Below are 57,671 nucleotides of genomic sequence, written 5' to 3'. Positions count from 1 at the left end.
CAGGCACCAATGTTTTCGATATGATCGTCATTTTCTTTTTTCGAGTCGAATCCACAATGATGGAAAACTGCGACACCTCAGAGCCAGATCCTGCCGTTGTCATAATCATAATCATCGGGGGAAGGGGTTTTTTAATTTTATCAATCCCTTCATAATCACTAATCGCCCCTCCGTTCGTTGCGAGTATGGCAATCGCTTTCGCTACATCTAACACACTTCCTCCACCAATCCCAATAATCGCGTCACACTCATGTTGAACAAACACTCGGCACCCTTGCTCAACTTCGCGATCTTTCGGGTCTATCGTCACGTCGATAAACGTGGCAAAGGGCAAATGAGACTCTTTGCAAAGATCCATTACTTTTTCTAGCCAGCCGGCATTAGCTACACCATTATCACTAACAATCAATACTTTTCTCGCCCCAAGCCGCACGCAAGCATCCCCCGCTTGCCTTATCGCGTCACTCCCAAAAATAATCTCTGGTGTTACGAATTTATTGATATTCATCCCAATCTCCTTATGGAAGTTCTTATGGAAGTTGATTCTTATAAATTTATAGATGCTGTTCTTAAATTCCTGCTTGTTATTTTTCAAATGCCTAAGGCTGTTTAATTATGTTCCCCTAAAGGGACTATACTCCAATTAACATAACATTAAAAATATTAATGGATGGCGTTATCAAGTTGCAAGAAGTTATTAAAGATACTTATTTAAATTTGAGATCGAGTAAATACAATGCTAATGCTGGTCGACTACTTTTCTAAAGCAGCACTCTTTTGCTTCCTGCCCATAACAAAAAAAGACACCTATTCAGGTGTCTTCTGTTGCCCGGCAACGTCCTGGCTCCGGGATCTTTTCCTACGGGGAAGTGGGGCATGAAGCTTTTTCAAGATGTTTTTCATGTTGTTTTACGAAAATGATCCCTACGTCTCGCAGGAGGGCATGAGGCTTTTCCAGTGAAGCCTATTCACGTAGTTTTTTATATGAGCTTATCTCCATATACTCCTAATAAGCATTTAACTCTGCTTCTTCGAAGCAGCACTCTTTTGCTTGCTGCCCATAACAAAAAAGACACCTTTTCAGGTGTCTTGCTGTTGCCCGGCAACGTCCTACTCTCGCGGGAGGAAGCCTCCAACTACCATCGGCGCAAAAGAGCTTAACGGCCGTGTTCGGCATGGGAACGGGTGTGACCTCTTTGCCATTGTCACCGGACTCTACTTCAGATAAGCTTCGGATTTCTTCGTAGTTCTTTTTTGACTTCAGATAAGCAGCGAATCTCTTCGTCTCGTTCGTGATTCTTCTTCAGTCACGTACGCTTGTACGCTCCTTCAGTCGAACACTTCCGATCCTCGACCTTCTTGCTTCTCTTTGTCAATCGCTTTGCTTCAGATGCGGCGAATCGCTTCGTCTGCACTGAAAGGTATGGAAAGAATCAGTGATTCTTTCAAAACTAAATCCGAAATAGACTCAATTGTCAAGAATGTATATAGGATAAGCCCTCGACCGATTAGTATCAGTCCGCTCCACGTGTCGCCACGCTTCCACTTCTGACCTATCAACCTCATCATCTCTAAGGGGTCTTACTGGCTTACGCCATGGGAAATCTCATCTTGAGGGGGGCTTCATGCTTAGATGCTTTCAGCACTTATCCCGTCCATACGTAGCTACCCAGCGATGCTCCTGGCGGAACAACTGGTACACCAGCGGTATGTCCATCCCGGTCCTCTCGTACTAAGGACAGCTCCTCTCAAATTTCCTACGCCCGCGACGGATAGGGACCGAACTGTCTCACGACGTTCTGAACCCAGCTCGCGTGCCGCTTTAATGGGCGAACAGCCCAACCCTTGGGACCTACTTCAGCCCCAGGATGCGACGAGCCGACATCGAGGTGCCAAACCTCCCCGTCGATGTGGACTCTTGGGGGAGATAAGCCTGTTATCCCCAGGGTAGCTTTTATCCGTTGAGCGACGGCCCTTCCATACGGCACCGCCGGATCACTAAGCCCGACTTTCGTCCCTGCTCGACTTGTAGGTCTCGCAGTCAAGCTCCCTTCTGCCTTTGCACTCTACGAATGATTTCCAACCATTCTGAGGGAACCTTTGGGCGCCTCCGTTACTGTTTAGGAGGCGACCGCCCCAGTCAAACTGCCCACCTGACAATGTCCCTGGCCCGGATCACGGGTCGAGGTTAGAATGCCAGCACCATCAGGGTAGTATCCCACCGACGCCTCCACCGAAGCTAGCGCTCCGGTTTCCAAGGCTCCTACCTATCCTGTACAGATGATACCAACACTCACTATCAAGCTACAGTAAAGCTCCATGGGGTCTTTCCGTCCTGTCGCGGGTAACCTGCATCTTCACAGGTACTATAATTTCACCGGGTCTCTCGTTGAGACAGTATCCAAGTCGTTGCACCATTCGTGCGGGTCGGAACTTACCCGACAAGGAATTTCGCTACCTTAGGACCGTTATAGTTACGGCCGCCGTTTACTGGGGCTTCAATTCAGAGCTTCTCACCATTTGGGATGACCCTTCCTCTTAACCTTCCAGCACCGGGCAGGTGTCAGCCCCTATACTTCGCCTTACGGCTTCGCAGAGACCTGTGTTTTTGCTAAACAGTCGCTTGGATCCTTTCACTGCGGCTCTCTCGGGCGATTAACCCTACTAGAGCACCCCTTCTCCCGAAGTTACGGGGTCATTTTGCCGAGTTCCTTAACGAGAGTTCTCCCGAGCGTCTTAGAATTCTCTTCTCGCCTACCTGTGTCGGTTTGCGGTACGGGCACCTGTATTCTCACTAGAGGCTTTTCTCGGCAGCGGAGGATCAGGGATTTCGGACCCGAAGGTCCTTCACGGTCACAGCTCAGCCTTATGGAACACGGATTTGCCTATGTTCCAGCCTCGCATGCTTCGACGCGCACAGCCAGCGGCGCGCTCACCCTACCTTTCTGCGTCCCCCCATCGTTCAAACGAATACGAGGTGGTACAGGAATATCAACCTGTTGTCCATCGCCTACGCCTTTCGGCCTCGGCTTAGGTCCCGACTAACCCTGAGCGGACGAGCCTTCCTCAGGAAACCTTGGGCTTTCGACGGATAGGATTCTCACCTATCTTTTCGCTACTCATACCGGCATTCTCACTTCCAAGCACTCCACTAGTCCTCACGATCTAGCTTCGCTGTCCTTGGAACGCTCCCCTACCCAATCCCTTACGGGATTGCCATAGCTTCGGTGATACGTTTAGCCCCGGTACATTTTCGGCGCAGAGTCACTCGACCAGTGAGCTATTACGCACTCTTTCAATGATGGCTGCTTCTAAGCCAACATCCTGGTTGTCTGGGCAACTCCACATCCTTTTCCACTTAACGTATACTTGGGGACCTTAGCTGATGGTCTGGGCTGTTTCCCTCTTGACTACGGATCTTAGCACTCGCAGTCTGACTCCCGAGTTAAAGTCATTGGCATTCGGAGTTTGACTGAATTCGGTAATCCTGTGGGGACCCCTCGTCCAATCAGTGCTCTACCTCCAAGACTCATCACTCGAGGCTAGCCCTAAAGCTATTTCGGGGAGAACCAGCTATTTCCGAGTTCGATTGGCATTTCACCCCTACCCACACCTCATCCCCGCAATTTTCAACTTGCGTGGGTTCGGGCCTCCAGTCGGTGTTACCCGACCTTCACCCTGGACATGGGTAGATCACCCGGTTTCGGGTCTACGGCATCGTACTAAAGCGCCCTATTCAGACTCGCTTTCGCTGCGGCTCCGCTTCATCAGCTTAACCTTGCACGATACCGTAACTCGCCGGTTCATTCTACAAAAGGCACGCCATCACCCGTTAACGGGCTCTGACTAGTTGTAGGCACACGGTTTCAGGATCTCTTTCACTCCCCTTCCGGGGTACTTTTCACCTTTCCCTCACGGTACTGGTTCACTATCGGTCACTAGGGAGTATTTAGCCTTGGGAGATGGTCCTCCCGGATTCCGACGGGGTTTCACGTGTCCCGCCGTACTCAGGATCCACTCTGGAGGAAACGAAGTTTCAGCTACAGGGCTGTTACCTTCTTCGGCCTGCCTTTCCAGACAGTTCACCTACTCCGTTTCTTGATCACTCCGTTATTGAGTGTCCTACAACCCCAAGAGGCAAGCCTCTTGGTTTGGGCTGTTTCCGTTTCGCTCGCCGCTACTCAGGAAATCGCATTTGCTTTCTCTTCCTCCGGGTACTTAGATGTTTCAGTTCCCCGGGTCTGCCTCTCGACATCCTATGTGTTCAGATGTCAGTACCATCCCATTACGGATGGTGGGTTCCCCCATTCGGAAATCTCCGGATCGAAGCTTACTTACAGCTCCCCGAAGCCTATCGCGGTTCGTCGCGTCCTTCATCGGCTCCTAGTGCCAAGGCATTCACCGTGCGCCCTTTCTAACTTATCCTTTTTTGCTTCAGATCAGCGGCGGATCTCTTCGTCTGGTTCATGTTTCTCAGTCGGTCACGTACCTTTGTACGCTCCCTCCTTCGAACATTTCCCATCCTCGATCTACTCGGTTCTCTTCGCAAAAATTAAAAAATACATAAAAAGGTATGCATTGAATTCTTGACGTCTCGTTCAAACAGTTATACAACCGATGAACAAAGATCAATTTGAGTTATTTCTGGATTTAGTTTTCAAAGAACCTGAGAGTTTTGAGTCCTCTCAAAACTGAACAAGGCTACTGATTTCAATTACATCATGTAACACTTCTCAGTTTATGCTTCGTGCTGCCTTGCGACGAGTAACCGCAGGAGCAAAAGCATTCAATCGAGAGTTTTGAGTCCTCTCAAAACTGAACAAATAGCCTAAGCGCTATATGACCAGAAGGTCATACATCGACTAGAGTAAAAACTCCATAGAAAGGAGGTGATCCAGCCGCACCTTCCGATACGGCTACCTTGTTACGACTTCACCCCAATCATTTGTCCCACCTTAGGCGGCTGGCTCCAAAAGGTTGCCTCACCGACTTCGGGTGTTACAAACTCTCGTGGTGTGACGGGCGGTGTGTACAAGACCCGGGAACGTATTCACCGCGGCATGCTGATCCGCGATTACTAGCAATTCCGGCTTCATGCAGGCGAGTTGCAGCCTGCAATCCGAACTGAGAATGGCTTTATGGGATTGGCTTCACCTCGCGGTTTCGCTGCCCTTTGTACCATCCATTGTAGCACGTGTGTAGCCCAGGTCATAAGGGGCATGATGATTTGACGTCATCCCCACCTTCCTCCGGTTTGTCACCGGCAGTCACCTTAGAGTGCCCAACTCAATGCTGGCAACTAAGATCAAGGGTTGCGCTCGTTGCGGGACTTAACCCAACATCTCACGACACGAGCTGACGACAACCATGCACCACCTGTCACTTTGCCCCCGAAGGGGAAGCCCAATCTCTTGGGTGGTCAAAGGATGTCAAGACCTGGTAAGGTTCTTCGCGTTGCTTCGAATTAAACCACATGCTCCACTGCTTGTGCGGGTCCCCGTCAATTCCTTTGAGTTTCAGCCTTGCGGCCGTACTCCCCAGGCGGAGTGCTTAATGTGTTAACTTCGGCACTACGGGCATCGAAACCCCTAACACCTAGCACTCATCGTTTACGGCGTGGACTACCAGGGTATCTAATCCTGTTTGCTCCCCACGCTTTCGCGCCTCAGCGTCAGTTACAGACCAGAGAGTCGCCTTCGCCACTGGTGTTCCTCCACATCTCTACGCATTTCACCGCTACACGTGGAATTCCACTCTCCTCTTCTGCACTCAAGCTCCCCAGTTTCCAATGGCCGCTCGGGGTTGAGCCCCGAGATTTCACATCAGACTTAAGAAGCCGCCTGCGCGCGCTTTACGCCCAATAATTCCGGACAACGCTTGCCACCTACGTATTACCGCGGCTGCTGGCACGTAGTTAGCCGTGGCTTTCTGGTGAGGTACCGTCAAGGTACCGCCCTATTCGAACGGTACCGCTTCTTCCCTCACAACAGAGCTTTACGACCCGAAGGCCTTCCTCACTCACGCGGCGTTGCTCCGTCAGACTTTCGTCCATTGCGGAAGATTCCCTACTGCTGCCTCCCGTAGGAGTCTGGGCCGTGTCTCAGTCCCAGTGTGGCCGATCACCCTCTCAGGTCGGCTACGCATCGTCGCCTTGGTAAGCCGTTACCTTACCAACTAGCTAATGCGCCGCGGGCCCATCCCCTAGTGATAGCCGAAGCCATCTTTCACCCTCTCTCCAGGTGGAGAAAGGGATTATCCGGTATTAGCTCCGGTTTCCCGGAGTTATCCCAGTCTAAGGGGCAGGTTGCCCACGTGTTACTCACCCGTCCGCCGCTAACGTCCGGGAGCAAGCTCCCTTCTGTCCGCTCGACTTGCATGTATTAGGCACGCCGCCAGCGTTCGTCCTGAGCCAGGATCAAACTCTCCGTTAAAAAGTTTGACTTGCTCATTGCACAACCGAAGTTGTGGCTCACTATGATTGACGAGATACCTTGTATCTCTTTTACGCTTGGCTTTTGTTCAGTTTTCAAAGGACTCGTTTGTCGCCGTTCTCTCTTGGCGACTCAATTAATATATCATGTTTCCGCCAATAAAGTCAATATCTTTTTCAAAAAAACTTTAAAACTACTGTTCTTTTGTGGCGCAAGAAGTAATATAACATGGATTAAATGAGGAATGCAATAAGAAATAACAAAAAAACCGCTGGAAAAAGATAGAATCATTTTTTCCGCGGTTTCAAAGAATGAGTTGTTGCACAGCTACAAGCAAAAGCATCCCTGGCAAACCAAGTAGCGCGACAGTCGTTGCTGTAATGGCATTAATAGGAATAAACAAACCCGTTGCAGTTGCAAATGAGTTTAGCAAGAACAACAACAGTGTGGCGATAATCAACCGGACGCCGATTTGTCCAGCTACTCGCAATGGCTTTACTGGCGCTCCTATAATCAAGAGCAAAACGACAATACCACCTAATATGGACAATATAAGCCAAGATTCCATCCTATCACCTCAAAGAGAGCTCGTCTTGCTTTACTGTATGATCGACACAACAAAAAAAGACCCTAAATCAGGATCCTTTTTGTTTGCGTCTATGGCGGACTCGCGCTTCCCGTAGAAGGAGGGAATAAAGCGCCTCGGCTCGTTTCACTTGATTCACTAATTCTTCAGAAGGGTCTACACTATGCGCTAACAGCTTCTTTTGATAATCGATCGATTCTTTTTGGCGTTCCAACATTTCGTACAACATTGCTTCTTCTTCTTTACGAAGAACGCCTTTTTTTCGAAAACCTAACATCAAGATGCCACCTTACAATTCGCGTCTACCTTCAATTGCTTTAGAAAGCGTTACTTCATCAGCATATTCCAAATCGCCACCGACAGGCAAACCATGGGCTAGGCGCGTCACTTTAATGCCAGTAGGTTTAATTAAGCGTGAAATATACATCGCCGTTGCCTCTCCTTCAATGGTTGGATTGGTGGCAACAATGACTTCTTTTACGCTCTCGTCATCCTGCAAACGTTTGATCAGTTCCGCGATTTTAATATCTTCTGGCCCGATTCCATCCATCGGCGAAATCGCCCCGTGTAAAACATGGTAAAGCCCGGTGTATTCCCGCATTTTCTCCATTGCAATTAAATCTCGTGATTCTTGGACAACACAAATCGTTGTACGGTCTCTATGCTTATCTTCACAAATTTGGCATGGATCCGTATCTGTGATGTTATGGCATTGAGAGCAGTAAGTTAAATCCCGTTTTGCATGGACAAGGGCTTTCGCAAACTCAAGCACATCGTCTTCCTTCATATCAAGGACATGAAAGGCAAGGCGGCTTGCTGTTTTTGGCCCAATTCCCGGGAGCCTCGTGAACCCTTCTATTAATTTTGCAATCGGTCTCGGGTATTGCAATCTCTTAGCCCCCTAGAACATTCCTGGCATGTTCAGTCCTTTAGTGAATTTCCCAAGGTCTTGTTCAACCAATTCGTCGACTTTCTTCAGCGCTTCATTTGTTGCGGCAATAATAAGATCTTGTAGCATTTCAACATCATCAGGGTCAACGACATCTTCAGAAATGTTCACTTCCAAAATCCGTTTGTCCCCGGAAGCAATAACAGTCACCATTCCGCCGCCGACAGTTGCTTCAACAGTTTTTTCTTTTAACTCCTCTTGTGCTTTCATCATTTGTTTTTGCATTTTTTGCATTTGCTTCATCATATTACCCATGTTCTTCATTTCCATCCATCTCCTTTAGGAATCAATGATTTCAATCAAATCTTCGCCAACTAGCTTAACTGCCTCATCAATCAACGGATCAGCTTCTTGCGGATGATCAGTTTGTTTGTCTTTCATATATTCAGCCTTTATTTGCTGCCATTGTTGGTTCAGCAATGTCACAAAATCATGGCGATTGCCAAATGTTTGCTTTAGCACTTGGCAAAGAACGCCTCGAAACTTTGTATCCATCATATCACGATGCATTTCATTTTGAAACGCTAACAGTACCTTCGTGTCCGAAGCGGCAACGGGTTTAGAGTCGCTTAGCCATGCATGGGCAGGCACACTCTCCCCTTTTATTTTCTCCATAATCGCGCCCCACTGGCTTACCGTCTCTTGCAAATCGGCTTTATTGGCGTTTTCTAATAGTTCACGCGCAGCGGCAGGAGTCGCCTTTCCTTGCTGTGGCGCCCTTGGCTGCATACGCCGCCGTTCCTTTTGGGCAGGCGCCGGCTCGCTTTTATCAAATGTGTTTCCCTGTTTGACTGAGGCAAGCTCCTCTTCAAGGCGCTTCACTTTTTCTTGCAGTGCGCGCATTTCTTCATTGCCCACTTGCGCCGTGTCTTGAGCAGGTGCAAGCTGCATCAATTTCATCACAGCCATTTCAAGCACGATCTTTGGCTGGAGCGCCCATTTCATTTCTTGTTGGCTTTCCGAAAGGCTCTGAATAGCAGCATAAATAAACGGCCTGCTATAAGATTCGGCCACTTGAACAAATGCATAATCAAGCACAGCTCTTTCAAACAAATCGGCTGTTTCAGGCGCTGTTTTATACAACAACAAGTCTCGATAGTATAACAGCAAGTCTTCCAAAAGCCTTTTCGGGTCTTTTCCGCCTTTAAGCGTTTCGTCAATGGTTTCCAGAACGAGGCGCGCATTTTGTTTTTCCAACGCTGCTGCCAATTGATGCAGCGCTTCTCGGGAAACAGCGCCGGTAATTGTTAAAACATCTTCGGTAGAGACTTTTTCATCTGAAAAGGAAATGGCTTGATCAAGCAAACTAAGGGCATCACGGGCCCCTCCATCAGCTGCTCGGGCAATCAGCTCAATCGCCTCTTCTTCATAAGGCTGTTGGTTGTTGTCAAGTATGAACTTCATTCGATTGATTAGCGCTTCATTTGAGATTGGTTTAAAATCAAAGCGTTGGCACCGCGAAAGAATCGTTAACGGAATTTTATGGGGCTCCGTCGTTGCCAAAATAAAAATCACATGAGCTGGCGGTTCTTCTAATGTTTTTAAAAGGGCATTAAAAGCCCCTGTTGAAAGCATATGGACTTCATCTATAATATACACTTTATAGGCAACTTCGCTCGGCGCAAATTTCACTTTGTCGCGTATATCACGTATTTCATCTACGCCATTATTGGAAGCCGCGTCAATTTCAATCACATCGACAACCGAGCCATTCGTAATTCCTACACAGGCATCGCACTCATTACAAGGTTCTGCCACTGGAGCTTGTTTGCAGTTGATCGCTTTGGCGACAATTTTCGCTGCACTCGTTTTCCCTGTCCCCCGTGGGCCTGAAAACAAGTAGGCGTGCGCAAGCTTCTGTTGCAAAAGTGCGTTTTTAAGTGTTTTTGTAATATGTGATTGCCCAACAACATCTTCCAGTAACTGTGGGCGCCACACACGGTAAAGGGCTTGATAGCTCATCGGCTCCCCCCTTCTTCTTCATTCGGTATCATTATTATAGCCTTTTCTATTTCTGGTTTAAAGAGCGCTCCACAAAAACTTGTTTTGCCCGTATCCTTTTTGCTCCAAAGAACGTTCTTATTTTATATAGAAAGCAAAAGAAAGGAGATGCTTCGATGACAAGCAACCGCACAGCTGACTTTCAAAAGGCTTGGGATAAATACGCCCAAAGTACAAAGAATCACTGTTTGGCTTTAACAAAAAATCGCTGGGAAGCGGAAGATTTATACCATGACACCTGGCTCAAAGCTTGGTCCCATTGGCACAAAGCAGGCTTAACTCGACTCACAAATGCTTATTTCACTACGATTGCCAAGCATACATTTATCGACCGCTGCCGTAAAACAAAAAGGCAGCCTTCGCAAAAACCTTTGGTTGAGGGAAGTGCTGCCATGTTTAACGCCGGCTCAGACCTTGAGTATTTGCTTAAACCGCTTGTATCAAGCCTGACAGTCAAGCAACTAGGCATGTTTTTGCTTGCAGACGTGTACAAATGGCCGTTAAAAGACATTGCCCAGGCGTGCCAGCAGTCACTAGGATCTGTGAAAGCCACTCTGTTTCGGGCACGGCAAAACGTATCCAAACATGTGCGCGGACATTTGGAGAAGGACTGGCAACTGGTAGACGAGCAAGCTTTGCATGTCCAACTGCTTGTAAAAGCACTGACTGAAGAAAATACCGCATTGATTGTGCAATTGGTAAATGAGACCGTTCCAGCGTCTGTTTTGTATAGCAAGCATATGAAAATGCAAACGCCAGCACCACAGGCGCTGGCTGCTTAAGTAAAAAGGAGCGATTTTGATGAACATACCGATTCCATATGTGATGGAACAAACCCGTTACGGGGAGCGGAGTTACGACATTTACTCTCGTCTCTTGAAAGACCGGATTATTTTTATCGGCGATGAAATTACCGACACTCTTGCGAACAGCGTCACAGCCCAACTGCTTTTCCTTGCCTCTACCGATCCTGAAAAAGACATTTCCATTTACATTAACAGCCCTGGCGGCTCCGTTTCTGCGGGCTTTGCCATCCTCGATACGATGCTCTACATCAAACCAGATATCCAAACGATTTGCACCGGGATGGCCGCCTCATTTGCAGCTGTTCTTCTAGTAGGAGGGACCAAAGGCAAACGCTGCGCTTTGCCCCATGCAGAAGTCATGATTCATCAACCTCATGGCGGCATGAAAGGGCAAGCGTCTGATATGGACATTTACGCACAGCGGATTTTGAAACAACGCAAAGAAATTAACCACTTCATCGCGGAAAGGACTGGACAAACGCCTGACAAAATCGCCACCGACAGCGAACGTGACTACTTTATGAGCGCTGCGGAAGCAAAAGACTATGGCGTAATCGATAACATTCTTCCAGTCTAACTTGTGTCGAGCGGCGGCAGGTCACTGTCGCTCGTTTCTATATAATTGCCAAGTATGAAAAGTCTTTGGCTAAAATAAAAACGCCCCATTCAGCCAGGCAATACTGACCGATGGAACGTCGTTTCATTCATTTCGTTTTTAAGCTATGCGGCACACATTATGTCGCATCTACAAAAATATAGTAAATACCGTGCACCTTTCCTCGATAACAGCGCCACAAGCGTTACCTGAGCAGTTAGCTCGATCCAGGCACCTCTGCGGCACACGGAAGGGTCCACTTACTGCTGCTTCCTTCCGGACCTGACAGGGTTCATGGGTTTCCGTTGCGCAGAACCCAAACGTCAACACCACTTACTCAGGGCAGGCCTTGCAGCACCGAAACCTCAAAAAGGGATTCAACCTCGCTATAGCGGATTGCGAGTTACAGGGCACCGCTACCTCCCCATCTAGCACGGCAAATTGTAAATAAAGGTAAGCACCTAAAGGTAAGGTGCAAGTTCAAGTATACTAGATCGACTAGACAAATGCAACCGTTAACGGCCTTCTTGCAAATCCTGTTTTTTCCTTTTTTGGTCAGCGCGCAGTTTCCGGAAAAATGCCGACAACTTCTCTCCACATCTTTCTTCCAGCACGCCGCTAATCACTTCACAACGATGGTTAAAACGCTCCTCTTGTAAAAGATTCATCAATGTGCCAGCACAGCCAGCTTTTTGGTCCCGTGCTCCGTAAACAACAGTTTGAATACGCGATTGCACAATCGCGCCAGCACACATCGGGCATGGTTCGAGGGTGACATATAGCGTGCAGCCTTCCAGCCGCCAAGCGCCTAGTTTTTTGTTTGCCTGTTCAATCGCCAACAGTTCAGCATGAGCGAGCGCTGAATGGTTGGCCTCACGCAAATTGTAGGCAGAGGCGATGAGCTTGCCTTCTTTTATAATCACTGCGCCAATCGGCACTTCACCGATTTCCTCTGCCTTTGCTGCCTCTTCTAAAGCCACATTCATCCATTTTTCATGTGTTCCTTGATCCATCGATGACCATCACACTCCTGATCGTGTTAAACGATTCCTTGTTATCACTATATAATGATAAAGAAAAACACGGCCACTCCAGTGGTCGTGTATATATGCGAATATGGCGGAGGAAGAGGGATTCGAACCCCCGCGCGGTGTGACCCGCCTGTCGGTTTTCAAGACCGATCCCTTCAGCCAGACTTGGGTATTCCTCCGTTTAACTGACAAAAGCTAGTATACGCATTTTTAAGCGAAAATGCAAGTATCCGTCACGATGATTCTGTCGACAACCTATTAGACGAATAGAAGACGATTGTCAGACGAGGACGTATGCGAGCGTGTGTCTACAGTCTAAAAGGCTGCCAAAATTGGCAGCCCTTCATTTTTATTGCTCAATATACGTGTCGTGGAACAAGAAGTCGCCTGCAGGCGAAACGGCAATGTTTTTCACTTCATCGCGGACGCCATTCAAATATTTTTTCGTTGTTGTAAACACAACTGGCACTTCTTCATTTAAGATTGTTTGTGCTTCAGCATAAAGCTCATTACGCTTATCTTCATCTATTTCTTTGGCAGCTTCATCTAAAATCGCATCCAAATCAGGATTTGAGTAGAACGAACGGTTGCCTGGCTCACCCATGCTATCAGAATGGAAGAGCGGCGCTAACGCGTAGTCTGCATCTCCTGTAGCTGAGCTCCAGCCAAGGATAAACATTTCATGTTCACCGTTTGCCGTTGCATCCAAATATGTTGCCCATTCTTGGATATTGATGTCAACCGTAATGTTCAGATCAGCTAGTTGATTTTGGATGTATTGCGCTAAATCAACACGTGCCGCTGTATCATTCGTAGAAAGTGTTACTTCAAAGCCATCTTCATAGCCTGCTTCTGCAAGTAATTCTTTCGCAGCTTCTACATCATAAGAAAGCGGCTCTGCATTTGGATCATGGCCAATAACGCCAGGAGAAACTGGGCTTGTTGCCGGAAGTTCATAGCCGTCTAAAATATCGTTAGCAATTACATTTTTATCAATCGCCATTGCAATTGCTTGGCGGACGCGGACATCATCAAAAGGCTCTTTCTCAGTATTAAAGCCAAAGTAAGAAGCAGAAATGCTTTCCGTTTCTAACAAATGTGCGCCGTCTGTTGCTTCCAATTGAGCAACACCTGACACATCAAGCGGTTCAATAAAATGAGAGCTTCCTGTTTCCAGTTCCGCTAAACGCGTGTTGCCATCTGGAACCGTTTTGAACGTGACAGAATCAAGTTTTGCTGGCTCGCCCCAATACTCTTCGTTTTTCTTGAAGACAAGTTCAGAAGAACCGATTTGGCCGCTTTCATATTTAAAATAACCTGTTCCTGCTGGGTTTGCATTCACTTCAGTCGAAGGTTGTTCGCCGTTTTCCATCGCCTCATAGTCAGCGTCGATAACGTCAGGGCTAATCATCAAACCAGCGTTATGAGCAAAGCTATAAATGAGCGGCGCAAACGGTTCTTCCGTCACGAACTCAATTTCATAGTCGTTGATGACGTTAATTTCTGAAATCTCTTCAAATAAAAACGCCCGTGGTGAGGCAAGTGCTTCATCGGTAATACGTTCAATATTCTTTTTAACGGCTTCTGCATTGAATTCCGCGCCGTCATGGAATTTAACACCTTCTTGCAATTTGAACGTCAACGCTGTTCCCTCGTCATTCCACTCATAACCCGTTGCCAGACTTGGTTGTAGTTCCATGTTTTCGTCAAAATCGACTAATGTTTCATAAACTTGCCCTTGGACTTGGCCAGATGGCACGTCATTGACTTGGTGCGGGTCTAAGGCAACAATGTCAGAGTTCATTGCTACAACAAGATCGCCGCCTTGTCCGCTTTCTTCTGCGCCTTCACCGCCGCCGCCCGTGTTTGTGTTTTCATCTGGTTCACTGGAGCATGCAGCGAGTCCAGCAGCTACAGTTAAAGCCATAACACCGTATAACGGTTTTTTTACATTCATTATTTTTATCCCCCTTGTTCTCTTAAATTTCTGTAAAACAAATTTCACTATATACTATTTTACACAAATAAACAATGTCCTGCTTTAAACATTCACATTAATCGGGACTTTAGTCATAATTATTTATACTAATATATTGATTTACTTGATTTTAATGGTAATATACTATGTTTTATTGCTTTCTTCAGCGCATTTCTTTTATTTTCCTATTATAATAGCGACCATTTTCCACTCTTGGTTCACAAGAGTGGATCGGAAAGTATGTTCCCATTCGTTTCATAATCGGTCTCAAGGATGCCAACTGGATTTATAGTGACTCACCCCTGATTCGATAAATCTCCATAAAACTGTGTTCAAATCCGAAAATTCCCTTTGCATATGTCGACATTATTCGCTAAAATACTATATTAAGATTGCTATTTTAGATTGTTTTCGTTTTAAGACGTGTTGTATAATCAGATGATGCGTATAAGTTGAAAAGAAAGGAAGTTGAATATGTCTCAGGATACTGCAAGTCAGCCAATCGGCCAAGTTGCACAAAAGCCTTGGGTGCGAAATTGGAAGGCTTTTTTAGGTCGTTTGTTGTCGAACAAGTCTGCCGTCTTTGGCGGATCGCTGATTATTATTCTAGCAATCTTAGCCGTCATCGGTCCTTGGATTGCTCCACAAGGCATTAATGAACAAGACTTTGCACTTAAATTACAAGGACCTACTACTGAACATTGGTTCGGCACCGATGATTTTGGCCGTGATGTGTTCTCACGTATTTTACACGGTTTAAGCATTACGTTTCGTATTGGTTTCGTTTCCGTCGCCATCGCCGGCACGATTGGAACCGTTATTGGCATTATTTCTGGCTACTATGGCGGTAAGCTCGATGCGATTATTATGCGGATTATGGATATTCTTTTAGCATTTCCAAGCATTATCCTTGCACTTGCAATCGTTGCGACACTCGGGCCTGGCTTGAATAACATTATTCTTGCGGTAGCAATCAGCGCATTTCCAGTATTTGCACGGATTGCAAGAGGCTCAACACTATCTGTCAAAAAATTAGAATATATCGATGCTGTAAAAGCGCTGGGTGCTAGCGATACTCGCATTATTTTTAAGCATATATTACCAAATACAATGTCGCCATTAATTGTACAATCGACTTTATCGATTGCAACTGGTGTTTTATCTGCCGCAGGCCTCTCTTTTCTTGGTTTAGGCGTTTCGCCTCCTAGCCCTGAATGGGGTGCGATGTTAAATAGCGGAAAAGTATACATGTTCCAGGCTCCGCATATGACTTACGCCCCTGGACTAGCAATTGTCTTGTTTGTCCTCGCCTTTAACCTGTTCGGCGATGGGCTTCGTGATGCGCTTGATCCAAAGACAAAATAATTTATAGAAAAGAGGTGCGCCTATGTTTAAGTTTTTAGTCCGCAGATTGCTCCAGCTCATACCTGTTATCATCGGGGTAACATTAATTGTTTTTTCATTAATGCATTTTATTCCTGGCGACCCCGCTCAAGTACTTGCAGGCGAATCGGCTACGCCTCAACAAATCGAAGCCATTAATGAACGACTCGGTCTAAATGACCCTTATCCAGTTCAATATTTTCGTTATATGACCAACTTAGTTCAATTCGACTTAGGGAATTCTTTACGGAATGGGCAGCCTGTTTCTGATTTAATTCTCCAGCGAATAGGCATAACGCTCGAACTTTCGATATACAGTACAATTCTCAGTATTTTCCTTGGCTTGATTGCAGGTGTCCTGTCTGCCACAAAGCGTGGTTCATTCCGTGATTCTGCGATTATGGTGTTGGCTTTGTTTGGGATGTCCATGCCAAACTTTTGGCTTGGCCTTGTGCTTATCCAATGGTTTGCATTAGGAAACATTCCATTTATCGGGAAATTTATCGATACAGCTTGGTTTCCTCCTTCTGGGTGGGGCAGCTTTGAGCAACTTGTGCTACCTGTATTTATGCTTGGCATTTCAGGGGCAGCGATTGTTGCCCGGATGACTCGTTCCAGCATGCTAGAAGTTATTAACCAAGACTATATTCGCACGGCCCGTGCCAAAGGGGTTAGGGAGCGGATTGTTATTTATCAACATGCTTTAAAAAACGCGTTAATTCCAGTTATTACCGTAGTTGGTTTGAGCTTTGGCAGCTTGCTTGGCGGTGCCGTTCTCGCCGAGAGCGTGTTTGCCATTAACGGAATGGGCCGGCTAATTTACGACGCGATTAACAACCGTGACTTTCCTGTCATGCAAGGTGGCATTTTAGTTGCTTCGCTTTTATTCGTCCTTGTTAACTTGCTTGTAGACATTGCCTATCGATTCGTAAACAAACGGGTTGAAACGGAATAAATCGTTTAAGAGAAAGGAGTGAGACGATTGGCTAATGATCCGATCTTGCAAATACGTGATCTACGTACTTCTTTTTTCACAAAGGAATTAGAAGTAAAAGCGGTAGATGGTGTGACATTTGATGTGGAAAAAGGAAAAACGCTTGGCATTGTTGGGGAATCGGGTTCTGGTAAAAGCATTACGTCCCTATCAATATTAAATTTGCTCTCACATCCAGGAAAAGTGGTCGGTGGGGAGATTTTGTTTAAGGGCGATGATTTGTTGAAAAAAACGCCTGCGCAAATGCGGAAAATTCGCGGCAACGAAATTTCGATGATTTTCCAGGAGCCGATGACATCGTTAAACCCGACCTTTACAGTCGGGCAGCAAATTAGTGAGTCTTTTCGCATTCACGAACATTTATCCAAAAAAGAAGCACGCGCTCGTTCCATTGAGATGTTGAAACTGGTTGGCATTCCTTCTCCTGAGAAACGGATTGACCAATACCCGTTTGAGCTTTCAGGCGGAATGCGGCAACGTGTCATGATTGCAATCGCTCTTGCGTGCAACCCACACTTGCTCATTGCGGATGAACCGACAACCGCACTCGATGTGACGATTCAAGCGCAAATTCTTGAGTTAATTAAAGACTTGCAAAATCGCCTTGGCATGTCTGTTATTATGATTACTCATGACCTTGGGGTTGTAGCGGAGACATGCGACAACGTCGCCGTGATGTACGGTGGACAAGTCGTGGAGTACGCCTCTGTCCATGACTTGTTTACAAAACCGCGCCACCCATATACAGTCGGCCTTATGCAATCGTTGCCGCGCCATGATGAAGACGTAGAAGGCGATTTGTCTATTATAAAAGGTTCTGTGCCAGCGCCAGCCGATATGCCAAAAGGCTGCCGTTTTGCGCCTCGCTGTCCATTTGCAAGCGACATTTGCAAAGAGCTGCCTGAACTCGAAACAAATGAAGACGGCAGCCAAATCCGCTGCTGGATTTACACGGATAAATGGGATAAGCCGGAGGTGAATGTACGTGAGCAATACGCTACTAAAAGTTGACCATTTAAAGCAATATTTCCCGATTAAAGGGGGCTTCTTAGGACGGACGGTCAACCATGTCAAAGCGGTTGATGACATTTCGTTTGAAGTCAAAGAAGGCGAAACGGTCTCGATTGTAGGTGAGTCAGGCTGCGGAAAGTCTACAACTGGCCGAGCAATTCTCCGTCTTGACGAACCGACTTCAGGAAAAATCCAGTTCCAAGGCGAAGATTTGCTTTCACTGAACCGCAACCAAATGCGGAAAAAACGCAAAGACTTGCAAATTATTTTCCAAGATCCGTATGCATCGATCAACCCGCGGCAAACGGTTCGCCAAGTGCTTTCAGAAGCGATGGCCATCCAAGGCGTTGCGCCTGCCAGGGATCATGATCGGCTTATTCGCGAACTAATGAAAACAGTCGGTCTAGGCGAACACCAAATTGATCGCTTTCCTCACGAATTTAGTGGCGGCCAGCGTCAACGCGTTGGAATCGCCAGAGCCTTGGCTGTCAATCCAAAATTGATCATTTGCGACGAAGCGGTTTCCGCGCTTGATGTATCGATCCAAGCACAAGTCATTAACTTGCTCAAAAAATTGCAACGGGAACTAAAATTAACGTATTTGTTTATTTCCCATGACTTAGGTGTCGTCCGTCATATTTCAGACCGCGTCATTGTCATGTATCTTGGCCGCATTGTGGAAATGGGCGATAAAAAATCGGTTTTCGATAATCCTCAGCATCCGTATACAAAAGCGTTGCTGTCTGCGATTCCAAAACCGGATCCGAGCATAAAAAAAGAGCGCATCATTTTGCAAGGCGACGTGCCATCGCCAATTGATCCCCCAAGCGGATGCCGTTTTCATACACGTTGCCCATTTGCAACAGAAAAATGCAAAACAGAAGTCCCTGAATTGCGGACAACCAAAGGAATGGCAAATAGCCATGCCGGAGCATGCCATTATATGGAGGAAATTTCTTCTGGCGAACACCAACCTGCTTATTCTTAAAAACGCGCAAAAGCCTGCTTTTGGCCATTTTGATGGCCGAAAGCAGGCTTTTATGTTTACAAGACTTTGCTTAAAAACGATTTTGTACGCTCGTTTTTCGTTTGTTCAAAAATCTCTACAGGCGTGCCCTCTTCAACAAGGCGACCCTCATCCATAAAGAAAACGCGATCACCGACTTCACGGGCAAACCCCATTTCATGTGTGACGACAATCATCGTCATCCCTTCCAATGCCAATTCTTTCATGACAGAAAGGACGTCGCCGACAAGCTCAGGGTCCAGTGCGGACGTCGGTTCATCAAACAGCATCACTTTCGGATTCATTGACAACGCTCTTGCAATCGCCACACGCTGTTTTTGTCCGCCTGACAAGCTGGCCGGGTAAGCATCTGCTTTATCCTCTAAACCGACTTTCTCAAGAAGCTTCTTGGCTGCCGCCACCGCTTCCCCTTTTTCAATACCCCGCACTTTCAATGGCGCAAGTGTGATATTTTCCAATACTGTCTTGTGAGGAAACAAATTAAAATGTTGAAACACCATGCCCACTTCCTGGCGCACAGCGTTAATATTCGTTTTCGGGTCGGCAATATTGACGCCATCAATGACGACTTCCCCAGATGTGATGTCTTCAAGCCGGTTTAAACAGCGGAGAAACGTACTTTTCCCAGAGCCAGACGGGCCAATAATGCAAACGACTTCCTTTTCGCGAATGTCCGTCGTAATTCCCTTTAGTACTTCATGGTCTCCAAACGATTTATGCAAATCCGTTACTTTAATCATGTCCGTTCCAGTCTCCGTTCTGTGTAGCGTAATAAAAGGGAAGCCGGAATCGTGATCGCTAAGTAAAACAGGCAGACAAGCAAGTATGTATCAAAATACGAAGCAGATAAGCCAGTATACGTTCTGCTTTGATACATTAAATCGGCAACGGCGATCGTCGATAAAAGCGACGTATCTTTTAAACTGATAATAAATTGGTTGCCGAATGGAGGGATCATCACTTTAATGGCTTGAGGCCAAATAATATAGCGCATTGTTTGACTCCCTGTTAAACCTAGCGACCTGCCAGCTTCCATTTGCCCTTTGTCTATCGATTGTACCCCGCCGCGGACAATCTCGGCAATATAGGCGCCTGAGTTAATCGCAATGACAAAAATACCAGTATAAAGCGGATCAAACCGTAAATCCAACAGACCTGGAATGCCGAAATGGATAAAAAAGATTTGCGCCAGCAAAGGCGTCCCTCGAATGACTTCCACAAAAATCGCTGCGATTGCTCTCACAAATCCAATACGAGATAGACGCATCAATCCGAAAATCGAGCCAACGATACTTCCTAAAAAAACACCGACGAGCGTAATTAAAACCGTGTATTTCAAACCTTCCCATAAAAAAGGCAATGCCCCAAAATCCATTTTTTATCTCACCTCTTGATGAAAAGCTGGCATAGCGATGTTTCACATGCCTTCTGGTCGTTCTCCGAAGTACTTTTCATAAATATCGCCGTACGTGCCGTTTTCCATGAGCGTCGCCAGCGCTTCATTTACTGGTTCAACGAGGTCTGAGCCTTTTGGAAAGGCAATCCCATATTCCTCACCTGTTAAACGCTCGCCTACCATTTTCATTTGTCCTTCTCCTTGCTGTTGCATGAAATACTGCACATTAGGCATGTCATATAAAACGGCATCGACGTGGCCAGCAAGCAACGCTTGGTAGGCTTCTGTAATTTCAGGGTAAGCATCCACTTGCGCCTCCGTATTATCTTCTAAATACGTTTGGCTCGTCGATGACAGCCTTGTCGCCACTTTTGTGGACGAAGTGATGTCGTCTATCGATTCGATCACATCATCCTCTTCTGCTACCGTAAGGACTAAGCCCGATTCATAATAAGGGTCGGAAAAATCAATGTTTTCTTTACGTTCTTCAGTAATGGTCATCCCATTAATGGCAGCGTCATAACTTCCTTGTTCAATCCCTGACAATGCCCCAGAAAAATCCATTTGCTGAAATTCAACAGCAAAACCAGCTTCTTCAGCGATCGCTTTCATTAATTCGATGTCAAAGCCTGTTAGTTCATTTGTCTCTAAATCAATAAACTCAAATGGGACAAAATTATTATCGGTAGCCACTTGGTAAGTTTCAACATTGTCACCATCCGCCCCGCCTGTATGGTCGCTCGTCCCTGTTTCACTATTATTACAAGCTGCGAGGACGAGAACAGCACTTGCTACAAAGGCAGTCCCTATTCGTATGGTCATAGCCATCCCCCTTTTTCTTTTTTTCTGTTAATTATGCTAGTTTAGCATGTTGGTATTGTTAGTACAAAAGCGTTTATCCTTGTTCTCCCTCGGTGAGCACAAGCTTGGTTAAGGAATACCTCGCTTTTCTAGTTCATTCGCTATTTAGCAGCCAATAGACCACTCATTCATATGATATCATTCTTACAAAAAACAGGCGGTGGCCGTAATTGGTTTTTAAAAGCGAAAAAGGAATCACTTATTCAGTGATCATGTATTCCCTCATGATCGTATTAAGCATCGATATTGTCTTTGACTTGAATGTAGCCGCGTTTCCTGTGCAGAATGCTTTTATAAAAAAGCCAGTATTGGTACTGTTTTTGCTCCTGATTGGTTCGATATTTTTCAGGACAAAGTATGTCCTTAAACCAGAGTCGAAAACCATCGTCGTTGTGTTTGGTTTTTATAAGAAAACAATCAACATCAATACAATTAACGCTATGAGGTTTACAAAGGATTTTTTCGCTTCCCCTGCGCTCTCAAGCAACAAAATTGAAATCGAATACAGTCACTCTAATCTTATTCGAATTTCTCCTAAAGAGAAGCAGTTCTTCATAGAACAAGTGAAAAAAATCAATCCTGACATACACATAAAGCAAACAAAAAGAAAGTACTAGGATGCTAAAAATCCAGTTCGTCGGCGAATTTCTAAGACCGGCTTAACGTTAAAAATCTCTTTCCCACTGAAGCTGCTTATCTACCTATACTTAAAAACCAATCACCTAGCCTAATAGAAAATCCGAGGCTTAGGCTATAAGCTGAGGTTGGGAACAATCTGTTCCCAACCTCTTTACCCATTATCGCGTAATTTAAAACAAACCACTTTCTGTTCTGTCATCTCTAATATAGAAAACTTTACCCCTTCTCGTCCTAATCCTGATTGCTTTGTTCCTCCAAACGGCATCGCATCAATACGGAAATCGGAGCTATCATTGACCATGACACCGCCTGCTTCCAGCTCTCGAATTGCCTGAAAAACAGCATTCATATTCTCTGTAAATAAGCCCGCATGCAAGCCATAGTCCGATTGGTTGGCCCTTTCAATTCCCTCTGCAAGAGACTTGATCTTATAAAGCAAGACCACTGGCCCAAAGATTTCTTCTTTAGCGAGCATGCACTCATCTGGAACGTTTTCAAGTACAGTCGGTTCATAAAAAGCGCCGCGCCGCTTGCCTCCGCATAAAAGGGCTGCGCCCATCCGCAGGGCGTCGTCTACCATGAACGCAACACGCTTTGCTTCTTTTTCAGATATAAGGGGGCCCATATCGGTCTTTTCAGATAGTTTCTCACCCATCAAGTAAGCACAGGACTGCTTTACAAACAGCTCCTTAAAGCGGTCATAAACCTCTGCGTGGACGTACAAGCGCTGCACGCCTATGCAGTTTTGCCCCGCTGCCCAGAAGGCACCGCTCACATTTGCTTTTACTGCGTCTTCAATCTGGGCATCCTCAAGGACGATGACTGGTGAATTAGAGCCAAGTTCCATGCTTTTTTTCTTCAAACCTGCCTTTTTGGCAATTTCAAGCCCAGCCTCCATTCCCCCTGTGAAGGAAACCATTCGCACGTCAGGATGGGTGATGAGCACATCGCCAACTTCACTGCCCAATCCGGTCATAACGGACAGAATCCCTTTTGGCAAATCTGCTTCCATAAAGGCTTCGGCTAACAAGAGTGCGCTTAATGGCGTTGCTGTTGCCGGTTTTAGCACAATCGCATTGCCTGCAGCAATAGCTGGGCCAATCTTATGGGCGACCAAATTCAGGGGATCGTTAAAAGGCGTAATGGCGCCAATGATGCCAAGAGGATGTCGTTCATAATAACCAAAGCGCCCTGTTCCCCCTGGGGACTGGTCAAACGGAATCGTTTCACCGGTTACTCGGCGTGCCTCTTCCGCGCACAGTCGCAATGTCTCGACACACCGCCCCGTCTCCTTCCGTGCTTCGCGAATCGTTTTGCTCCCTTCTGTAGCAATGGTCCGTGCAAATCGTTCTTTGTGGGCATCAACAAAATCGGCAGCTCGATTTAAAATGGCCATTCGCTTGTAAACAGGAAGAGCAGCCGATGCTTTCGCCCCCTCCTTTGCACGAGCAATTGCCTGCTCCATATCTGTTTTTGATGCTTTTGGGACAATTGCGACCAACTGATCATTTTCTGGATTTCGGACTTCCATTGTCTCGGTCCGGTCTACCCATTCGCCTGCGAGCAGCATTTGTTGCCGCCTTAAATCCAGTTTCATTGGACCGCCTCCTTTACTGATTCGTCACTTTTCTATTCTCCTCCATAAAAAAGTGGCAATCGACCAAATCACTTAACAAGGCATAGCCAGTTTCCTTCTTGCCTGCCCCTGCCCCTGTCAACGTAATATCCCCCGCTAGGTCGCAGCTGTACGTAATCGCATTTGTGGCGCCGTCAATTGATGAAAGGGGGTGGCTTGAATCAAGCAATATCGGTTTGACAGCCGCCTTCATACCGTCAGCGGTTCTTCGAATTGTGCCAAGCATTTTCCAGCGCTTCCCTTGCTGTTTCGCGGTCTGAATCTCGGCAGCTGATAACGTCTTTAAACCGACCCGTTCCACATCGTCAGGCGTAAGCGCTTCTCCCATAACGGTATTGGCCAGAATGACAATTTTGTATAAAGCATCGTAGCCTTCCACATCGCTTGTCGGATCGGCTTCAGCGTACCCTTTTTCCTGAGCTTGTTTTAAAGCGTCATGATAAGACATCCCGTCTTCCATCTGTGTTAACATATAATTCGTTGTCCCATTTAAAATTCCATTCACTTCCGTAAACGTATTTCCAATGAGTGCTGTACGGGCTAAGCGTAAAGCCGGCGTTCCGCTCATAACCGTGCCTTCAAAACCAAGGTAGACACCGTTTTCAGCCGCTAACTCTGACAGTTGTTTGTAAGCCATTGCTATCGGCCCTTTATTTGTCATCACTACATGCTTTTTTGCCGCAAATGCCGTTTTGCAGTGTGTGATGGCTGGTTCGCCTGTTTTGATATCCGTAAACGTCGCTTCAACAATGACATCCGCATTGGTCTGCACGATCGTCGTCATTGCATCAAGACCCCTCACAAGCGTAGCGGAGTTAGGATAGTCTTCTAATGAGCCAACGGTTGCTGCCAAGTGAAGCACTTTATCGAGATCGAGACCATTTGGATCATACAATGACCCAATTTTAAAATCGGAAATTGCCACTACTTTAGGCGCCATTCCCGTTTGCTGCCTCGTTTTTTCACATTGATTGGCCAAAATTTCTGCCAAACCTTGGCCGACAACGCCAAAACCAAGAATCGCCAATTTCATGGTCGCACTCACTCCTTTTTATTTAAGGCATCCGCGCATACGCCTGCCATTAGCGCAGCTCCTTTTGAAAGGCAAGCTTCATCGATTTGGAACTGTGGCGTATGCAAATCAAACTCGCCATGGCGAGGCTGGCACCCTAAGAAAAACATCGCCGCTTTTGTCGTTTTGGCCATATGGGCAAAATCCTCACTTCCTAACCCGTAAGGCCCAGTAACAATACGGTCATTTGGATAAAGATGGTGGGCCGCCTGTTTGATTAGCGCAATCGCCTCACTGTCATTCACGAGCGCTGGCTCGCCTCGTTTGACTGTACATGCGCCTTCACCGCCAAATACATTGGCTACAGCAAAAGCATTGCTTACTTCTTCCGTAAGTTTTTTGCGAACATCGTCGTTGTAACAACGGATCGTGCCTTCTACTTCAACAATTTCAGGGATGACGTTGTTTGCTTTGCCGCCATGGATTTGGCCAATGCTAATCACGGCCGGTTCAAGCGGGGAGGCAAAGCGACCAGTCAGTCCGTAAATCGCCGGCAGCACTTGCGAAAGCAACCATATGGCGTCAACGCCTAAATGAGGATACGCGCCGTGCCCCCCGCTGCCTGTAATCGTCCCTTTAAATGCATCAAAGCTGGCCATGCTCGCACCGCTATGGACTTGAATCGCATTTGGACGCAGCCACGGACACATATGAAGCGCAAAGGCGATATCGGCTCCAGCCATCGCCCCTGCTTCTATCATATAGATAGCGCCAGTCTTCCCCGCTTCATCCATCTTCTCTTCAGCTGGCTGAAACAAAAACCGAACTGTGCCGTTTCGGTACCCTGCCTGGTGCCGCTCGCTTAAAATCGTCGCTGCGCCAAGTAAAATCGCCGTATGGGCATCATGCCCACAAGCATGCATCGTCCCTTGTTTGATGCTAGCAAATGAATGTGGCAGTTGTTCCTCGATCGGCAATGCATCCATGTCAGCGCGCAAAACCACGGTTTTTCCTTGCTTTCCAGCAAGTTCAGCAACGACGCCATATCCACCGACTTGTTCCGTTACGACCATCCCAGGCAAACGCCTAAGCACCTGTGCCACAAAAGCAGCGGTTTCCTTTTCTTGAAAGCTACGTTCTGGATGTTTATGCAGGTGCCGGCGCCATGTTATAAGCTGATCTTGCAATTGTTCAGCTCGCTCTCGGATTCCAACAACATTCATGTTCAGGCCTCTATTTGAGCAGCCTCAAATGCCTGCTTAAAGTCAGCGATGATGTCCTCTCCATCCTCAATGCCACATGATACGCGAATTAATCCTTCAGGAATGCCCATGGCTGCACGCTCTTGTGGCGTGCATTCGACATGGCTTGTTGTCCGTGCCGGTCCTACTGTCGTCTCAACCGCCCCTAAATTTGCAGCTCGATTGGCGAATGCTAGCTTTGGCAATAAGTGGCGCACTGTATCGACACCGCCAGCAACAGCAAAGCTTAGCATGCCGCCGAAACCAGACATTTGCGCTTTGGCGATTTCGTGGTTAGGGTGGTCAATGAGGCCGGGATAAAAAACCGTTTCGACCTCTTCGACCGTTTGCAAATAGGTAGCGAGCTTCTCGGCATTTTCAGCTTGTCGTTTCACTCGTAGTTCAAGTGTTTTCATGCCGCGCAATATCAAATAAGCAGCCCAAGGGTCCATTGTTGCCCCGTTGATTTCCCGATAGTGGTAAATCGCTTCAATCAGAGACTCATCTAAACCGACAACAACCCCTCCAAGGGCATCTGCATGGCCTCCTAAAAATTTTGTTGCGCTATGGAGAACGAGATCAGCGCCGAGGGTGAGTGGATTTTGATTAACTGGCGTCGCAAACGTATTGTCGACGACAACAAGTGCGCCAACTTGTTTTCCAGCTTCTGCGCAAGCGCGGATGTCAGTAATTTTTACAGTTGGATTGGTGGGCGTCTCTAAATAAACGATCGTGCAGCCTTTAGCCGTTTCTTTTTTGATTTGCTCAACATCCCCTGTTTCACAAAAAACAACATCGATATTTAACTTTGGCAGAAATTCAGTGAAAATTTTATTGGTGCCGCCATATGTGTCTTTAATTGTCACAACGCTGTCTCCTGGCCTTAAAAACGTATAAAGCGTGTTGGAAATAGCCGCCATACCCGTTGAGAAACTAGTTGCTGCATTCGCTCTTTCCAGCACTTTGACTTTATCTTCAAACGCTTGCACGGTCGGGTTTGTATTGCGGCCATAAATGTGGCCTTTTTTTCTGCCAACGGCCACTTCATACCATTCGTCCATATCGTCATAGCCAAAAGCCACACTCGGAATAACCGGCACTTGTGTCGCTCCGTGGACCAAATAGTCTTTTTCTCCTGCCCATACTGCTTTCGTAGCAAACTTGGCGTTGTTCATTTTTGTCATGATAAGCCCCCCAATCAATTATGAAGCAGATGCATTTGGATCATTGGTCAACAGCTGACGCGGAAAATCACAAAGAAGCTCACAGCCATTTTCCGTCACCCGTACCGATTCACTAATTTCGACGCCAAAGTCGTCGTACCACATGCCAGGGATGATATGGAACGTCATATTGGCTTGCAGCACCGTTTTATCTCCCTTTCGAATGCTTGCCGTATGTTCGCCCCAATCAGGTGGATAATTCAATCCAGCTGAATAACCAATACGTGCTTCTTTTTCCAGTCCGTAGCGCCCAATTGTCTTCCTCCAGACGGCTTCCACTTCTTCGCACGTGACTCCAGGCTTCATCCATGCAAGCACTTCATTGAGCCCTTCAACGGCAATTTTGGCTACATCTACAACACGCTGTTGCGGTTTTCCAATCGTCACTGTTCTTGCGAGTGGAGCATGGTAACGTTGATAGCAGCCAGCTAACTCAATGATGACTGTATCTTCGCTCGGATAGCGTTGGTCAGACCACGTAATATGTGGAGCACTTGTTTTCACGCCTGACGGCAAGAGTGGGACAATCGCCGGATAATCGCCGCCAAACTCCTCTGTCCCGGCAATTTGTGCGTGGTATATGGCTGCAACGACATCGCTTTCCCGTGCGCCCGCATTAATGGCATTCATACCGGCATACATCGCCTTGGCCGCAATTTTGCCTGCGCATTTCATATAATGGATTTCCATGTCTGACTTGATGATGCGCACATAGTTGACAAGGTTAGTCGCGTCGACAAACCGGGCGTCCGCCAAGCGTTGCGTCAGGCGTTCATGTGCTTTTGCCGTGTAGTAATACGTATCTAATTCGACGCCAATGCGGCGGTTGCCTTGGCCAATATCAGCTAGAACTTTGGCGATAAAGTCCATTGGGTGGCGATCATCCGATTGCACATAATCGTCAGGGTACGGAATAATCCGTTCATGCATCAACCAAGTTGTCTGCTTGGCAACGTTCGCGTCCATGCCCCGCCCAATCCAAATTGGCTGGTCCTCATCAATTAAGACGACTAGCATTTGATGGACATAAAAGCACCAGCCATTATAACCGGATAAATAATTCATATTGGCTGGGTCAGTGAGCAACAGCACGTCAATGCCTTTTTCACTCATGCGTTCCTTTGTTTTTGCCAAGCGGACCTGATACTCCTCCAATGTGAACGGGAACATGTAAACCAGCCTCCTTTTGAGTAGGTCATTCGTTTCTTTCATTCTACTCATAAGCTGAAGCTATGCAATATTTTGAATGTATGAAAATTCGATCGATTCTGTAGACATTTTGGCGGATCCCTCGTGTGACTTGCCTCAATCTGAAAAAGATGGCGTTTCTTACCCGCCATCATCCACCGAGACAAAGATAACTTTTAGTCGATACTCCAACTATCAGGGTTAACTTATAAACGTAAAAATTCCAACATAAATACAAAAACCAGAAAGTACAAATACAAAGCAAGCTAAAAATGGCCTCTCTTTTTTAAACTCCGAAAGACCAATCGTCAAAATCATTAACCCACTGAAGAGTGTAGCTAAGGGCTGCAAATAATAGGTATTACTAAAATAACCAATTAGTGCAAAGATGGTTGTAAGTAAGGCAAAAAGTACGCGCCAAGCAAATAACCGATTCAAAAAAATCCCCCTAAAAAAACATTGGCACACAGTATAACAACCTTATCACTCTTTTCACAACTGTCATCCAGAAATAGATAGAGAATCTCTTTTATTTTTGGGTCAACTCTCATTCTCTGTATATAAAAAAACTCCAGATAGACGATTTAAACACATGTCCACCTAAAGGGGATATGCCTATACAATTCGAATGATACGGGGAGACGGGCATGGCGTTCGTTTCTCTAGATTGTCTTTTCTGTTTGCTTTAAACGAGCTGTTGTTTTATGCGGATGACGGTATATAATGGATTTTCCAAGTAAAGTTAAGATAATCGATAGGAGCGGTACAGTGAAATTTAAAATAGCGTATGGTGCATATTGAAAAGCATGTACGCCTAATGTAGCAAAGATAAATACCCCACATGTGTTCCATGGCACAAAAACAGATGTCAATGTCCCTCCATCTTCTACGGCGCGCGATAAGTTTTTCGAATGCAACTGTTGGTCCTCATACGATTTTGCATACATTCTAGCAGGAACAACGATCGAAATATATTGTTCCGAACAAGAAACATTGGTGGCAAAACTGGAAAGAACCGTCGTGATAATTAAGCGTTTCGCTGTCTTTGCCCATTTTAAAATTTGCTGAACAATTGCCTGGAGCATGCCAGTGTTTTCAAGTACGCCTCCAAACGTCATCGCCACAATCGTTAAAGAGACGGTGTACATCATGGCCTCAATCCCACCGCCGTTGAATAATTCATCTACCATATGATTACCTGTGTCTATCACGTATCCATTCTGAAGTGTGGAGACAGCAATACTCCATGCATCTCCTTGGACATAGATTTGACTGAAAAATCCTAATACGATTCCTACACCCAATGCTGGAATAGCTGGCACTTTAAACATCACGAATACGATTACTGCTAGTGGTACAATTAATAGCCAAGGAGAGAGCACAAAGTTTTCTTGAAGTGAAGCCATTGTTCTTTCTATGTCAGCAAAACTGGCTGTATTTCCCTCTACCTCGTTTCTGCCAAGAAACCAATAAACAATTAGCGAGATCAGAAGTGCAGGAATCGTGGACACAAGCATACATTTAATATGTTCAAACAAGTCTGTCCCAGTTAAGCCAGCAGCAAGATTCGTTGTATCGGATAATGGCGAAAGTTTATCTCCAAAATACGCTCCTGAGATCACCGCCCCAGCGACCATTGCCGCCGGTATTCCCATACTTAAACCAATCCCCATGCCAGCTACGCCAATCGTTGCCATCGTAGACCATGAACTGCCAATCGACAGAGACACGGCAGCGCATATGACACAGATTGAAACTAAAAAGAAAGACGGACTCATTATTTTTAATCCGTAAAAGACCATTGTTGCTACAATTCCCCCACCTATCCATGCACCGATCGTTAATCCGACAAGAATAATAATGACAACGGCTGGTAAAGCAAGTTTAATCCCCTTATACATGCTTTCTTCAATTTCATTCCATTTAAAACCTGCTTTCATTGCCATTAATGCAGCTACGGCGGTTCCAATCATCAATGGAATATGAGGGTCTCCTTCTAATCCCACGATTGTCACAGCCATTGCTGTAATCATGGTAATGAGTGGCAACAGTGCGAACCAAAACGAAATGTCTTTCTTCATTTTTCTCCCCCTTGTATGTCTCTAACAAATCCAAGCAAACGCTTACATTTATGTAGACACTAGAAACAGTAAAAAGCTAAGCCCACGCCCTAAAATGTGTAGCTTCAGCTGCTTTTCGAATCCCGACCATATAAGAAGCCAGTCGCATGTTTACGCAAATAGTCAATACGGATAAGGCTCTATTCATCCATGCCATCATTTGTGCGTTTGTAAAGGCGTCTGGCGCTGAAATGCCTTTGGTCGGGCCAACAGCATCATTGTGCTGGGCCCGATGGCCTGTAAATCCTTTTGTTTTTCCATTATCCATGCGGATTAACTCTTTTAATCATTCATACATTCCATCTGAATCGCCTAGACCGCAACTGCTTCCATTTGTCACGCCTTATTTAACAGGCTTCTCTTTTGATAAAACATAATTTATTTTTTCAATAGCCCAATCTAATTCTTCTTTTGTAATGACGAGCGGCGGAGCAAAGCGGATCGTGTTTTCATGTGTTTCTTTGCATAATACCCCTGCTTCTTTCAACTGTTCACAATACTTACGGACAGGATGATTGAATTCAACGCCGATAAATAATCCCCGTGCTCGAATGGCTGTTAAATCATCATTATCAATTGCCCGCAACGCTGTTGTGAAATACTCTCCTAATTCTAACGATTTCTTCACTAGATTTTCTTCCTCAATCACTTCAATGGCAGCTAGAGAAACAGCACAAGCTAGTGGATTTCCTCCAAAAGTAGAGCCATGTGAACCTGGCGTAAATACATCCATAATGTCTTTGTCGGCAGCAATAGCTGATACTGGAAAAACACCGCCCCCCATTGCTTTTCCCATCACATAAATATCTGGAACGACATTTTCCCATTCACAGGCAAACATTTTTCCAGTCCGTGCAAAACCTGTTTGCACTTCATCAGCAATAAAGAGAATATCGTTTTCCGTACAGAGATCGCGAACAGCTTGTAAGTAACCTTCAGGCGGGATGATGATGCCTGCTTCTCCTTGAATGGGCTCTATAATCATAGCCGCTGTATTTGGAGTAATGGCTTCACGAATCACTTCCACATTCCCATACGCTACCTTTTTTATCCCTGGCACAAAAGGGCCGTAATGTTTGGTCGCTCCCGGATCATTCGATAAGGAGACCGCATTTAATGTCCGCCCATGAAAATTGCCTTTGGCCGCAATAATTTCTGCTTTGTTTTCTTCGACTCCTTTGACTTCATAAGCCCAGCGACGAGCTGCTTTAATCGCTGTCTCAACCGCTTCTACCCCTGTATTCATCGGCAACACTTTATCTTTTCCTGTCAATTCCGCCACGCGCTTGGTCCATGGACCAAGCTGGTCATTATGGAAAGCACGGGAAGTCAATGTTACTTTATCAGCCTGTTCCTTTAATGCCTGGATGATCTTTGGGTGGCGGTGTCCCTGGTTCAAAGCTGAATAAGCGCTAAGCATATCCATATATTTATTTCCTTCAGGATCCTTCACCCACACGCCTTCTGCCTCAGCAATCACAACTGGCAGCGGATGATAGTTATGCGCCCCATAAGCATTTGTTTGTTCTATAATGTGATCTGATTTTTCAATCGCCATAAAAACATTCCTCCTTTATAGGTTGTGAATCACACTCGTTTCCATTCTGTACTTACTGTTTCTATATGCAAACATCATGCCAACCGATGAACCCAGATGCTGAAACGGTTTTAACAAGATTGCAGAAAAAATTTTTTGCATGGTGAGAAGGATAAACGAAAAATTTTTTTGCGCTTTATCGGTTTATCGATTACACTCACTTTTAAAGGAGGGGTATTTTGAAAAAAAATAAAACACAAAAAAATCTAGTGCAACTGAATCACCTATATCAAATGCTAATAGACGAAATAAATGTGGGTATCCACGTTATTGACCAAGATGGCCATACGATTATATACAATAAAAAAATGATGGAAATCGAATCGATGGTAGACACCGATGTACTCCATAAAAATCTTTTAGAAGTTTTTACATTTCACGACGATGAACGCAGTACACTTGTACAAGCATTAAAGACAGGGAAAGTAACGAAGGATGTCAAACAAACGTATTTTAATAATAAAGGGGAAGAAATCACAACCATTAACAATACCTTTCCTTTTATCGAAAATGGAAAAATTACGGCTGCCGTGGAAATAGCGAAAGATATGACCCAATTGGATCATGTCATTAAGAAAAACGTGCTGCGAAAAAGAGAAAGCCATTATACCTTTGACCAAATCATCGGCAACAGCAAAGCCTTTTTAGCGGTTATAGAAGAAGCAAAACGAGCCGCCCGCACGTCGTCTTCTGTGCTAATCGTTGGAGAAACAGGGACAGGAAAAGAGTTATTTGCCCAAAGCATTCACTATGCTAGCCCGAGATCACACGCCCCTTTTCTAGCACAGAATTGCGCAGCGATCCCTGAAAATTTAATGGAAAGTTTATTATTTGGAACGAAAAAAGGAGCATTTACCGGGGCATTGGACACGCCAGGCTTATTCGAGCAAGCTGATGGCGGAACGTTGCTTCTGGACGAAATAAATTCTCTCGACCCTGCGTTACAGGCGAAATTATTACGCGTTATTCAGGAAAAAACCATCCGTCGCATCGGCGATACCAAAGACAAAAAAGTCGACGTTCGAATCATTGCTACCATTAATGAAGATCCGATAGATATGATTGCAAAGCAGCGCTTACGCAAAGATTTGTATTATCGTCTCAGCGTCGTCACTTTATTTATCCCGCCCTTGCGTGAAAGAAAAGAAGACATTCTTCCGCTTATCGAGGAATTCATTCACAAGTATAACACGCTATTTCAGATGAATGTGAAGACGATTAGCGAAGAGGCAAAGGCGATTCTGTTCCAGCACGATTGGCCGGGAAATGCGCGAGAACTGGAACATACAATTGAAGGCACAATGAATTTCATTAGTGATGAAACAGAAATTCACATACACAACCTGCCGTTTCGATTGCGCAATCGCTATCAGAAAGAAGTGAAAGACACAGAAACAGGCAACTTACCTGCAAAAACATTACAAGAAAAAATGGCAGAGGTCGAAAAGCTCTATATTTTACAAGCGTTAAGAGAAAACAACAACAACGTTTCCCAAACTGCAAAAAATCTTGGCATGAGCAGACAAAATCTCCAATATCGGCTGAAAAAGTTTCACCTTTCATTGAAGTAATTACGTTGGCCTACAGTCATCCACTAGTTCGTGTGTGAACTTGGCTTGACATGAAGAACAGGAGAGATACGAAAAGGAGTCAAAGTGGCCTCCCCGCCAGGAGATACGCTCGCCTCTCCATAGAAAGCCATTGTTTACAGGTAGTGGTCAACAACGCCGCCGATATTAATTAGACTGATAGAAAGTGCCTGGAGACGAGAACAGTGTTTCGTTTCGTATCCGTTTTAACGCGTTCGCGCGAGGCAACGGTCTAGGAGTTAGGCGTTTGCATGTGGTGTTGGATCATCGATATACGAATGCTAAGATCAAGCAAAAAGACATCATCAGGATTCGCCAAAGATAAATGAGTCAGCGCCTCAATTTTCCGAAGTCGATATAACAGCGATTGGCGGTGCAAATGAAGAAATCGCGCTGTCTGCGTCACTTTGTTTTGGTTTCTTTGGTATGCGACAAATGTGCCGACCAAGTCCATTTGCCTTTGTTCATCGTAGGCAAACAACGGTGCCGCATAATCTAACACGAGGCTTCGCAGTTCTCGCTCTTGCCCTATTTTATAAAGGACACGGTCAATGCGCGTATCTGTATAAAAGATCCGGCTTCCTTGCCCTTTCCTGCCGATGCCAAGCAATAGTGCCTGTTTCGCTTCTTGGTACCGGTCTTCAAATGCATAGGTGTTTATTTGCTGGTCACCGATTCCCCACGTTATTTCGACATCGGGAATCAAATGGGCCAAACGGCGATCAAGCAAGTCAAGAAATCCATTGACCGTCGTCCGGTAATCTTCACAGGGAACGGCTAAATAAATCAATAGCTGCCCATCCATAAACGTCGACATCGTTTCCCGTTCAACCGTTACGCCTGCATAGTAGATCTCTTCTTCGATATAATGGACCATGCTTAGTTGCCAGTCTTTAAAGGAGGCTACTTGATCAGAACGGCTATACAATTCTTCCATATTGTGCAGCATGCCTACTATCGCGATGTATGGCACAGAAACCTCATATCCTAGCGCTTCAGCCCGTGTTTTTAGTTGTGCTTCCGTTTCAATCAACCCTTGGGCCAAATCGGCGACGAAATGATTGCGCATACGTGCTTCTGTTTCTTGCACTGTGTTCTCTTGCAGAAACCAAAATGCAGCGGCTGTCCCGGCATGTTCGAGCAATATAAAGGCTGTCGCTAGGTCGCTTGAATCCATTTTATCCCTATTAACAGCAAATACATAGCCTTGAATTTGCTCATTTGCTTGGATGATCGGCAATATATGGACGTCTGTGCCATCTGTATGGAGCGTTTGGATTTTTCGTTCAAGGGGGTGGTGCTCACTTTCCTGGCCGCTAGTGCGCATGTGTTTGTACACTTTACTAACTAGGCCTACCACCGGTTCAGCTCCATGACTTTTCCCTTTTATTCGCCCTTGGGCATCCGTTATAACAATGGGTACGGCGGCATAGCCAGCAACATGTTCTGCTAGAGCAGACAAATGGTTCCCAGCAAGCATTAAAGACAAGAGTTCCTGTTGGACCTTTTGGGTAAATTGCCAATCGTCCTGCTTTGAATCAACAAGCTTGGCCGTTACTGCCTGTGTAATGTCGGCAAAGCGGATCTCCCATGGCAAAAAAAGAATCGGAAACTGCTCATTCTCAGCAAGGGTGCGGACATCTTCGGACAATTCGAACACAAACCGGCCGATCGCCACTGCAAGCCCTGACGCTTCCGACTTAATCACATCTTGCACAAAGGCATAAAACGCCTTCGGCTCTTGGTTGCAGCCGATGCCAGTCGTAAGGACAAGCTCATTTTGCCTGATAAAGTTTTCCACTGGTGCTTCCGTAATCGAAACCCATTCAACTTGTCGGTATGGCAACTGTTCTTGTGCAGTCTTAATGATGGCAGGCTTCATAATGTCCAATTCCATTACTTGCGCCAATGTAATCTTCATTCAACCAACCCCCATTGGAATCGTTACCGATATAAATCAGGCCGCCTGCTTGAAAACACCGGCACTCTATCCCGCACTTCAGCAGCTTTGCTAAAATCAACTTTACATTGAAGCCATTCTTCTTCAGTGCTGCTGCCTTCAACAATAATTTCCCCCCATGGGTCAATCACCATCGATGTGCCTGCATAATCGGTTCCGTTGTGGCTGCCGACGCTATTGCAAGAAAGGAGATAAAACTGATTTTCGATCGCTCTGGCTTGCTGCAATGCCTTCCAGTGCATCGCCCGCGCCAACGGCCATTCAGCAACAATAAAAAGCACTTCTGCCCCTTCTAATGCAAGACGGCGCGCCAACTCGGGAAAACGCAAATCATAGCAAATCAGGACCGCCATTTTGACACCATCTAATTCAAATAAGGCAGGGGGCACGCTTCCGCCTTGCATGTAAGCAGGTTCATTCAGCATAGGGACAAGGTGGACTTTGTCATACGTATAGACAAGCTTGCCCTGGGCATCGATGACAAGCGCTGTATTGTAAATGCCACCGTCTTTCTTTGTCGCAATCGAACCGGCAACCATATGAATGCGATGCGCTCGGGCGAGTTGTTGCAAAAATGCAATTGTCTCCACTCCCTCTTCTTCCGCCAGTTCGCCAAGGTCCTCAAGCTGGTACCCAGTCGTCCATAACTCAGGCAACACGATTGTGAGCGGCCGCTCTAGTTGCTCACGGCATAGTTGCTCAACCCACGTTTTAACACGTTCTCGGTTCTCGTCTGGCTTTCCTGCTAATACTTCCATTTGGAAAACAGCGACATGCATCGTTTTTAGCTCCTTTGTAAAAAGCTGCAGCACGCTGCAGCTCTCTTTATGAAAGAATGTTCACATTACCCATATATGGCCGTAGTGCTTCCGGGATGACAATGGAGCCATCTTCTTGCTGATAATTTTCAAGAATGGCCGCTACCGTACGGCCAACCGCTACTCCTGAACCATTGAGCGTATGGACATACTCAGGCTTGCTTTTTGGATCGCGGCGGAATTTGATATTGGCGCGCCTTGCTTGGAAGTCACCAATATTGGAGCACGAAGAAATTTCACGATACGTATTGGCGCTCGGCATCCATACTTCCAGATCGTACGTTTTTGTAGAGGCAAAGGTCAAATCCCCTGTACACAACGTAACGACACGGTAAGGCAGTCCTAAGCGTTTCAACACGTTTTCGGCGTGGGTTGTCATGATTTCGAGCTGGTTGTTGGAATCCTCCGGTAAAGAAAAACGAACAAGCTCTACTTTGTTAAATTGGTGTTGGCGAATGAGCCCCCGCGTATCGCGCCCAGCAGAACCAGCTTCAGAGCGGAAATTCGTGCTGTAGGCGTTATAAGCAATCGGGAGCTGCTCTCCTTGCAGCACTTCCCCGCGATGCAAGTTCGTGACCGGCACTTCTGCAGTCGGGATCAAAAAATAATCTTCTTCGCTAATTTTAAAAACATCTTCCTCAAATTTAGGCAATTGCCCTGTACCAATCATACTTGCGCGATTGACGATATAAGGAGGCAGTACTTCCGTATAGTCATGCTCAGTCGCATGCATATCCATCATAAAATTAATGAGCGCTCGTTCTAGGCGTGCCCCGAGCCCTTTATAAACTGTAAACCGGCTGCCTGTCACTTTTGCGGCACGTTCAAAATCAAGAATATCGAGCGCTGTACCCAGTTCCCAATGAGGACGCGGCTCAAACGAAAAGTCAGGCACGTCTCCCCATTTACGCTCTTCCCGATTATCCTCTTCTGATTCGCCATAAGGGACGTCTTCCTGTGGGATATTCGGAATCGTGAGCAAGAGCGCTTCTAATTCCGTTTCGATGCTGCGGAGCTGCTCATCTTGCTCTTTAATCCGTTCAGAGACTTGCTTCATTTCCGCAATGAGCGAATTAGCATCTTTTTTGTCTCTTTTTAAGGCAGCGATTTGCTCAGATACGTCATTTCGTTTGCTTTTTAGCTCTTCGACTTCCTGTATCATCGTGCGGCGTGAAGCATCCAATTGGGAGAAGCGTTCAAGCCCCTCAATCGTGCCGTTACGTCTTTCTAGCTGCGCTTTCACGCCTTCAAAATCGCTGCGCAATTTTTTCACGTCTAACATCTAAACGACCTCCTCGTTACTCCTATCCATTTTACCAAAATTCATAGGAGAAAGAAAAGCACACAAGCAGGGCATGCGCCCTGCTTGTGATCGACTGTTCGTTGTTTTCTTATCCCATGATGCTATTTGTCCATTCGCTTAACTGAACCAACCGCTAATGGTGTCAGAAACGCTGGACCATAAATTTGAAAAGAACCCGCCAATTCCTCTCATGGACATGGTGAACCAGCCTGCTTCTTCCACATCTGCTGCTGCAACAAGTTCAATCCCGCTTTGCTGGCTGCCTGGAAGATAATCAACTGGCTCGTCCATGATGACTTTTAATGTCCCAACCGTTTCCCCTTCTTCTATAGGAGCGACAAGTTCTCCATTTTCATTCGTTTTGCTTTCATCCAGTTCAATTTCAACGGAGTAGTTTTCGTTCTGCCCTTTTCCGAGCATAAAAGTTAAATCACGGTTTGTCACGAGTTGGACTTCTTTTTCTTTCCCACGCGCTACGGGAACGACACCGCCTTCCGGTTCCGTTCCAGCATCGATGATCCGATGCTCTTCAAATTGACTAAACCCGTAATCGAGCAGTTTTTTCGTCTCGTTAAAACGGTCATCCCGGGTATCCGTTCCCATTACTACAGTAATAAGGCGGACACCATCGCGTTCAGCTGTTGCCGTAAAGCTATTGCCTGCAGCATCCGTATATCCTGTTTTCAGGCCATCTACCCCTTCATAATAATGAGGGCTGTTTGGTAGCATCCAGTTCCAATTTTGCATATCAATTTTTTCATCTGGGCCAGAATCAAATACCGCTTCAGGCACACTTGCCGTATCAAGCACTTCAGGGAAATCTTTCAACAGATGATATGCAAGTTGGGCAACAGAACGGGCAGAAAGCGTCGTTTCCCCATCGGCTGGAGTCCCCTCTGGATGTTCACCTTGCAAGTCAGCATTGTTTAGGCCGCTCGCATTAATAAACTCATACTTTTCTAGCCCTAGCTCTTCTGCTTTTTCATTCATTTTGGCGACAAACTGAGCTTCCGTACCAGCCACATGCTCCGCTAACGCCATCGTCGAAGCGTTTGCCGAATAAATCGCCATGGACTCGTACAAATCTTTTACCGTATACGTATAATCCTGGCGCAATGGAACATTGGATAGCTCTCTTTGGTGGGACAATGGAAGCAAATGATCGGTGATCGTTACTTCATCTTCCCAAGAGATGTCACCATTGGCGATTGATTCAAGCACTATGTACTCGGTCATCATTTTTGTCATGCTGGCAATCGCCAATTGTTCATCGCTATTTTGTTCAAATAAAATTTGTCCAGTATCGGCATTAACGACAATCGCTGCACTGGCATCTACTGTTAAAGACTGCGCACTCGCAGGCTTAATTGGTCCTAGTACGAAAGCAAGCATAGCCAATGCAGCCATTATACGCATTGTCCAGCTTGGTAAACCCTTTTGTTTCACCTTTACACCCCCGCTTGTATAACACACATTTGCTATTTTAACATGGTGGCACCAAAAAAAATAGATAGGGAAGTCCCTATCTATCGGTAAAAAAATGTGGAATTTTTTACAATGTATAGTTTGGTGCTTCTTTGGTGATTTGCACATCGTGAGGATGGCTTTCCCGTAAACCAGCAGCGGTAATACGGATGAACTGACTATTTTCCCGCAACTCATCAATTGTCGGTGTGCCGCAGTAGCCCATGCCAGCCCTGATGCCACCGACTAATTGGTGCACAGTGTCAGCTAGAGGGCCTTTGTAGGACGTTCTGCCCTCAATCCCTTCAGGCACAAGCTTTTGGTTATTTTCTTGGAAATAACGATCTTTGCTTCCCTTTTCCATTGCTCCAAGTGAGCCCATGCCACGGTACACTTTATATTGGCGGCCCTGATAGATCTCTGTTTCCCCTGGGCTTTCGCTCACACCAGCAAGCAAGCTACCAAGCATGACAGCATGTCCACCGGCAGCAAGTGCTTTAACAATGTCACCTGAATATTTAATACCGCCGTCAGCGATAATCGGCACACCATGTTTTCTTGCCTCTGTCGCACAATCGTACACAGCTGTTATTTGCGGAACGCCAATTCCTGCCACAACCCTTGTTGTACAAATAGATCCAGGACCGATGCCAACTTTTACTACACTGGCACCTGCTTCAATGAGTGCTCTTGTTCCTTCAGCTGTAGCTACATTTCCTGCAATGATCGTCAGGTCAGGGTAGTCATTGCGAACTTGTTTGATTTTATCCAGAACACCTTTAGAGTGGCCATGAGCAGTATCAATGACAATCGCATCTACGCCTGCCTTTACAACAGCGGCAATGCGAGCATCAGCATCAGCAGACACGCCAATCGCTGCCCCAACAAGCAAACGTCCTTGCTTGTCTTTTGCAGAATTCGGGAATTCAATCACTTTTTCAATATCCTTGATTGTAATGAGCCCTTTTAAAATGCCATTGTCATCGACAAGAGGCAGTTTTTCAATTTTATGCTGTTGCAATATTTTCTCTGCTTGTTCAAGTGTTGTCCCTACAGGCGCTGTCACAAGCCCTTCTTTTGTCATGACATCATCAATTTTGATCGAGTAGTCTTCAATAAAGCGCAAATCCCGGTTCGTTAAAATGCCAACAAGTTTTTGCTCCTCATCGACAATGGGCACGCCTGAAATCCGGTATTTTCCCATTAAATGTTCCGCGTCAAATACTTGGCGATCTGGAGTAAGAAAGAACGGATCGGTAATAACGCCACTTTCAGACCGCTTTACTTTATCGATTTGCTCAGCTTGCTCTTCAATGGACATGTTCTTATGGATAATGCCGATGCCGCCTTCACGGGCAATCGCAATCGCCATTTCCGATTCTGTCACTGTATCCATCCCCGCACTTAAAATCGGGATATTCAATTTCACATTCTCGCTTAGTTTCGTGGCAACTGAAACATCTCTTGGCAGCACTTCCGACTTAGCCGGCACCAAGAGAACATCATCAAACGTCAATCCTTCTTTTTGAAATTTTGTTTCCCACATTCAGATTAGCTCCCCTCAAACGCCTGAAAATATTATTAGTAGCTTAACAATTGGGCAAACTACTGTCAAGACAAGGGTTTAAGTACTACTTTTCTGAATTCAGTGTGCAAAAAAATGGGAGTGTATATAAAGTGGAGCGTTTAACTTTTTTTGATTCAGCATCTTTTACGCGGAACTATTTATTTGAGTGTTATCAAAGCCACTCATACGATGATGCATCCTCTATGAGCTACCAAAATTGTTACCGATTTATGTACCAACTGCAGCATGGTTGTTTGTACTTAGCCCAAGCGCAAATCGCTCCTTTTGCGATCAAGCCAATGCTTTTATTTTATGGCCTTTCACAGCTAATCAAGTCCTGTGTTTTATCGGTCGACCCTTATTACCCTGAAAATGCTGCTGTGCTCGCCCATGGCATCACAACGAGAAAAAGAAAGAAGCAAGGCTACTCTTTTTTAGATGACGAAGTGAAGGAGCAACGAAACGGCCTTTATCCTCATATGATAAAAAAATTGTTTCACATGGAACATTCGGAGAATAAATACACAATGAAAGCTTTACTTAAGCAACTTCCTGATATGCATGCTTGTTTTGCATTCCTCGTTAATGAAGAACCTTTTATGAAAGGAAAATGGGCTGCCACCGATAGAATGGTTTTTGAGCCGATCTTGCTTGACTTGTATCATATGACTGCTAGCCGCTTTCAACAATATGCACTTGAGCAAATGCGTAAGCTCGTGCCAAAAACGCAAGCAATTACCGTAGTAGAAACAAAACAACAAGTCGAAATCCGCTTTGCCAATGCCCAAGCAGCCAGAAATGCGGCTCCCCCTTTTCATTTTGATAAAGATGGCTCCCCCCTCATCCACCGTTTGAAAGCCAATCACTTGCCATTGCCTGAATTGGCTATTTACTATCTCGTGCTGTACAACTTGAGCATGATCTGCCGGTATGAAACGGAATGGTGGGGAGAACGAATCCATACAATGGATTGCGATGAGATCCCTTTTATTAAACAATTTTTAGAAACCGTCCAAGCACGGACAAAGAAGCTTATCGAACGTCAGCTATTTCAATAAAGCTGCACGGTGTTTGAACAATGCTTTTATAAGACGGAAACGATTGCTTCTGCATGACAACGAGGCTTTTCGAATGAAGCTTATTCATGGAGCCTATTTATATTTAACTCTGCTTCTTCGAAGCAGCACTCTTTTGCTTCCTGCACAAACAAAAAAAGACACCTATTCAGGTGTCTTTAATATTTGCCCGGCAACGTCCTGGCTCCGGGATCTTTTCCTACGGGGATGTTGGACACGGAGCTTTTCCTAGGATGTTTTCCATGTTGTTTTACGAAAATGATCCCTGCGTCTCACAGGAGGGCATGAGGCTTTTCCAGTGAAGCCTATTCACGTAGTTTTCTATATGAGCTTATGTCTGTATGCTTTTATATGTATTTTAAACGCTGCTTCTTCGAAGCAGTCGCTCTTTTGCTTCCTGCCCATAACAAAAAAGACACCTATTCAGGTGTCTTTGCTTAGCCCGGCAACGTCCTACTCTCACAGGAGGAAGCCTCCAACTACCATCGGCGCAAAAGAGCTTAACGGCCGTGTTCGGCATGGGAACGGGTGTGACCTCTTTGCCATTGTCACCGGACTCTAATTGACTTCAGATAAGCAGCGAATCTCTTCGTCTTGTTCGTGATTCTTCTTCAGTCACGTACGCTTGTACGCTCCTTCAGTCGAACACTTCCAATCCTTGACCTTCTTGCTTCTCTTTGTCAATCGCTTTGCTTCAGATGCGGCGAATCTCTTCGTCTGCACTGAAGGGTATGGAAAGAATGGATGATTCTTTCAAAACTAAATCCGAAATAAACTCAATGTCAAGAATGTGTATAGGATAAGTCCTCGACCGATTAGTATCAGTCCGCTCCACGTGTCGCCACGCTTCCACTTCTGACCTATCAACCTCATCATCTCTAAGGGGTCTTACTGGCTTACGCCATGGGAAATCTCATCTTGAGGGGGGCTTCATGCTTAGATGCTTTCAGCACTTATCCCGTCCATACGTAGCTACCCAGCGATGCTCCTGGCGGAACAACTGGTACACCAGCGGTATGTCCATCCCGGTCCTCTCGTACTAAGGACAGCTCCTCTCAAATTTCCTACGCCCGCGACGGATAGGGACCGAACTGTCTCACGACGTTCTGAACCCAGCTCGCGTGCCGCTTTAATGGGCGAACAGCCCAACCCTTGGGACCTACTTCAGCCCCAGGATGCGACGAGCCGACATCGAGGTGCCAAACCTCCCCGTCGATGTGGACTCTTGGGGGAGATAAGCCTGTTATCCCCAGGGTAGCTTTTATCCGTTGAGCGACGGCCCTTCCATACGGCACCGCCGGATCACTAAGCCCGACTTTCGTCCCTGCTCGACTTGTAGGTCTCGCAGTCAAGCTCCCTTCTGCCTTTGCACTCTACGAATGATTTCCAACCATTCTGAGGGAACCTTTGGGCGCCTCCGTTACTGTTTAGGAGGCGACCGCCCCAGTCAAACTGCCCACCTGACAATGTCCCTGGCCCGGATCACGGGTCGAGGTTAGAATGCCAGCACCATCAGGGTAGTATCCCACCGACGCCTCCACCGAAGCTAGCGCTCCGGTTTCCAAGGCTCCTACCTATCCTGTACAGATGATACCAACACTCACTATCAAGCTACAGTAAAGCTCCATGGGGTCTTTCCGTCCTGTCGCGGGTAACCTGCATCTTCACAGGTACTATAATTTCACCGGGTCTCTCGTTGAGACAGTATCCAAGTCGTTGCACCATTCGTGCGGGTCGGAACTTACCCGACAAGGAATTTCGCTACCTTAGGACCGTTATAGTTACGGCCGCCGTTTACTGGGGCTTCAATTCAGAGCTTCTCACCATTTGGGATGACCCTTCCTCTTAACCTTCCAGCACCGGGCAGGTGTCAGCCCCTATACTTCGCCTTACGGCTTCGCAGAGACCTGTGTTTTTGCTAAACAGTCGCTTGGATCCTTTCACTGCGGCTCTCTCGGGCGATTAACCCTACTAGAGCACCCCTTCTCCCGAAGTTACGGGGTCATTTTGCCGAGTTCCTTAACGAGAGTTCTCCCGAGCGTCTTAGAATTCTCTTCTCGCCTACCTGTGTCGGTTTGCGGTACGGGCACCTGTATTCTCACTAGAGGCTTTTCTCGGCAGCGGAGGATCAGGGATTTCGGACCCGAAGGTCCTTCACGGTCACAGCTCAGCCTTATGGAACACGGATTTGCCTATGTTCCAGCCTCGCATGCTTCGACGCGCACAGCCAGCGGCGCGCTCACCCTACCTTTCTGCGTCCCCCCATCGTTCAAACGAATACGAGGTGGTACAGGAATATCAACCTGTTGTCCATCGCCTACGCCTTTCGGCCTCGGCTTAGGTCCCGACTAACCCTGAGCGGACGAGCCTTCCTCAGGAAACCTTGGGCTTTCGACGGATAGGATTCTCACCTATCTTTTCGCTACTCATACCGGCATTCTCACTTCCAAGCACTCCACTAGTCCTCACGATCTAGCTTCGCTGTCCTTGGAACGCTCCCCTACCCAATCCCTTACGGGATTGCCATAGCTTCGGTGATACGTTTAGCCCCGGTACATTTTCGGCGCAGAGTCACTCGACCAGTGAGCTATTACGCACTCTTTCAATGATGGCTGCTTCTAAGCCAACATCCTGGTTGTCTGGGCAACTCCACATCCTTTTCCACTTAACGTATACTTGGGGACCTTAGCTGATGGTCTGGGCTGTTTCCCTCTTGACTACGGATCTTAGCACTCGCAGTCTGACTCCCGAGTTAAAGTCATTGGCATTCGGAGTTTGACTGAATTCGGTAATCCTGTGGGGACCCCTCGTCCAATCAGTGCTCTACCTCCAAGACTCATCACTCGAGGCTAGCCCTAAAGCTATTTCGGGGAGAACCAGCTATTTCCGAGTTCGATTGGCATTTCACCCCTACCCACACCTCATCCCCGCAATTTTCAACTTGCGTGGGTTCGGGCCTCCAGTCGGTGTTACCCGACCTTCACCCTGGACATGGGTAGATCACCCGGTTTCGGGTCTACGGCATCGTACTAATGCGCCCTATTCAGACTCGCTTTCGCTGCGGCTCCGCTTCATCAGCTTAACCTTGCACGATACCGTAACTCGCCGGTTCATTCTACAAAAGGCACGCCATCACCCGTTAACGGGCTCTGACTAGTTGTAGGCACACGGTTTCAGGATCTCTTTCACTCCCCTTCCGGGGTACTTTTCACCTTTCCCTCACGGTACTGGTTCACTATCGGTCACTAGGGAGTATTTAGCCTTGGGAGATGGTCCTCCCGGATTCCGACGGGGTTTCACGTGTCCCGCCGTACTCAGGATCCACTCTGGAGGAAACGAAGTTTCAGCTACAGGGCTGTTACCTTCTTCGGCCTGCCTTTCCAGACAGTTCACCTACTCCGTTTCTTGATCACTCCGTTGTTGAGTGTCCTACAACCCCAAGAGGCAAGCCTCTTGGTTTGGGCTGTTTCCGTTTCGCTCGCCGCTACTCAGGAAATCGCATTTGCTTTCTCTTCCTCCGGGTACTTAGATGTTTCAGTTCCCCGGGTCTGCCTCTCGACATCCTATGTGTTCAGATGTCAGTACCATCCCATTACGGATGGTGGGTTCCCCCATTCGGAAATCTCCGGATCGAAGCTTACTTACAGCTCCCCGAAGCCTATCGCGGTTCGTCGCGTCCTTCATCGGCTCCTAGTGCCAAGGCATTCACCGTGCGCCCTTTCTAACTTATCCTTTTTTGCTTCAGATCAGCGGCGGATCTCTTCGTCCACTTACGTTATTCTCACTCGGTCACGTACACTCGTACGCTCCCTCATTCGAAAACGTGTGTCCTCGATCTCCTTGCTGCTCTTCGCAAAAATTAAAAAATACATAAAAAGGTATGCATTGAATTCTTGACGTCTCGTTCAAACAGTTATACAACCGATGAACAAAGACCAATTTGAGTTATTTCTGGATTTAGTTTTCAAAGAACCTGAGAGTGTTGAGCCCTCTCAAAACTGAACAAATAGCCTAAGCGCTATATGACCAGAAGGTCATACATCGACTAGAGTAAAAACTCCATAGAAAGGAGGTGATCCAGCCGCACCTTCCGATACGGCTACCTTGTTACGACTTCACCCCAATCATTTGTCCCACCTTAGGCGGCTGGCTCCAAAAGGTTGCCTCACCGACTTCGGGTGTTACAAACTCTCGTGGTGTGACGGGCGGTGTGTACAAGACCCGGGAACGTATTCACCGCGGCATGCTGATCCGCGATTACTAGCAATTCCGGCTTCATGCAGGCGAGTTGCAGCCTGCAATCCGAACTGAGAATGGCTTTATGGGATTGGCTTCACCTCGCGGTTTCGCTGCCCTTTGTACCATCCATTGTAGCACGTGTGTAGCCCAGGTCATAAGGGGCATGATGATTTGACGTCATCCCCACCTTCCTCCGGTTTGTCACCGGCAGTCACCTTAGAGTGCCCAACTCAATGCTGGCAACTAAGATCAAGGGTTGCGCTCGTTGCGGGACTTAACCCAACATCTCACGACACGAGCTGACGACAACCATGCACCACCTGTCACTTTGCCCCCGAAGGGGAAGCCCAATCTCTTGGGTGGTCAAAGGATGTCAAGACCTGGTAAGGTTCTTCGCGTTGCTTCGAATTAAACCACATGCTCCACTGCTTGTGCGGGTCCCCGTCAATTCCTTTGAGTTTCAGCCTTGCGGCCGTACTCCCCAGGCGGAGTGCTTAATGTGTTAACTTCGGCACTACGGGCATCGAAACCCCTAACACCTAGCACTCATCGTTTACGGCGTGGACTACCAGGGTATCTAATCCTGTTTGCTCCCCACGCTTTCGCGCCTCAGCGTCAGTTACAGACCAGAGAGTCGCCTTCGCCACTGGTGTTCCTCCACATCTCTACGCATTTCACCGCTACACGTGGAATTCCACTCTCCTCTTCTGCACTCAAGCTCCCCAGTTTCCAATGGCCGCTCGGGGTTGAGCCCCGAGATTTCACATCAGACTTAAGAAGCCGCCTGCGCGCGCTTTACGCCCAATAATTCCGGACAACGCTTGCCACCTACGTATTACCGCGGCTGCTGGCACGTAGTTAGCCGTGGCTTTCTGGTGAGGTACCGTCAAGGTACCGCCCTATTCGAACGGTACCGCTTCTTCCCTCACAACAGAGCTTTACGACCCGAAGGCCTTCCTCACTCACGCGGCGTTGCTCCGTCAGACTTTCGTCCATTGCGGAAGATTCCCTACTGCTGCCTCCCGTAGGAGTCTGGGCCGTGTCTCAGTCCCAGTGTGGCCGATCACCCTCTCAGGTCGGCTACGCATCGTCGCCTTGGTAAGCCGTTACCTTACCAACTAGCTAATGCGCCGCGGGCCCATCCCCTAGTGATAGCCGAAGCCATCTTTCACCCTCTCTCCAGGTGGAGAAAGGGATTATCCGGTATTAGCTCCGGTTTCCCGGAGTTATCCCAGTCTAAGGGGCAGGTTGCCCACGTGTTACTCACCCGTCCGCCGCTAAGTTTCAAAAAGCAAGCTTCTTGAAACTCCGCTCGACTTGCATGTATTAGGCACGCCGCCAGCGTTCGTCCTGAGCCAGGATCAAACTCTCCGTTAAAAAAGTTTACTTACACACGGATGTGTTGGCTTCGGTGTTGCGACAGGACGTCGCGACCTTAACCGAAGATCCTTAGCTTCATTGCACAACCGAAGTTGTGGCTCACTATGATTGACGAGATACCTTGTATCTCTTTTACGCTTGGCTTTTGTTCAGTTTTCAAAGGACTCGTTTGTCGCCGTTCTCTCTTGGCGACTCAATTAATATATCATGTTTGTTAAATAGCGTCAACTATTTCAGGAAAATAATTTGTGGTTTTTTAAAGTAATGCTTGTAAACTATAAAAGACGGCCCTAGCCGTCCTTAGTTGGAACTGGCCGTCCGTATAGGTACTTCCCCTATCTACTGATATCTTAGCTTATAATTCTTTAGATTTTTCCCTAGTAGGTAAAAACTGTTGTTCCCGTTTTTCATAAAACCATAGTAATTTCCTTACAAATTTAAGCCGAGGGACAATAAAAGAAACCATTAAAGCTGAAGCGATACTAATTAGCGCCCCAACTAAGACATCTGCAGGATAGTGCACACCCACCCAAATACGAGAAAGGCCAACAAAAAAAGCAACCGTCATCCATATGTAACTCCATCTTTTTCGATATATGCAGAAAATTGTACAAAACGCAAAGAATAAAATAGTATGGTCGCTCGGAAACGAATTATCTACTGCTTTCTCTATTAATTGATTTACATTAGACAATTCCGCAAATGGTTGATTATTTGCATGTAATTTCCCAGCAATTTTCCCGATAACCTCGGCTACAATAAAGGCTATAATAGCCGAAATTATCATCATCCTATTTTCCCTTATCCTAGTAAACCAGAACATTAAAACAAATAAAGCAAGAACAAAAACCATATATTCAGCTATGAATATAAAAGTATCGTTTAGATATGCATGTTCTTTACCAAAATCATTAATTAGTCTAAACAAATCAACATTCATTTGAAATAAATCCATGCTTATACCTCTCCTTGAATTTTATATTGATATAGAAGAAGTATAAGCAATGTGTTGTTAGTTAATAATCGATTTCCCTTACGTAAACCTTACAATGATGCAATGCTACTCTTACAATTATGTAATAAAATTTAAGTTATTTTTTTCTTACACTATTTTGCTTCTTCGTTTAATGACATATCTATCTAAAAAAGAGACCGTTGTTTTCAATATCCTCCAACAGTCCCCATAAAATTTAGTTTAATGTATTCATGCAGCTCGTGCAGTTCCCTAGACCAGACAGGAGGCTTTTGCTTTACGAATTCGTCGATTGCCCGCCATCTACATGGAGAACTTGCCCTGTCACAAACCTGGAATCATCAGATGCCAAATAGACGTAAGTAGGCGCTAATTCAAATGGCTGCCCTACCCGGTTAAAGACATTGTCCCCTGGAAGGGCATTGTCATCAGCGGAGAAACTAGCGGGGATGAGCGGCGTCCATATTTTCCCTGGAGCGACGGCGTTTACGCGGATCCCTTTATCGCCAATTTGTTTGGCAAGTGCACGGGTCCATCCGACAATTGCCCCTTTTGTCGCCGTATAATCTACAAGCTGAGGCTCTCCGACATAGGTAACGACCGATGTCGTTCCAATAATAGAACTGCCTGCCTTTAAATATGGAAGGGCGGCTCGAGTTAAATAAAAATGGGAGTAAAAATTGACTTTAAATGTATGGTCAAATTGTTCATCGGTAATATCGACGATGGAGTGTTGGGGAAATTGGATGCCGACGTTATTGCAAAGAATATCGATTTTCCCAAATGCTTCGATCGTTTTCGCAACAATTGTTTCACACATCTGTTTTTCACTAACATCGCCAGGCAAAAGCAAACAACGTTGCCCCAATTCTTCAATTCGCTTTTTCGTCCGTTGGGCATCTTCATGTTCATCCAAATAGCTAATTACCACATCTGCTCCTTCTTTAGCAAAGGCAATTGCTGCTGCAGCGCCGATGCCACTGTCGCCACCAGTAATGATTGCCGTTTTTCCTGTTAATTTTCCACTTCCTTGTACATTAGGGTTTTCAATAATCGGTTTTGGGACCATTAAGCGTTCAACGCCAGGGTGCTTTAATTGCCTTTGTTCTGGAGCAACTAGTGGAATGTCTTCGTAACGTGTAATTTTTCCATAGTAAGGATATTGGGGATAGGGTTTCGTTTGCTTATGGCGTTCAAACCAGTCTTGTAGCGCTTTTATTTCCTTTTCTTTAAAGTCCCCGTCATTTTTGCTTGCCATTTGCCTCTCCTCCGTCCCTTTTAGCTATTGCCACCGTATGTATAGGCAGGCGCCGTGGTGCCCGTCTTCGCTAAAAAAGGATAGGCTCGTAAATCAATTGCTTGCGTACAGTAAAGAAAAAGGGGTGTTTTCGCTTGTATACTTTTTATCCTGAAGTAACTTTGCTGTTGGAAAAGGACGTCAATCAAAAAGAACGGATGTTTTATTTAAAGGACTCTTGGCTAGTTCCTAAAATCGGGCCTCGCCCCCCTTTTTATGCCTATCCTCGTTATGGGCCTTCCTACCCAATTATTTAACGCGAAACGCACACGAAAAAAACCAGCTAGCTCAATACGATGCTAACTGGTTTTTTTGCTTTTTTATTCTGCGTTTTCCTCTGATGTCGGTTGCTCTTGCTCATCATCGTCTTCTAAGTCATCGACTTCGTCGTCGTTAATGTTCACACGGGCGACTGTCGCTACTTCTTCTCCTTCGCTGACACGAATCAACGTCACGCCTTGAGTATTTCGGCCAGTCGTTGAAATGCCGTCTACGTTGGTGCGAATAATAATCCCATTGGCGGTAACAATCATAATGTCGTCTTCGTCGGCCACCATTTTCAAAGAGACAAGAGGACCGTTTTTATCAGTAATGTTGCATGTTTTAATCCCTTTTCCGCCGCGGCTTTGGACCCGGTATTCATCAAGTGGCGTCCGTTTGCCGTAGCCTTTCTCGGTAACGACGAGCACGCTTTGGTTTTCATCCACTACGTCCATGCCGACAACACCGTCATTCTCAGATAGGGTAATGCCTTTGACGCCGCCTGCAGTACGTCCCATTAGGCGGACATCTGTTTCTGGAAAACGGATCGCCATTCCTTGTTTCGTCCCGATCATCACTTCACGGTTGCCATCGGTTAAACGCACGCCGTGGAGTGAATCGCCTTCTCTTAAATTGATCGCGAACAAACCACCTTTACGGATATTCGCAAATGCAGACAACTTTGTTCGTTTGGCAATGCCGTGCTCTGTTACGAAAAACAAATACGAATCGTCATCAAAGCATTCAATTGGGATGACTGTACTGATCGTTTCGCCTGGATCAAACGGCAACAGATTAATCGCCGGAATGCCTTTTGCTGTTCGACCTAGTTCAGGGATTTCATACCCTTTTAGGCGGTAGGCTTTCCCTTTGTTTGTGAAGACTAACACGGTATGGTGCGTGTTGGTCGTAAACAAGTGCTGGACAAAGTCGTCATCATTCGTACCCATGCCTTGTACGCCTTTTCCGCCCCGTTTTTGAGCACGGTACGTAGAAATAGGCAGGCGTTTAATGTAGCCGTTATGGGTAATAGTAATAACAATATTTTGCCGTGGGATTAAATCCTCATCTTCCAAATGTTCTTCGCTCGCCGAAATGACCGTCCGCCGTTCGTCATTAAATTTCTCTTTAATGGCAAGGATTTCTTCTTGGATGACGTCAATGACTTTCTCGTCACTAGCCAAAATCGCACGGAGTTCAGCAATTCGCGCCAACACGTCTTTGTATTCTTGTTCAAGCTTATCCCGTTCCAAACCAGTTAACCGTTGCAAGCGCATATCGAGAATCGCTTGTGCTTGGTCATAGCTGAGTTCGAATCGCTCAATTAAGCCGTTTCGAGCGATTTCTGCTGTATCCGAACCACGGATTAAGGCAATGATTTCATCAATATGGTCAAGGGCAATGCGCAAGCCTTCCAAAATGTGGGCGCGGGCTTCCGCTTTGTTTAGGTCAAACTGAGTGCGCCTGCGGATCACTTCTACTTGGTGAGCCAAATATTGTTCCAGCGTCTGTTTTAAGTTTAAGACTTCAGGCCGGCCATTCACAAGAGCAAGCATATTAATGCCAAAACTTGTTTGCAAAGCTGTCTGTTTAAACAAATTGTTTAAAATGACGTTTGGATTTGCGTCTCTACGCACATCGATGACAATGTTCATGCCATTGCGGTCCGAGGAATCACGCAGTTCGGTAATGCCATCAATTTTCTTGTCACGCACTAGTTCCGCGATTTTTTCAATCAGACGCGCTTTATTGACTTGGTATGGCAGTTCCGTGACGATAATCGACTGTTTGCCTTTGTTTTCGACAATTTCGGTTTTAGCCCGTACGGTAATCGAGCCTCGTCCTGTTGAATAAGCTTTGCGTATGCCAGAGCGGCCGAGGATCTCGCCGCCTGTTGGAAAATCAGGGCCTGGAATATATTCCATGAGCTCAGGAATACTAATGTCAGGATTTTTTGCTAAAGCAAGTACACCGTCAATCACTTCACCTAATTGATGGGGCGGGATATTGGTTGCCATCCCGACTGCAATCCCCGACGTTCCATTGACGAGTAAATTCGGAAAACGGGAAGGCATCACTTTCGGTTCTCGCTCAGTGCCGTCATAGTTATCGATAAAATCAACGGTATCTTTGTTTAAATCCCGGACTAGTTCCATGGAAATCTTGGACATTTTTGATTCTGTATAACGCATTGCCGCGGCAGAGTCGCCATCAATGGAACCGAAGTTGCCATGCCCGTTGACGAGCATATAACGATAACTAAAATCTTGTGCCATCCGTACCATTGCGTCATATACAGAAGTATCGCCGTGTGGGTGGTACTTTCCAAGCACTTCGCCTACGATCCGCGCCGACTTTTTATATGGTTTGTCTGGCGTCATCCCAAGCTCAAACATGGCATACAGAATCCGGCGATGCACAGGCTTCATGCCATCCCTTACGTCTGGCAGCGCCCGGCTGACAATGACGCTCATCGCGTAATCGATGAACGATTCTTTCATTTCCTCATCTATTTGTCTTTCTCTTAGTCTTGGTACATCTTCTTCAGCCATTCCGTAAACCTCCAGGGCAGCTGGCAATGATTTGCGTCAGCCGTTCTTCTACACATCCAAATTTTTCACGTAATGTGCATTTTCTTGAATAAAATCGCGCCTTGGCTCCACTCGGTCGCCCATGAGAATTTCAAATATCTCATCTGCTTTGATCGCATCAGCGAGAGTCACTTGGAGCATATTGCGAACCTGTGGGTCCATCGTTGTTTCCCACAGTTGGCCAGCGTTCATTTCGCCAAGACCTTTGTAGCGTTGGACGCTCACTTTGCTGCGGTCTGCCACAGTTGCTAAATGCGCATCAAGCTCCCGGTCAGAATAAACATAGGTTACATTGTTTTTTCCTTGCTCAATTTTATAAAGCGGCGGTTGCGCAATGTACACATAGCCATTTTCAAGGAGTTCGCGCATATAGCGATAGAAAAACGTTAAAATCAATGTCCGGATATGGGCGCCGTCTACGTCGGCATCGGTCATGATGACGATTTTATGGTAACGTGCTTTGGAAATATCAAATTCATCGCCAATTCCCGTGCCAATTGCCGTGATGATCATCCGAATTTCATTGTTTGCTAAAATTTTGTCCAGACGGGCTTTTTCTACGTTAAGGATTTTCCCTCGCAAAGGAAGAATCGCTTGGAAATGGGGATCTCGGCCCCCTTTTGCCGAACCGCCGGCAGAATCGCCCTCAACGATAAACAATTCGCTAATCGACGCATCTTTTGATGTACAGTCGGTTAGCTTTCCAGGAAGCGAGCTTACTTCTAAGGCGCTTTTCCGCCGTGTCAACTCACGGGCCTTTTTAGCAGCCTCACGGGCACGGGAAGCCATCAACCCTTTATCGACAATCTTGCGGGCAACTCCTGGATTCTCAGACAGGAACCTTGCAAAACTTTCGCTGAATAAAGAGTCAGTAATTGTGCGTGCTTCACTGTTTCCTAGCTTTGTTTTCGTTTGCCCTTCAAACTGGGGCTCAGGAATTTTGACGGAAATGATCGCTGTCAGCCCTTCACGGACATCCTCGCCACTTAAGTTTGGATCGTTTTCTTTAAACAACCCATTTTTGCGGGCGTAATCATTAATAACGCGCGTCAAGCCTGTTTTAAAGCCTGATTCATGCGTGCCCCCTTCATGGGTATTAATGTTATTCGCGAAGGAGTAAATACTGCTCGTAAATCCGTCATTGTATTGGACGGCTACTTCAACAGAAATGCCGTCTTTTTCGCTTTCCACATAAATCGGCTCTTCATGGAGCGTTTCTTTTGAACGGTTGAGGTGTTTGACAAACGACGAAATTCCACCCTCGTAATGGTAGGTGGCCTTTTTGCCGTCCTCTGTTCGTTTGTCCTCAATTTTGATCGTCAGCCCTTTGTTTAAAAACGCCAACTCGCGAATGCGGGCAGCAAGTGTTTCATAATCAAATTCAACCGTCTCCCGGAAAATTTCTGGGTCTGGCTGGAACGTAATAGTCGTGCCGGTTTTATCGGTTTCACCTATGACGGTCAAATCAGCATCGGGAACACCACGGCTATAAGATTGGCTATGGATTTTCCCGTCTAAATGGACATTGACCGTTAAGTGTGTCGACAGCGCGTTGACGACGGAAGCACCAACTCCGTGAAGGCCGCCTGATACTTTATAGCCGCCACCGCCAAATTTCCCTCCGGCATGAAGGGTAGTCATAATGACCTCGACCGCCGGACGGCCCATTTTTTCTTGGATGCCGACAGGAATGCCACGGCCATTATCCTCAACCGTAAGGGCGTTTCCTTCCTCGATCGTTACTTTAATTTCATCACAGAAACCAGCCATCGCTTCGTCAATGCTGTTGTCGACAATTTCCCATACTAGATGGTGCAGCCCTCTTTGGCTTGTCGACCCGATATACATGCCAGGGCGCTTGCGCACGGCTTCAAGCCCTTCTAAAACTTGAATTTGGCTTTCATCGTATGTTTGATTTTGCTCATTTACCAACATTCTTCACCTTCTCATCAGGGATCGTCTACTCACTATCGCTTAAAAGCGCCTCCCCCAATTCGTCATTTAGCAATTCCAATCCATCAGACATGGACCGGCGTTTTAACGTCTGCGAGGAAACCGGGGAAAAATAGATGCAAGTATCGGTTACAATGACACTTTTCACTGAATCTTCTGATGCAATTTTTTTGCAATCGTGTTTCGTATCCCATTCGTGTAAAAAAACGGCTGTATCTTTTGCCAGTTCGCCTTCGGCATAGGGCAAGATTGCGATAATTTCTATAGCTGGCAAAATGACCTCTCCACCGATGTGAATATACATACTTTACTCCAATCGTTTCACTGTGCCTTGGTCTACGGAAAAGAGGCAAGCCTCAGCCAACACGCTATCATCGAGTCCACTTGTGGAAGTGGTCGTTACAAATGTCTGCACACGGGCTTGGATCGCCTCTAACAGATGCGATTGCCGATAATTGTCTAGTTCAGATAATACATCGTCCAAAAGCAAAATCGGGTAATCGCCAATTTCCGCATAGATTAAATCGATTTCAGCTAGTTTGACAGACAGCGCCGTCGTTCTTTGTTGTCCTTGTGAGCCGTAGGATTGGACATCTAAACCATTGACAGAGAAAGAAACATCATCACGGTGGGGCCCAAACAATGTGGTCCCCCTGCGTACCTCTGTTTCCCTTTTCGTTTCGTACGCTTTATATAAGTCTTCTTTTATTTTCGACATATTCTCTATGTCTGATACCTCAATTGACGGGATATAGGAAAGAGTGAGCATTTCTTTACCGCGGCTAATGGATTGATGGATTGGCGTGGCCCATTCTTCGAGCCGGCTAATAAATTCAGCCCGCTTTTTCATGACAAATGCCGCTTTGTCAATGAGCTGCTCGGTTAAAACATCCACCATTGCATAATTTTGCGAGCGTTTTTGTTGCATATTTTTTAAGAGCACATTCCGTTGCTTTAGTATTTTCCCGTACAAGGAAAGGCTGTTTAAATAAACTGGACTGATCTGGCCAAGCTCCATGTCGATAAAGCGGCGCCTGACTTGCGGGCTGCCTTTCACTAAGTCAAGATCTTCAGGAGCGAACATGACGACATTCAGCGTCCCTACATAGTCGCTGAGGCGGCGCTGTTCAAGGCCGTTAATCTTTCCTTTTTTCCCTTTAGCCGACAAAATGATATCCAGTTCGACCTCGCCTGTACGTTTTTCGGCTTTCGCATGAATGCGTGCGAACGGCTCTTCAAAGCCAATCATTTCTTTGTCTTTTTGGGTGCGATGGGATTTGGCTAGTGCTACCACATAAATCGCTTCCAGCAAGTTTGTCTTTCCTTGGGCATTTTCGCCGACAAAGACATTGATTTTTTCGCCAAAAACGACAGCCGTTTTGCTGTAATTACGGTAAGAGGACAGCTCAAGCGTGTGGATAATCATCGTTATTCCTTTCCAACAATCGTCAATGTGCGCCCGTCGGCCAATTCAATCACATCCCCGTTTCGTAATTTGCGGCCGCGCCGGTTTTCTTCTTCGCTATTCACGCGCGGGGTGTGCTCGCTCAAATACCATTTTGCCATGCCTCCCGTATCAATAGCGCCAATTTCCTTCAAGAGCTGGCCAAGGGTAATATACTCCGTTTCAATTCGTATTTGTTCCAAGGTCTACCTCACAATCGGCTGGACGAAGGAAGACAGCATACTTTGCGAGAATGCTGCCTTTTTCGTTAGCCATATAGGTTTTCTTCCAAATCTCGTTTGTTCATCTTTTCTTATATTGTACTAAACGTTTGCGCTGTTAGCCAACCTTTTTTCGCCCTAGTACTTTAATACGTTCTGACTGGCGAGAATAAATGCAAATAGTGGTCTGAGTCAATTGGGCGAATAACGAAGGGACTCATCGCACCTGTCAAAAAGATTTGGACTTCATCGCTGTCAACCACTTTCAAGGCATCAAGGATATTTTTCCCATTAAACGAAATCCGTATTTCATCCCCTTCAAATTGGTCAGTAGCCATTTTTTCCGTCACTTTTCCTATTTCCTGTGATGTTGACGTAATTTCAATTTGGTTGTCGCCAAGTGTTTTGACGTTTATAACATTGTTTTTTGCTTCCCTAGATAACAACATTGCCCGTTCAAGCGTATGGACCAATTCTTTTGTTTTTACGACAAAGGACGTTTTGAACTGAGTCGGTATCATGCCAGACGTTACTGGATACTTTCCTTCAAGCAGTCTTGAAAAAAACAACAAGTTTCCGAGTTTAAAAAGGATTTGATTCTCGGTTACAACAATTTCAGCCAAATCGCTTGTATCCTCCAAAATTTTGCTCAACTCTTGCAAGCTTTTTCCAGGGATCACGACATTTTTAAATTCGAGTCCCTCATCTTGGCTATCAATCTTTGTTTTCCGCATCGCCAACCGATGGCTATCTGTTGCAGTACAGATGAGCTCCCCGTTTTCCGTCTCAATGTTTACACCTGTCAACACGGGACGTGTTTCCTGAGTGGACACGGCAAATACGGTTTGGCGAATGATGTTGCGCAACATATCTTGCGGCAAGCTAAAAATCAAATCTTCCTTCAGTTGTGGCAGACGAGGATATTCCTCTGGATCAAGGCCATTTAACGTAAAAACAGAAGAACCAGAGCGGATTGTTGCTGCAAATTGGTCATGCACTTGGATTTCAATCGTTTCCCCAGGCAGTTTTTTCACAATCTCAGCAAAGTATTTTGATTGCAACACGATACTTCCTGCTTGTTCGATTTGCACAATTTCACGTTCGTTTTCTTCTTTTGGAATAAACGATTCAATCGATAAGTCTGAGTCGCTCCCGGTAAGGGTTAAGCCATTTGCATCAGCAACCAATTTAATTCCCGTTAAAATGGGAATCGTTGTTCTTGATGAAACGGCTTTTGCAACATGTTGGACATCGTGAACCATCCGATTCCGTTCAATAATGACATGCATAATAAGAAACTCCTTTTCATAAATCTATATATAAGTCTTTTAAATGTCGTAGTAATAGTACTAGGGCTTGTGTATTTGTGGATAAGTAAGCAAAATGCGTAAAGAGACAGCCTATTCACATGTGGGTAGTTTGTGGATAGGCTTGTTTCTGTTATACACATGTTCACATCTATTGACGCAACTGCTCGGTAATAGCTTGCACTTTTTGCTGCAATTCCTGGTCAGTGGCAAGCAGTTTTGAAATCTTTTCATGAGCATGGATGACGGTTGTATGGTCGCGGCCGCCAAATTCACTGCCGATTTTAGGCAATGAAGCGTCCGTCATTTCTCGGGATAAGTACATCGCTATTTGGCGCGGGAAAGCGACTGATTTAGTTCGTTTCTTTGCTTTAAAATCTTCTAGCTTTACTTGGAAGTGTTCGCCAACAAGCTTTTGAATGTCTGTAATTGTTAGCGTTTTAGGCATCGCATTTGGAATGATGTCTTTTAATGCTTCAGCCGCCAGATCGGCGTTCATATCTTGATTAATTAAAGAAGAATA

43 protein-coding genes, 1 tRNA gene, 6 rRNA genes, 1 other RNA gene and 1 pseudogene (2 of these 52 cut by a window edge) are annotated in these 57,671 nt (G+C 46.1%); 10 read left to right on the top strand and 42 right to left on the bottom strand.

Annotation, left to right across the window (positions count from 1 at the left end; genetic code table 11):
* The 9 genes from V5G21_RS09450 to dnaX form a co-directional block, all read right to left on the bottom strand.
* Positions 1-508 carry the 5' portion of an iron-containing alcohol dehydrogenase gene (locus V5G21_RS09450; RefSeq protein ID WP_035202121.1) on the bottom strand. The gene continues 638 nt to the left of window position 1, outside the view, so only the first 508 of its 1,146 coding nucleotides appear in the window; its start codon is at positions 506-508; its stop codon lies beyond the left edge, outside the window.
* Positions 509-1,097: 589 nt separating this feature from the next.
* Positions 1,098-1,213, bottom strand: a 5S ribosomal RNA gene (gene rrf, locus V5G21_RS09445).
* Positions 1,214-1,488: 275 nt separating this feature from the next.
* Positions 1,489-4,425: ribosomal RNA gene (locus V5G21_RS09440) — 23S ribosomal RNA — on the bottom strand.
* Between the two features lie 457 nt (positions 4,426-4,882).
* Positions 4,883-6,431 (bottom strand): 16S ribosomal RNA (locus V5G21_RS09435).
* Together the 16S, 23S and 5S rRNA genes form the textbook arrangement of a ribosomal RNA operon.
* Positions 6,432-6,735: 304 nt before the next feature.
* Positions 6,736-6,999 (bottom strand): pro-sigmaK processing inhibitor BofA family protein, encoded by a 264-nt coding sequence (locus tag V5G21_RS09430; RefSeq protein WP_011244905.1) that lies wholly within the window; start codon positions 6,997-6,999, stop codon positions 6,736-6,738.
* A gap of 67 nt (positions 7,000-7,066) precedes the next feature.
* Entirely contained in the window at positions 7,067-7,294 is a 228-nt protein-coding gene (locus tag V5G21_RS09425; RefSeq protein WP_011244904.1) for a YaaL family protein, read from the bottom strand.
* Between the two features lie 12 nt (positions 7,295-7,306).
* On the bottom strand, positions 7,307-7,906 hold the full coding sequence (gene recR, locus V5G21_RS09420) for a recombination mediator RecR (protein WP_011244903.1): 600 nt from the start codon (positions 7,904-7,906) through the stop codon (positions 7,307-7,309).
* Positions 7,907-7,918: 12 nt separating this feature from the next.
* Positions 7,919-8,236 (bottom strand): YbaB/EbfC family nucleoid-associated protein, encoded by a 318-nt coding sequence (locus V5G21_RS09415; protein WP_011244902.1) that lies wholly within the window; start codon positions 8,234-8,236, stop codon positions 7,919-7,921.
* Positions 8,237-8,245: 9 nt separating this feature from the next.
* Positions 8,246-9,928: a DNA polymerase III subunit gamma/tau gene (gene dnaX / locus V5G21_RS09410; RefSeq protein ID WP_338465487.1), complete on the bottom strand. Its 1,683-nt coding sequence runs from the start codon at positions 9,926-9,928 to the stop codon at positions 8,246-8,248.
* Between the two features lie 155 nt (positions 9,929-10,083).
* Between dnaX and V5G21_RS09405 the strand changes: the two genes are divergently transcribed.
* Together V5G21_RS09405 and V5G21_RS09400 are read left to right on the top strand one after the other, a co-directional pair.
* Positions 10,084-10,749, top strand: a complete 666-nt coding sequence (locus V5G21_RS09405) for an RNA polymerase sigma factor (RefSeq protein WP_338465486.1) — start codon at positions 10,084-10,086, stop codon at positions 10,747-10,749.
* A gap of 19 nt (positions 10,750-10,768) precedes the next feature.
* Positions 10,769-11,350 (top strand): ATP-dependent Clp protease proteolytic subunit, encoded by a 582-nt coding sequence (locus V5G21_RS09400; protein ID WP_011244899.1) that lies wholly within the window; start codon positions 10,769-10,771, stop codon positions 11,348-11,350.
* 188 nt (positions 11,351-11,538) lie between these two features.
* On the opposite strand, the gene ffs is transcribed toward V5G21_RS09400, so the two are convergent.
* The 4 genes from ffs to V5G21_RS09380 all read right to left on the bottom strand — a co-directional run bounded on the left by ffs (position 11,539) and on the right by V5G21_RS09380 (position 14,356).
* Positions 11,539-11,805: signal recognition particle sRNA large type (gene ffs, locus V5G21_RS09395), an RNA gene on the bottom strand.
* A gap of 78 nt (positions 11,806-11,883) precedes the next feature.
* Entirely contained in the window at positions 11,884-12,381 is a 498-nt protein-coding gene (gene tadA / locus V5G21_RS09390; RefSeq protein ID WP_035202587.1) for a tRNA adenosine(34) deaminase TadA, read from the bottom strand.
* Between the two features lie 104 nt (positions 12,382-12,485).
* Positions 12,486-12,578: transfer RNA gene (locus tag V5G21_RS09385), tRNA-Ser, on the bottom strand.
* Between the two features lie 170 nt (positions 12,579-12,748).
* A complete protein-coding gene (locus tag V5G21_RS09380; RefSeq protein ID WP_095237430.1) occupies positions 12,749-14,356 on the bottom strand; it encodes a glutathione ABC transporter substrate-binding protein in 1,608 nt (535 codons plus the stop codon).
* A gap of 495 nt (positions 14,357-14,851) precedes the next feature.
* Between V5G21_RS09380 and V5G21_RS09375 the strand changes: the two genes are divergently transcribed.
* The 4 genes from V5G21_RS09375 to V5G21_RS09360 are packed head-to-tail and all read left to right on the top strand — an operon-like array spanning position 14,852 to position 18,753.
* Positions 14,852-15,742: an ABC transporter permease gene (locus V5G21_RS09375; RefSeq protein ID WP_338465485.1), complete on the top strand. Its 891-nt coding sequence runs from the start codon at positions 14,852-14,854 to the stop codon at positions 15,740-15,742.
* Between the two features lie 22 nt (positions 15,743-15,764).
* Positions 15,765-16,715 (top strand): ABC transporter permease, encoded by a 951-nt coding sequence (locus V5G21_RS09370; protein ID WP_011244895.1) that lies wholly within the window; start codon positions 15,765-15,767, stop codon positions 16,713-16,715.
* Positions 16,716-16,733: 18 nt separating this feature from the next.
* On the top strand, positions 16,734-17,765 hold the full coding sequence (locus tag V5G21_RS09365) for an ABC transporter ATP-binding protein (RefSeq protein WP_011244894.1): 1,032 nt from the start codon (positions 16,734-16,736) through the stop codon (positions 17,763-17,765).
* Positions 17,734-18,753 carry an ABC transporter ATP-binding protein gene (locus tag V5G21_RS09360; RefSeq protein WP_011244893.1) on the top strand — a complete coding sequence of 340 codons (1,020 nt, stop codon included), beginning with the start codon at positions 17,734-17,736 and terminating at the stop codon, positions 18,751-18,753. Before V5G21_RS09365 ends, V5G21_RS09360 begins: the two co-directional genes overlap by 32 nt.
* A gap of 56 nt (positions 18,754-18,809) precedes the next feature.
* Here V5G21_RS09360 and V5G21_RS09355 read toward each other — a convergent pair whose 3' ends face one another.
* The 3 genes from V5G21_RS09355 to V5G21_RS09345 are packed head-to-tail and all read right to left on the bottom strand — an operon-like array spanning position 18,810 to position 21,010.
* Positions 18,810-19,532 carry an amino acid ABC transporter ATP-binding protein gene (locus V5G21_RS09355; RefSeq protein ID WP_011244892.1) on the bottom strand — a complete coding sequence of 241 codons (723 nt, stop codon included), beginning with the start codon at positions 19,530-19,532 and terminating at the stop codon, positions 18,810-18,812.
* Positions 19,529-20,167: an amino acid ABC transporter permease gene (locus tag V5G21_RS09350; protein WP_338465484.1), complete on the bottom strand. Its 639-nt coding sequence runs from the start codon at positions 20,165-20,167 to the stop codon at positions 19,529-19,531. Before V5G21_RS09350 ends, V5G21_RS09355 begins: the two co-directional genes overlap by 4 nt.
* Before the next feature lie 42 nt (positions 20,168-20,209).
* Positions 20,210-21,010 (bottom strand): transporter substrate-binding domain-containing protein, encoded by an 801-nt coding sequence (locus V5G21_RS09345; protein WP_011244890.1) that lies wholly within the window; start codon positions 21,008-21,010, stop codon positions 20,210-20,212.
* A 209-nt stretch (positions 21,011-21,219) separates the two neighbouring features.
* Between V5G21_RS09345 and V5G21_RS09340 the strand changes: the two genes are divergently transcribed.
* Positions 21,220-21,666, top strand: a complete 447-nt coding sequence (locus tag V5G21_RS09340) for a PH domain-containing protein (RefSeq protein WP_338465483.1) — start codon at positions 21,220-21,222, stop codon at positions 21,664-21,666.
* A 173-nt stretch (positions 21,667-21,839) separates the two neighbouring features.
* On the opposite strand, the gene V5G21_RS09335 is transcribed toward V5G21_RS09340, so the two are convergent.
* From V5G21_RS09335 to V5G21_RS09295, 9 genes and pseudogenes are all read right to left on the bottom strand, one after another.
* Positions 21,840-23,285 carry an aldehyde dehydrogenase family protein gene (locus V5G21_RS09335; RefSeq protein ID WP_338465482.1) on the bottom strand — a complete coding sequence of 482 codons (1,446 nt, stop codon included), beginning with the start codon at positions 23,283-23,285 and terminating at the stop codon, positions 21,840-21,842.
* Positions 23,286-23,298: 13 nt separating this feature from the next.
* Positions 23,299-24,357 carry a homoserine dehydrogenase gene (locus V5G21_RS09330; protein ID WP_095237427.1) on the bottom strand — a complete coding sequence of 353 codons (1,059 nt, stop codon included), beginning with the start codon at positions 24,355-24,357 and terminating at the stop codon, positions 23,299-23,301.
* An 8-nt stretch (positions 24,358-24,365) separates the two neighbouring features.
* Positions 24,366-25,559 (bottom strand): M20 metallopeptidase family protein, encoded by a 1,194-nt coding sequence (locus V5G21_RS09325; RefSeq protein WP_011244886.1) that lies wholly within the window; start codon positions 25,557-25,559, stop codon positions 24,366-24,368.
* A 2-nt stretch (positions 25,560-25,561) separates the two neighbouring features.
* Positions 25,562-26,761 (bottom strand): cystathionine gamma-synthase family protein, encoded by a 1,200-nt coding sequence (locus V5G21_RS09320; protein ID WP_338465481.1) that lies wholly within the window; start codon positions 26,759-26,761, stop codon positions 25,562-25,564.
* Positions 26,762-26,779: 18 nt separating this feature from the next.
* The gene (locus V5G21_RS09315; RefSeq protein ID WP_011244884.1) at positions 26,780-27,970 is read right to left on the bottom strand and encodes a M24 family metallopeptidase; all 1,191 of its coding nucleotides are present in this window, start codon (positions 27,968-27,970) and stop codon (positions 26,780-26,782) included.
* 219 nt (positions 27,971-28,189) lie between these two features.
* Complete coding sequence (locus V5G21_RS09310; protein ID WP_041823472.1) at positions 28,190-28,426, bottom strand: YczI family protein; 237 nt, start codon at positions 28,424-28,426, stop codon at positions 28,190-28,192.
* A gap of 224 nt (positions 28,427-28,650) precedes the next feature.
* Complete coding sequence (nhaC, locus tag V5G21_RS09305) at positions 28,651-30,069, bottom strand: Na+/H+ antiporter NhaC (RefSeq protein ID WP_011244882.1); 1,419 nt, start codon at positions 30,067-30,069, stop codon at positions 28,651-28,653.
* Positions 30,070-30,301: 232 nt separating this feature from the next.
* Positions 30,302-30,382 (bottom strand): annotated as a pseudogene (locus V5G21_RS09300) (Glu/Leu/Phe/Val dehydrogenase dimerization domain-containing protein); the annotation flags it as partial.
* A gap of 69 nt (positions 30,383-30,451) precedes the next feature.
* The gene (locus V5G21_RS09295; RefSeq protein ID WP_011244881.1) at positions 30,452-31,666 is read right to left on the bottom strand and encodes an ornithine--oxo-acid transaminase; all 1,215 of its coding nucleotides are present in this window, start codon (positions 31,664-31,666) and stop codon (positions 30,452-30,454) included.
* 272 nt (positions 31,667-31,938) lie between these two features.
* On the opposite strand from V5G21_RS09295, the gene V5G21_RS09290 reads away from it, so the two are divergent.
* Complete coding sequence (locus V5G21_RS09290; protein ID WP_050749009.1) at positions 31,939-33,276, top strand: sigma-54 interaction domain-containing protein; 1,338 nt, start codon at positions 31,939-31,941, stop codon at positions 33,274-33,276.
* Positions 33,277-33,526: 250 nt separating this feature from the next.
* Here V5G21_RS09290 and V5G21_RS09285 read toward each other — a convergent pair whose 3' ends face one another.
* From V5G21_RS09285 to guaB, 5 genes are all read right to left on the bottom strand, one after another.
* Positions 33,527-35,215 carry a PucR family transcriptional regulator gene (locus tag V5G21_RS09285; protein ID WP_338465479.1) on the bottom strand — a complete coding sequence of 563 codons (1,689 nt, stop codon included), beginning with the start codon at positions 35,213-35,215 and terminating at the stop codon, positions 33,527-33,529.
* Positions 35,216-35,238: 23 nt separating this feature from the next.
* Positions 35,239-36,033 carry a carbon-nitrogen family hydrolase gene (locus tag V5G21_RS09280; RefSeq protein ID WP_041824240.1) on the bottom strand — a complete coding sequence of 265 codons (795 nt, stop codon included), beginning with the start codon at positions 36,031-36,033 and terminating at the stop codon, positions 35,239-35,241.
* Positions 36,034-36,079: 46 nt separating this feature from the next.
* A complete protein-coding gene (gene serS / locus V5G21_RS09275; RefSeq protein WP_011244877.1) occupies positions 36,080-37,354 on the bottom strand; it encodes a serine--tRNA ligase in 1,275 nt (424 codons plus the stop codon).
* A 138-nt stretch (positions 37,355-37,492) separates the two neighbouring features.
* Positions 37,493-38,791 (bottom strand): D-alanyl-D-alanine carboxypeptidase family protein, encoded by a 1,299-nt coding sequence (locus tag V5G21_RS09270; protein WP_220558210.1) that lies wholly within the window; start codon positions 38,789-38,791, stop codon positions 37,493-37,495.
* A 136-nt stretch (positions 38,792-38,927) separates the two neighbouring features.
* Positions 38,928-40,385, bottom strand: coding sequence for an IMP dehydrogenase (guaB, locus tag V5G21_RS09265; protein WP_011244875.1), 1,458 nt, complete (start codon positions 40,383-40,385; stop codon positions 38,928-38,930).
* 104 nt (positions 40,386-40,489) lie between these two features.
* Here guaB and V5G21_RS09260 point away from each other — a divergent pair, with 104 nt between their 5' ends.
* Positions 40,490-41,464, top strand: coding sequence for a YaaC family protein (locus tag V5G21_RS09260; RefSeq protein ID WP_306344766.1), 975 nt, complete (start codon positions 40,490-40,492; stop codon positions 41,462-41,464).
* 458 nt (positions 41,465-41,922) lie between these two features.
* Here the strand turns inward: V5G21_RS09260 and rrf (V5G21_RS09255) are convergent.
* From rrf (V5G21_RS09255) to V5G21_RS09235, 5 genes are all read right to left on the bottom strand, one after another.
* Positions 41,923-42,038: ribosomal RNA gene (gene rrf, locus V5G21_RS09255) — 5S ribosomal RNA — on the bottom strand.
* Between the two features lie 239 nt (positions 42,039-42,277).
* Positions 42,278-45,214, bottom strand: a 23S ribosomal RNA gene (locus V5G21_RS09250).
* A 333-nt stretch (positions 45,215-45,547) separates the two neighbouring features.
* A 16S ribosomal RNA gene (locus tag V5G21_RS09245) occupies positions 45,548-47,098 on the bottom strand.
* Positions 47,099-47,456: 358 nt separating this feature from the next.
* Positions 47,457-48,056, bottom strand: coding sequence for an undecaprenyl-diphosphatase (locus tag V5G21_RS09240; RefSeq protein WP_063608858.1), 600 nt, complete (start codon positions 48,054-48,056; stop codon positions 47,457-47,459).
* A gap of 295 nt (positions 48,057-48,351) precedes the next feature.
* On the bottom strand, positions 48,352-49,332 hold the full coding sequence (locus V5G21_RS09235; protein WP_051881272.1) for an SDR family oxidoreductase: 981 nt from the start codon (positions 49,330-49,332) through the stop codon (positions 48,352-48,354).
* Positions 49,333-49,466: 134 nt separating this feature from the next.
* Here V5G21_RS09235 and V5G21_RS09230 point away from each other — a divergent pair, with 134 nt between their 5' ends.
* Positions 49,467-49,628, top strand: coding sequence for a hypothetical protein (locus tag V5G21_RS09230; protein WP_167369563.1), 162 nt, complete (start codon positions 49,467-49,469; stop codon positions 49,626-49,628).
* A 63-nt stretch (positions 49,629-49,691) separates the two neighbouring features.
* On the opposite strand, the gene gyrA is transcribed toward V5G21_RS09230, so the two are convergent.
* The 7 genes from gyrA to dnaA all read right to left on the bottom strand — a co-directional run.
* Entirely contained in the window at positions 49,692-52,184 is a 2,493-nt protein-coding gene (gyrA, locus tag V5G21_RS09225; protein WP_035205668.1) for a DNA gyrase subunit A, read from the bottom strand.
* A gap of 48 nt (positions 52,185-52,232) precedes the next feature.
* Complete coding sequence (gene gyrB / locus V5G21_RS09220; RefSeq protein WP_011244870.1) at positions 52,233-54,158, bottom strand: DNA topoisomerase (ATP-hydrolyzing) subunit B; 1,926 nt, start codon at positions 54,156-54,158, stop codon at positions 52,233-52,235.
* 25 nt (positions 54,159-54,183) lie between these two features.
* On the bottom strand, positions 54,184-54,480 hold the full coding sequence (remB, locus tag V5G21_RS09215; RefSeq protein ID WP_011244869.1) for an extracellular matrix regulator RemB: 297 nt from the start codon (positions 54,478-54,480) through the stop codon (positions 54,184-54,186).
* Between the two features lie 3 nt (positions 54,481-54,483).
* Positions 54,484-55,602, bottom strand: a complete 1,119-nt coding sequence (gene recF, locus V5G21_RS09210; protein WP_011244868.1) for a DNA replication/repair protein RecF — start codon at positions 55,600-55,602, stop codon at positions 54,484-54,486.
* A 2-nt stretch (positions 55,603-55,604) separates the two neighbouring features.
* On the bottom strand, positions 55,605-55,823 hold the full coding sequence (yaaA, locus tag V5G21_RS09205) for a S4 domain-containing protein YaaA (protein WP_011244867.1): 219 nt from the start codon (positions 55,821-55,823) through the stop codon (positions 55,605-55,607).
* Positions 55,824-55,987: 164 nt separating this feature from the next.
* Positions 55,988-57,130, bottom strand: coding sequence for a DNA polymerase III subunit beta (gene dnaN, locus V5G21_RS09200; RefSeq protein ID WP_011244866.1), 1,143 nt, complete (start codon positions 57,128-57,130; stop codon positions 55,988-55,990).
* A gap of 169 nt (positions 57,131-57,299) precedes the next feature.
* Positions 57,300-57,671 carry the end of a chromosomal replication initiator protein DnaA gene (gene dnaA, locus V5G21_RS09195; RefSeq protein ID WP_035205670.1) on the bottom strand. Its footprint extends 984 nt past the window's final position, so only the last 372 of its 1,356 coding nucleotides appear in the window; its start codon lies beyond the right edge, outside the window; its stop codon occupies positions 57,300-57,302.

The sequence above is a fragment of the Shouchella rhizosphaerae genome (assembly GCF_036700015.1).
Taxonomy (GTDB): Bacteria; Bacillota; Bacilli; order Bacillales; family Bacillaceae_D; genus Shouchella; species Shouchella rhizosphaerae.
Note: the sequence above shows the minus strand (reverse complement) of the source record. Positions and strands in the feature narration are given on the sequence as shown.

Bases quoted from the DNA above. Each gene is read 5' to 3' on its own strand.
- V5G21_RS09425 (WP_011244904.1), bottom strand. From the start codon at position 7,294: ATGTTAGGTTTTCGAAAAAAAGGCGTTCTTCGTAAAGAAGAAGAAGCA.
- V5G21_RS09270 (WP_220558210.1), bottom strand. From the start codon at position 38,791: ATGCGTATAATGGCTGCATTGGCTATGCTTGCTTTCGTACTAGGACCA.
- V5G21_RS09350 (WP_338465484.1), bottom strand. From the start codon at position 20,167: ATGGATTTTGGGGCATTGCCTTTTTTATGGGAAGGTTTGAAATACACG.
- V5G21_RS09295 (WP_011244881.1), bottom strand. From the start codon at position 31,666: ATGGCGATTGAAAAATCAGATCACATTATAGAACAAACAAATGCTTAT.
- V5G21_RS09320 (WP_338465481.1), bottom strand. From the start codon at position 26,761: ATGACAAAAATGAACAACGCCAAGTTTGCTACGAAAGCAGTATGGGCA.
- V5G21_RS09375 (WP_338465485.1), top strand. From the start codon at position 14,852: ATGTCTCAGGATACTGCAAGTCAGCCAATCGGCCAAGTTGCACAAAAG.
- V5G21_RS09355 (WP_011244892.1), bottom strand. From the start codon at position 19,532: ATGATTAAAGTAACGGATTTGCATAAATCGTTTGGAGACCATGAAGTA.
- V5G21_RS09405 (WP_338465486.1), top strand. From the start codon at position 10,084: ATGACAAGCAACCGCACAGCTGACTTTCAAAAGGCTTGGGATAAATAC.
- gyrA (WP_035205668.1), bottom strand. From the start codon at position 52,184: ATGGCTGAAGAAGATGTACCAAGACTAAGAGAAAGACAAATAGATGAG.
- V5G21_RS09285 (WP_338465479.1), bottom strand. From the start codon at position 35,215: ATGAAGATTACATTGGCGCAAGTAATGGAATTGGACATTATGAAGCCT.
- tadA (WP_035202587.1), bottom strand. From the start codon at position 12,381: ATGGATCAAGGAACACATGAAAAATGGATGAATGTGGCTTTAGAAGAG.
- V5G21_RS09290 (WP_050749009.1), top strand. From the start codon at position 31,939: ATGCTAATAGACGAAATAAATGTGGGTATCCACGTTATTGACCAAGAT.
- dnaN (WP_011244866.1), bottom strand. From the start codon at position 57,130: ATGCATGTCATTATTGAACGGAATCGGATGGTTCACGATGTCCAACAT.
- V5G21_RS09370 (WP_011244895.1), top strand. From the start codon at position 15,765: ATGTTTAAGTTTTTAGTCCGCAGATTGCTCCAGCTCATACCTGTTATC.
- V5G21_RS09360 (WP_011244893.1), top strand. From the start codon at position 17,734: ATGTACGTGAGCAATACGCTACTAAAAGTTGACCATTTAAAGCAATAT.
- V5G21_RS09415 (WP_011244902.1), bottom strand. From the start codon at position 8,236: ATGGAAATGAAGAACATGGGTAATATGATGAAGCAAATGCAAAAAATG.
- gyrB (WP_011244870.1), bottom strand. From the start codon at position 54,158: ATGTTGGTAAATGAGCAAAATCAAACATACGATGAAAGCCAAATTCAA.
- V5G21_RS09380 (WP_095237430.1), bottom strand. From the start codon at position 14,356: ATGAATGTAAAAAAACCGTTATACGGTGTTATGGCTTTAACTGTAGCT.
- V5G21_RS09335 (WP_338465482.1), bottom strand. From the start codon at position 23,285: ATGAAACTGGATTTAAGGCGGCAACAAATGCTGCTCGCAGGCGAATGG.
- guaB (WP_011244875.1), bottom strand. From the start codon at position 40,385: ATGTGGGAAACAAAATTTCAAAAAGAAGGATTGACGTTTGATGATGTT.
- V5G21_RS09430 (WP_011244905.1), bottom strand. From the start codon at position 6,999: ATGGAATCTTGGCTTATATTGTCCATATTAGGTGGTATTGTCGTTTTG.
- nhaC (WP_011244882.1), bottom strand. From the start codon at position 30,069: ATGAAGAAAGACATTTCGTTTTGGTTCGCACTGTTGCCACTCATTACC.
- V5G21_RS09280 (WP_041824240.1), bottom strand. From the start codon at position 36,033: ATGCATGTCGCTGTTTTCCAAATGGAAGTATTAGCAGGAAAGCCAGAC.
- V5G21_RS09315 (WP_011244884.1), bottom strand. From the start codon at position 27,970: ATGTTCCCGTTCACATTGGAGGAGTATCAGGTCCGCTTGGCAAAAACA.
- V5G21_RS09330 (WP_095237427.1), bottom strand. From the start codon at position 24,357: ATGAAATTGGCGATTCTTGGTTTTGGCGTTGTCGGCCAAGGTTTGGCA.
- remB (WP_011244869.1), bottom strand. From the start codon at position 54,480: ATGTATATTCACATCGGTGGAGAGGTCATTTTGCCAGCTATAGAAATT.
- V5G21_RS09235 (WP_051881272.1), bottom strand. From the start codon at position 49,332: ATGGCAAGCAAAAATGACGGGGACTTTAAAGAAAAGGAAATAAAAGCG.
- V5G21_RS09400 (WP_011244899.1), top strand. From the start codon at position 10,769: ATGAACATACCGATTCCATATGTGATGGAACAAACCCGTTACGGGGAG.
- recF (WP_011244868.1), bottom strand. From the start codon at position 55,602: ATGATTATCCACACGCTTGAGCTGTCCTCTTACCGTAATTACAGCAAA.
- dnaX (WP_338465487.1), bottom strand. From the start codon at position 9,928: ATGAGCTATCAAGCCCTTTACCGTGTGTGGCGCCCACAGTTACTGGAA.
- V5G21_RS09345 (WP_011244890.1), bottom strand. From the start codon at position 21,010: ATGACCATACGAATAGGGACTGCCTTTGTAGCAAGTGCTGTTCTCGTC.
- V5G21_RS09240 (WP_063608858.1), bottom strand. From the start codon at position 48,056: ATGGATTTATTTCAAATGAATGTTGATTTGTTTAGACTAATTAATGAT.
- serS (WP_011244877.1), bottom strand. From the start codon at position 37,354: ATGTTAGACGTGAAAAAATTGCGCAGCGATTTTGAAGGCGTGAAAGCG.
- V5G21_RS09325 (WP_011244886.1), bottom strand. From the start codon at position 25,559: ATGAATGTTGTTGGAATCCGAGAGCGAGCTGAACAATTGCAAGATCAG.